Source organism: Effusibacillus pohliae DSM 22757 (assembly GCF_000376225.1).
Lineage (GTDB): Bacteria > Bacillota > Bacilli > Tumebacillales > Effusibacillaceae > Effusibacillus > Effusibacillus pohliae.
Window position 1 is genome coordinate 1 of record NZ_AQXL01000114.1, and the last position, 54023, is coordinate 54023.

Below are 54023 nucleotides of genomic sequence, written 5' to 3' on the forward strand. Positions count from 1 at the left end.
CGTTGCCTGTGTTCTCAAAGGGTCGCTGGATCAAAAGCCGCAGATGTTTATGCGGGAGTTTTCAACCGTGTTGTCCGGACTGCTGGAGCTCTCCGACTGGCTGGCTGAACTCGGTTGCACCGAGGTTGCCATGGAAAGCACGGGCGTGTACTGGAAACCTGTGTTCAATGTGTTGGAAGCGACCTGTACCGTTACACTTGCCAATGCCGCTCACATCAAAAACCTCCCTGGACGCAAGACCGACAAAAAGGATGCCCAATGGATTGCTGAACTGCATCGGTGTGGATCATCAAATGTTACTTCCACAGATTCGATTTGTGAAGCAGAGATGCCAAGTTCCTTCTCTAACTTGGTGTGGTCTTTTTCATTTTGATGTAAAGTAATGATTCGAGTTCACCTTTTTGTTCCTCGTAGAATTTTTTCAAGGTGTTATCATCCAGAGTTTTCATCAGGATTGCTTTTAATAGGAACTTTCGCTGTTGAAGTTCACCTTGTAGACCGTTCAATTTCTTCTCGTCCGGATCGTTTATCTGTTGAATACCTAATTCCTTCGCCTTGATCTCAAGAAGTCTGTTATCAATTAGATTATCGAGAATTGTAATATCGTTCCTTAAAGACTTTTTCGACTTGTGTTGTAGTAATTTTTTCTTCCCCGATTGCTGCTGCGACACCTGAATCGGTCGAACTTCCTGATTTTACGCATCCTGTCATAAGAGATGAGAATAAAACTAATACGGCTACATGGTTCGTTCTGATCTTCACGTCATTCACCTCAATGTTTTGATAAAATCTTCTACCTCGTTTTTATTTGGGGTTTGAAATTTAAACGCATAAAACAAGCCACCATGCTTCACAACATAAACCTGTTCTTCTTTATTGGTATACAAGCTTACGGAATTATCACCGATTGAAATTTGTTCCTTTTGCATTTTCGGATATATAGGTTCACTCCGAGATAAAGTTAGGGAAACATTGTTTTTGTAATAAATTGTGACGGACGGTGCCATGAATCCATCATCGTATTTCTCTATGGACGAAACCGGCCAACTATTTGGTAAGTTAGGGGGACCTGATAAATGAAAAATATTTGCAATATCTGAACTTTTTATCGGCGCTTTGTATGCAGCCCCCCCATATATCCCTATCAACACAACCGGAATGGCAATTAACAGTAACACTACGAGCAGTACAAGTCCCAACTTCTCCTTATTTTTCAAAATCTATCCCTCGTTTCGTTGAATGATTTTTAACTACTGAATTTGAACTACTGTAGGTTCACTCTTTTTGTTAGAATCAGACACAGTCATAAATTCAATGTGAAGCTCTCTATAATTGGCTTTCGAAATTTGGGTTAATATTTTATGGCTGGTTACCGTAACTTTGAATTTGATTCTGACCTCGCCTGTGATTTTATTCTACTCCTCTACAAGGAGAAAATCTTTACAAAAAATTTATGTTTTCTGATTAACTCAACATTCGCAGCTTAATTGTGCGAACAAACCCTTGATGTAATTGGGCAAACCCGAAATCCATTGCTGGAGTTGACTCCAAACAGCAGACTGAGCCGGTTTGGACTTGGCTTTCGTAAACGCCAAGACGAATGCAATCAGGTGTTGCAAGGCGGTTTTGAGGTCCAGATCTCGGACTTCGTCGGAAAAAAGAAAGAACAGACCTCCCAGCGACCGTGTATCGGTTTCGTGACGACGTTCCCATTCCAGTACGAGATAACGTGTAAACACGATGGTCGTGTGACTGATGAGCATGTCAAACGAACGGCCTTGAAACTCCGTTCCCAGCTTCAGATACGACTTGGCAAATTTGAAAAACGTCTCGATGCTCCAACGCATGCCATAGATCCGAACGATTTCAGTATCTTCCAATGCCAAGTCCGTGCTGAGCAGAACGAGCCAATCCCGCCGACGATTGCGATTTTGAACAACTACCAGCTTGATCGGCAGACCGCAGGCGGTTTGAACAATGACCGAACCCAGAATTGCAGCCGTTTTGTTTTTGGGCAAACGGGCATAGAGTTCCTGCAACGTCACACGGTCGTTGCCGGTATCGCTGCTTCAAATCTTTCACCATGCCAATCACATGCAGTCCTTTGGACATGAGTTCGCGCAAAAGCGGGGCCTGTGTAAACCAACTGTCCATCAGGACCACATCGGGCACTGAATCCGGCCTTAAGCGCTCGGTTGAGTAAAGCAACGACCGCATCCGGTTTTCGTGAAAGGGCCTCCATCCGACGTTTGTAGCCTTGCGTACGCCGGGACAACCCGTCCTTCATTTCGCAAAGACGATTGACCAATTTGGCAGAGCTAAGTCTGACGAAATCAATGGGCGCAAAGCTGAAACCATCCGTCCATCCGAGCGTTAGCATGTTGTAGCCGCGGGTATAGCGGCTTGTCGTATGATCAAAAACGCGGGCCAGCAACTCTGCCTTCTTACTGCGGTCCCGCCGAAGAACGGAATCATCAACGATGAAGGCCTGAATACGGGATGGAGAAGTCAAGGAATCAAAGTGCTGAACGACCTTCAGACTCAGAGCATGCAAAAAGCGGCGCCATGCAAAGCGCGGGTGGTTGAGGAAGCGATAGACCACATTCTTTCCAGGCAAAGACTCGCGGCGATCGCCGTTGAGAAGACGAAACCAATTGCGTCCTTCAAACACGAGCGTAAAGATCAGTCGAAAGATGGCAAGACTGGACAATCCGAACGACTTGGAAATGCCGGCTTTGCGCAACAGTTGCCCGATTTGTAAAGTTGAGAATACAGCCGAAATTTTGAACCACTGCGCAACTCCGTTCTACAAACTTGGATTGCCTTTATCACACTCGTAAAAGTGCACCTTCTCCAACAAAAAAACGCGCCATCAGGCGCGCCTACATCGCTTTCGGGTAAGGGATGTCGATGCGGATTCCTTTTTCCCGAGCTTTTCGTAGATAAAAACTGTACTTTTTCTCCGCCGCTTCCAACACGTAAATCGCGTGGTCAATCAGATCCGGGTCGGACAGCAAATCGATCCGCTGCTGCGCCAGTATCCAATCCTGATGCGCCTGGCGCAGTTCTTCCAAAAACTTTTCTTCGTCCGATGGTTCCTTGTCCGGTCCTTCCGTCCAGGCCTTCCATTTGTTCCAAAACCCCTTCCCGCTCATACGTACTCCCCCTACCACTCTACGAGACTGGTGATAGTAGAGTATAAGCGGGACTGTCCCAAACTATGACGGAAAAATCTTGTTTGAAACAGTTTTTTTGAGTCCCCGTCAAGTGCTCGTCACTTGACGGGGTGTTGCGTTGCTGTGCTTCACTTTGATGGGATCCTTTAGATTTCCCGGCGGCCTTCCAGCGCTTTCGACAGCGTGACTTCGTCCGCGTACTCCAGGTCGCCTCCCACGGGCAGGCCGTGGGCGATGCGGGTAATTTTGATGCCGGCCGGTTTCAGCAAACGGGAGATGTACATGGCGGTCGCCTCACCTTCCACATTCGGGTTGGTGGCGAGGATTACCTCCTGCACATTCACGTCCGTGTCCTGCAAGCGGCGAAGCAGCTCCGGAATTCGAATCTGGTCGGGACCGATTCCTTCCATCGGGGAAATCGCCCCTTGCAGCACATGGTAGCGGCCGTTGAACTCGCGCGTTTTTTCCATCGCCACTACGTCTTTGGCGTCCTGCACGACGCACAGGATCTCTCGGTTTCGCGACGGATCGCTGCAAATCCGGCAGGGATCGACATCGGTGATGTTGCAGCAGATCGAACAGTAATGCAGATGACGCTTGGCGTTCACCAAAGCTTTGGCAAATTCCAATACGTCCTCCTCTTTCATATTCAGTACGTGGAACGCAAGGCGCTGCGCCGTTTTTGGGCCGATTCCGGGCAGCAGCATGAATCCGTCAATCAGATCGGCGATCGGCTGCGGATAATACAGCATCTGGTTTCTCCTCTACTGCAAATCTAAAACGGAAGGTTGAATCCCTTCGTAAAATGACCCAGTTCTTTTTGCGTCATTTCATCCGCTTTTTTCATCGCGTCGTTGACGGCGGCCAGCACGAGGTCCTGCAGCATTTCCACATCGTCGGGATCGACCACCTCCGGCTTAATGGTGACCGATTGCACGAGCTTGTGTCCGGTGACGACCACCGTGACCGCGCCGCCCCCGGCCGAACCTTCCACCGTTTTTTCCCCCAGCGCCGCTTGCGCTTTCATCAGCTCTTCCTGCATTTTTTTTGCCTGTTTCATCAATTGATTCATGTTTTTCATCCCGATTCACTCCTCGATTTCTACAAGGTTCTCGCCAAACATATCGATCACTTGCTTCACAAGTTGGTCTTCCGATGCGCTTGCCAATTCTACCGTGCTTTGCTGCTTGTATTTTTGCCAATCCGATTGCAACACGGCCACCAGCGACGCCGGTTCCCGCAAAAATTCGGTCAAGACCTGATCGATCACCGATTTGTGGATCGGCTTCATCACCGTGTCGCGGTGAATCTGGTTTTTGAAAGCGACGATCACATTGCCGCCGGCCACCGCCACCGGTTCGCCGTCCAGCAACCAGGCCTGCGCGGTGATTTTCCGCCGTTTCACCTCGTCGAGGATCTGGTTCCAGCCGCCGCTGATTGTTTCAAACAGTTCCTGGTTTGGATTTTGCAGCAGCGATCCGATCGATCGGGCAGGCGTTGCAGCTGCGGTCTTCGTCGCCGGAATCGCCGTTGGCGCGGAAACCGATTTTTCGGCAGCTTGGTTCCGTTGCGGGCTTGCCGTCCGTGTCAGGTTTGCGCTCGCCGCGGCTGCTGGCTGGCCGGGAGGCGCAACTGCTGCCGCGTTGCCTTGTGCTAGTTTGCGTTCCAACTCCTCGATCCGCCGGATCAAATCGGTGACATCGTGGGTATCTGTCCTGCACAAGCGGATCAACAGCATTTCCAGCAACAGCCGGCCTTGCGCGTGCCACTTCAGCTCCTGCGCGGTCTGCGTCATCTGGTCGATCATCGCAATCAAACGGGACGCGTCAAACAGTTCGGCGATTTCCGCAAATGTTTTGTCGTATCGCGCCCGGTCCTGAATCTCTTCCAGGTTGGGCACCGTTTTGAACATCAGCAGATCGCGGAAATAGACTGTCAGATCGTGCACGATTTGCCCAACGTCCTTGCCATCCTCGATCAGGTCGCCCGCCAGCCTCAGAACCTGCCGGATGTCCTTGCCGGCGATCGAGCGGGCGATGGCAGCCAACGTGTCGGTTCGCACGCCGCCGATCAAAGTGATCACCGCATCGACCGTCACCTGATCGCGGCCATACGAGATCGTCTGATCAAAAATGGACAATGCATCCCGCATGCCGCCCTCTGCCGCCCGTGCGATCATCCACAATGCATCCTCTTCTGCGGCGATCTGTTTTTCGTTTGCGATGCGCCGCAAACGGTCGACGATCTGGCGGCCTGAAATCTTGCGAAAATCAAACCGCTGGCAGCGGGACACAATCGTCGCCGGAATTTTGTGCGGCTCTGTCGTCGCCAAAATAAACACTACATGATGCGGCGGCTCTTCCAATGTTTTTAACAGGGCATTGAACGCTTCCGTAGTCAGCATGTGGACTTCATCCACGATATATACCTTGTAGCGGACTTCCGTCGGAGCGTACTTCACCTGTTCCCGCAAGTCGCGGATTTCGTCGACTCCACGGTTGGAAGCCGCGTCGATCTCCACCACGTCCATGATCGAACCCGCCGTGATGCCGCGGCAGGCGGGGCATTCATTGCAGGGCTCGTCCGTCGGTCCGCTCTCGCAATTGATCGCTTTCGCCAACACTTTCGCCGTGCTGGTCTTGCCGGTTCCGCGCGGACCTGAAAACAGGTACGCGTGGGCAAACCGTTTGCTGCGAAGCGCATTTTGCAACGTCCGGGTCACGTGTTCTTGCCCGACCATGTCTGCAAATGTTTGTGGACGCCATTCCCGGTACAAGGCAATGTACGACACCGCGACCCCTCCTCCGCATAAATCAGCCTATCATCTTTAGATTACCACATACACACTTTGCAAACAAAGAAAAGAGAGGAAATTCGGCTAAAGACGCCCGCGTCCGTGTGGGCAACGCCGGGTTGATCGTCCATGATCAAAAACCGCCCTTGCAGCAAGGACGGTTTGGAAAAAAGCCAGGGATTCGCTCTTCGATTGATGGAAAGCCATCGGCTCAGACCAGGCGCCCCTGCGGCACACGGAAAGATTCCCTTAGTGCTGCTTCCGTCAGGACCTGACACGGTTCGGGAGTTCCCGTTGCACAGGACCCGGTCTGAACCAATGGCTCTCGAATGAATCAGTCATGTTTGGTTGTCAGCAACCCTGATTGAAGGGCTCTGGCGGAGAGGGTGGGATTCGAACCCACGAGACGGTTTCCCGCCTACACGATTTCGAGTCGTGCTCCTTCGACCAGCTCGGACACCTCTCCAGATTCACTTGCGGCGTTGCCGGAAAAACTCCTTCAGTATCATACCACATTCCTCGGCCAGGACGCCAGAGGTAAGTTGTGGTTGATGGTTGAACCGGTCCGTCTCGATCAGGTTGACGATCGATCCGGCCGCGCCGAATTTTGGTTCACGCGCGCCAAAAATCACTTCGTCGATACGAGCCAACAAAATCGCCCCGGCGCACATCGGACAAGGCTCCAGTGTAACATAGAGCTTACAGCCCGTCAACCGCCATCCGCCCAACACACGGCTCGCTTCGCGCAGGGCAACGATTTCCGCGTGAGCGGTCGGATCTTTCCAGGTCTCGCGCATATTGTGGCCGCGCGCGATCACCTGCCCTTCGCGAACGACGACTGCCCCGATCGGCACCTCTCCCCATTTGATCGCTTTTTCCGCCTCTTGTAGCGCTTCCCGCATGAACTTCTCATGTTCCATCTGTTCGGCACCACTCATCGAGAAATGCACAATACGGACCATCAGTGTACCATAACCGGAATTCAAAACGCAATCGCAGCGGAGCAGCCGTTCTGCTTGGGAACTATTGCTTGCATACACGGGTCTCCGTTCGAGAACAATCATAAAACCGGCGGATCTCATCTCAATCAACGTGCAACTTCGGGGGAGGGTACTGTAATGAACCGGGTGTTCGAAAACGAACCGATGCAACTGGATGACTGCGCAAAACGATGCAGGCGCTGCAAAGAAACCGCCTGCAAACAACCTGCTCACGTGGAAGTCCTGTATTGTCCCCGCTTTGCAACGATGGAAAGCAACTCTGACACTTGACCGGCTTCCGCTACTTCCATTTCTTTTTCGATTCAATTCTCGTTCGTGCAAAATGCTGCTCGGCGACCTGCATAACTCCTCAGCAAGTGCTTACCCATCTACCGCCCCAAAATCAGGCTAAAATCCAATGTCCGGTCAACCCCCCATGGGAACACAACGATCAGCGGAACGGGCATTATTGAAGTTCGTCAGTCATACTTTTGATAGGGAAAAACCCGTCATTCGATCCGATCAAGACCAGAAAGAATGCGGGCTTCCGCAACCCCCACAGAAACCCGCATCCTGGCAAATAAACGCTGGTGCACCCGGAGGGATTCGAACCCCCCCCAAGACGCGGTTTAGGAAACCACCGCTCTATCCACCTGAGCTACGGGTGCATGCGTATAACTTATTATATGGATTTCGAGAGGTGGAATCAACCCGCAGAGTTTGCCTCTACCGGGCGCTGTTCACTGTCCCTGTTTCTTATCCAGCTGCATCATGATATTCCACGTGCGGAGAAAATTTTTGCGCTGCTCGGGAGACGCTTTCTTATAAGCCAGCCAAAATTTGTGGCTATCCGGGTCTTGCTGAAACAGTTCCGCGATTTCGCGGGCTTCTTTCAGCAAACGGATTTTGTAATATTCCTTCTCTTCTTTCAATATGTCCGAGCGACCGAGCAGATAATCAAGCGACACATGGTAATAGTCGGCCAACCGAACCAGCGTGTCGAGATCCGGTTCGTTACGGCCGGACTCATAGTGGGCGTATCGAGCTCGAGAAATGCCAAGTGCATCAGCCACTTCCTGTTGTGTCTTCGTACCGCGCAACATGGACAGACGTTTCGCGAGCATACTCCCACCTCCATTCTCATCTCTATTATAGTTACAAATTGTATCTCTTGAAAACAAAAAAAACAAAAATTATCTTCACTTAGGTTGACGATACAAAATGTAACATGTATCCTAAAGATATCCAGATACCTTTTGTATCAGAGGGGTGGGGTAGTGTGAGAAGGGAACGGTTGGCAAAAGAACGGACATCCCGCAACCTGACACAGGAGCAGGTGGCCATGCAGCTTGGCATTTCGACCATTTACCTCAGAAAATTGGAGGGAGGACAATCGAAACCAGGGCGGGAGACGATGTTGAAGCTGGAGCGTTTCTATGGAGTGCCTGCACGAGAATTGTTTCCTGACATTTTTTCTGAAATTTCGAGCCCTTCATCTTCCCAAAGAAAGAGGTGAGACATGTGGAACACGACTTCGTTGCCCGCTTGATCCGCAACACTCGGCTGAGCGAGAATGATGCAGAACATCTCCTTTCCCTCTCGATCAACGACATCATCCAGTATTTGATCGGCGTAAAAGGCGGATTTGTGTATCGCGCGTACCTGCTGGAACGCCTGCTGGAACTTGTGGACGGCCCGCGGGGAATTGCGGTTCCGGAATCGGTCTATTCCGAATTGCTGCAGCGCCAGTCAACACCACAATAGCAGACAAAATAAAATCCAGCCCTCGCGGCTGGTTTTTCATCCCTATGAAATGACTGGCGGAGTGAGAGGGATTCGAACCCTCGATACGGGTTATCCCCGTATACTCGCTTAGCAGGCGAGCGCCTTCGACCTACTCGGCCATCACTCCATCGTTTTCCGCACACCCGGCAGGATCCCATACTTCCTCATTGTACCGTGCGGATGGCCGAACGGTCAAGATTTCGAGTTGGTCAACTTTTTCATCTTATACCGACGGACCAGCGCGTACCACGTCACAAACAGCAAAAATGCCCATCCCAACACATAGAACACCATCGACAGAATCTGGGACACCGGATGCGGCGACAGGCTGATCATAAAGCCGACGAGAAACATGGCGAACGTGATGAACATCGACCGGCCGAACGCCGCCCGGTGCAAAGCGAAATACTGAACGATCACGCAGACGATGACCGCGAGCAACCCCGTAAAAAACATTATGGTACCGCTCCTTCTCTGACAATTCACATCCATTATACACGATTTCGTGCTGCAATTCGAGCAAAAGGAGACCCCTCGCATTTGTTTTTCCATCTCGACATTCTCTGTTTTACAGAAATCGCGCGCGAAAGCCCATGTTTTAATCGTGGAATGAAGCGCGTTGTGGTATAATCAGGTAAAGGCGGATGTACTTTGAAAACTGAACATAGGGGGTTGCGACAGGAAACGCTCTTTCGCGTAAAATGTTCAAGCACAATCCGCGAAGTCGTGGCCGAAATGCGAAAACCAAGCAGTTGGCTATCGGACTAAATCCAACAAAGAACCGTGGGACACACGGGGATCGCTTGGTGCCGCAAAGCAGAACTCCCGGTTTCGGGGGTGCTCTCAAGAATCCATCGGCTTCAGCCGTGTGGAGTGTCAAATGCGGATGTCCCAGGATGTCATGCAGATTTATCCTGTCGTGGAAACAGCAACGTGCATTGTTTGTGGGATAAAATCTAACGGGGTCCGTCCGCGGGACCCCCTTTTTCATATCGCAAAAATCAAGCAGGAACGAACCACTCGCCGTGGTCATCCAATCCGGGTCACACCACCCATGTAAGGCACAAGCGCTTCCGGAATCAACACGCTGCCGTCCGGCTGCTGGTAATTTTCCAGAATCGCCGCCACCGTTCTGCCGACGGCCAGCCCGGAACCGTTGATCGTGTGCACAAATTCCGGTTTTGCCTTCGGTTCGCGGCGGAACCGGATATTCGCCCGGCGCGCCTGGAAATCTTCAAAGTTCGAACAGCTCGAAATCTCCCTGTACTGATTGGCAGCCGGCAGCCACACTTCCAGATCGTACTTCTTGGCAGCGCCAAATCCCAGATCGGCCGTGCACATATCCATCACGCGGTACGGCAGGTTCAACCGCTGCAGGATCGTTTCCGCATCATTGACCAGCTTCATCCATTCCTCATACGACGTTTCCGGCAGCGTAAATTTCACCATCTCGACTTTGTTAAACTGATGCATCCGAATCAGGCCGCGCGTATCGCGTCCCGCTGACCCCGCCTCAGACCGGAAACAGGGTGAGTAAGCGACGTAGTAGCGGGGCAGATCGGCCGCCTGCAAAATTTCCTCCCGGTGCAGATTGGTCACCGGCACTTCCGCCGTCGGCACCAAGAAATAGTCGGTATCCACCAGCTTGAACGCATCCTCTTCAAATTTCGGCAGGTTGCCCGTTCCCGTCATGCTCGCCCGGTTGACGATAAACGGCGGGAGCACTTCCGTATAGCCATGCTCCTGCGTATGGATATCGAGCATAAAATTGATCAGCGCCCGTTCCAAGCGGGCACCGAGGCCTTTGTAGAACACAAACCGGGCGCCCGTCACTTTGGCAGCCGACTCAAAATCGAGAATGCCAAGCTCGGTTGCAATCTCCCAATGGGGCTTCGGTTCAAAATCAAACCGCGGGAGTTCGCCCCATTTTTTCACTTCCACGTTGTCGTCTTCCGATGCCCCGACCGGCACGCTTTCATGTGGGATATTGGGAATCGTCAGCAGCAGAAAATCGACTTTTTCCTCGACTTCCCGCAACTCGTCATCCAGCTGCTTGATCCGGTCTCCGACTTCCCTCATTTCAAGGATGAGCGACTCCGCGTCCTGGCCCGCTTTTTTCAGTTTCGCCACCTCTTGCGAGACGCTGTTTCGTTTCGCTTTCAGCGACTCTGTCTCCGCCAGCAGTTCCCGCCGGCGCGCGTCCAACTGCAGGAACTGGTCGACCGCTTCCGGCGACTCACCCCTTTTTCGCAGCGCTTCCCGAACCTTGTCCGGTTCGTTACGCAACAGACGTGCATCCAACATGATCGTCCACTCCTTTCGAAAAATAGAAAAAGCCCCCGCCGCCAGACTGTTTCTGGGACGAGAGCCAATCTCCCGTGGTGCCACCCAAGTTCGACCGCCTACTCAAGCAAGCGATCCTCGTGCCATCGATAACGGAATGACCCGGAGCCGCTTACTACGAATGGTTCCATTCGATTCACAGCCCGCTTGGAGAGGGATTCACAGAGTCTCCTGACCGGTTCGCAGCCACCACCGGCTCTCTGCACAAGAGAGGTTCTGGTACTCGTTCTCCGCATCGCTTTGGTAAACGTTTCGCTTTTGTCGCATAGTGTACCACATTGGCTCCGCTTCATTCAAGCTACTGTTGTTACCAGTGTTCAAGTTTTTCAGCTCTAACTGATTACGATTTCAAATTATTGCGGTTACCACCCAATTGCCGCAACGTATCGAAAAATATTTTCTTGGAAAACTGAAACTTTTTTCGATTTCAGTTCGTCTTTAATATTAGAACCGAGCAACTAGTTTATTTGCTTCAAAAAATTAGGAAAGGAGGCTAAAGTCTTAAAAAGGCAATAGTTCCAGAGTACAGAGTTGTGTCGCCATATTTCAGAATAGCGAGTATCATCGAAAGGAGAGTTTGAACATGATCAAAGAAAAAATGTTGATGAACGTAATGGTATCTATGCTGCTTTCTACCACCGATTTTGCTTATCTCGTCAAGGATAGAGGAACCATATGGTGATAAACGGAATGACCAGAATTTTCGTTCTATTAATTTCAATCACGGTGATAGGTATAATCGGTTGTCAAATGGGCGGAAAACAACCCTCTGATGCTTCCACTGTGAACCACAAAACGAATGAGAGTGAATCTGGAGCGGTCTCCACAGACATGAAAGATAACTTGCCAAGTGTAATTGAGAGACAAGAAGCCTGGAAAGATCAATCAATCCGTTCCTTTGATGCAGTACTCCCTAATCAAAAAGCATGGATTCCACTTGCACTTGGCTCGGATGGTACAATAGTAGGAGTAGTAACGCCGCAAGACAAAGATCTGTCAGGACAAGTAATCTTGTTTGATGTTAACAAACAGGCGTACAAGACAATTTACTCGTTCAGAGAGCCTGCTCAGCCAATCGGAGCCGACATCAATGATAATTGGATCGTATGGAGCGAGGCGCTTGACCAAAGTTTTACCAACTGGAAAATTCACGTATATGATCGGGTTAAAAATACAAAACGAGTGATATATGAATCAGCAAAAGATACGAATGGAATGGGATATCCCGGTCCATTGATTATGCCAAAACTTTATGAAAACTGGTTGGTTTTCAGTCCGGCTGTGGATCAGCCGAAAAATGGAATCCCCTCGATAGTTGTAAAGAAACTAGATCTGCGAACGGGCGAATCGTCTGATATCGCTTCACCCGGCGGACATCCGGTTATGACAAAGGATTTCATAGCCTGGATTGGAAAAGATTCGGAACAAGCGTCTGGTGCGGTTTATTGGAATAAAGGTGGACACATTGAGCAACTGACTCACAAACAGGAAGTTACGTATCTTGCCGCCGAAGGGAGTACGATTGCCTGGTCCGGTCATCGAACGGGGGAGGGCGGTTGGTCCGTCAACCTCATCGAAAATGGCGTTGAACGAAAGATCTTTTCTGCTAAACAGGGTAACTCTCTTGAGTTTCTAGGTTTAAGTCCTCGAATCCTAGCCTGGCAGTCACGTGAGGACGTACAGGTGTATGATCGGAAACTTAATAAGGTAGTTACCTTAGAAAAAAATGTGAATCCCAGTTCTGTGATTGCAAAAGATCAATTGTTACTGTGGTCAACACCGATTCCAAAAACGATGGAAGAAAGGGCTGCAGTCACGTCTCGAAAGGGGATTTTACCCCACACACTCCATTTAATACAGTTCAGTGATTAATTCAAAAAGCGCGTGAGTTAGGATGACGGAGGGGGAATCCCCTCCGGCAGCCCCATCGACAACACAAAAAAGTGGGGCGGTGGTATTGGCTTCCTCACAAAATTGGAAAGTGCTGATTGATTGCCAACTAAAAAACTCCCAATTCCACCAAACAGCCTACATCCAATATATCGGCAATCAACAATCAGTGGAAACCGTAACGCTTGCCATTTCTGATGGGACCGGTCAATCAAAATCTGTACTGAGTCCAAATGAAATCAGTCATTCATTTTTGAAGCAAGCTATTACCACAAGTTCTAGTGTAAGCGGCTGGGAACAAGCAAAAAAAGAACTGCAATCCATCAAAATCACAGTCAGTTGGGTAGCAAACGGGAAATCAAACGAGGAAACGCTGCAACCTGCAATTTATTTTCCCGAATAAAAATTGGACAAAAAATGATGTTCCGTGAAACTAAACCGACAAAACAAAACCCGAGTAGCAAACACTGACTCTGCTCGGGTTCCCTGCGGCTCAACCGGCCAGCTCCTGCAGCCGTTTCGCCAGAATGAGATACATCGCGTGCGACCAGAGCAGCGGTTTGGCCGGTTCTCCCCAACGGTCCACCCATTCCTGATATTTTTCGGGAAAAAACAGGCTTTCCTGCACCTGTTCCGGCAAGTTGCCCTGATCGTCCGCCTGCGCTTCCACCCACGCCAGCAGTTCCTTCGCCCGCTGCAGGTTGCCGGCTTCCGCGTAGTACCAGCCCAACCAAGCGGTCAACAGCACCCAGGCGCCGCCGCCGTAAAACGAATCTTCCGGATAGCGGTGCACGCCGCCGGTGACCAGCCGGTGTTCGATCTCTTCCACCGTCCTGACCATTATATGCCCGTTGGGCGGCACGACTTTGTAAGGTACGGACAACCACAATAGGTTGGCGTCGATGCTGGGATTTCCGAACGACTTGACGAACCGCCCGTTTTGTACGCCGTGTTCCTGCAGCGCTTCCCGGATGGCGCTCAGCGTCCTGGGAATCTGTACAACCGGCACATACCGGTAGATCGCCTGCAAACCGCCAAAAACCGCCGCCAGCGTACTTGGATGAACGCGGTCCCCGAACTCTTCCCAGCAGTCATGGTTTGGGACATGCCAAAAGGTCGTCAGGTAACGGATCGTCTCCTCGATACTGCGATGCACCTTCATCAAAAACGAGTCATCACCCGTCAGACGGATGTGTTCCGCCACCCCCCACAGGTAGGCGCCATACCCGTCCAGTTGAAAATTGCCCCATTCTTCCGTACCCTCGTCCCCATCCAATGTGAAGCGCGTATGCAGGAAATCGTCTTTCCCAATCGGCTCACCGTTCTGATGTTTCAGAAAAAGCTGGTTCAACTTCGCCAGGTGCTTGCGGATCGCCATGTCCACCCACTGAAAAAATCGGCCGGCCGCCGCATGCTCACCCGATTTGTCGAGCGCGTGGGCGATGAATGTGCCATCCCGCAGCCAACAATACCGGTAGACGGTAAATACCGTAGATGCAGGAAAGGCTCCGTTCGGAGCCTGTGTTTGCAAAAGCAGCTGGACGCTGTGTTGATAGAGTTTGTTCAAGCGGATTCACGCACCATATCGAGAAAATACTTGTGAAACCGTACATCGTTCGTCAATTCCGGATGAAAAGCGGCCGCCAGCAAATGGCCCTGTCTGGCCGCCACAATCCGATCCTGGTAGGTGGCTAGCACCTCGACGCCATCACCCGTTTCCATGATATGCGGCGCCCGGATAAAGACGGCCCGGTACAGCTCCCCTTCGATCCCTTTCACCTCTAGATCGGTCTCGAAACTTTCCCGCTGCCGGCCGAACGAATTGCGGTTGACCAGAATGTCCATCACGCCCAAATGAGCCCAATCCTGGCCATGAATCCGGTTCGCCAAGAGAATCAGCCCGGCGCAGGTGCCAAACATCGGAGTTCCCGCCTGCGCCATCTGCCGAATCGGTTCCATCAGCCCATACTGGTTCATCAATTTTCCGATCGTCGTGCTTTCCCCGCCGGGCAGCACCAACCCGTCCAGCCCTTCCAATTCTTCCTTCCGCTTGACGGGAACCACCTGATCGGCACCGGCCTGTTGCAAACTGTTGATATGTTCCGTAACTGCGCCTTGCAGGGCCAACACACCGATTTTCATAAGCCGGTCGGCCTCCTACCAGCCGCGTTCTGCCATCCGCTCGTTCTCGGCGAGGGTCGACAGCTCGATGCCTCTCATCGCGACACCCAGGTTTTTGGACAGTTCGGCGATCAGTCCATAGTCTTGATAATGCGTGGTCGCCTGCACGATCGCTTTTGCGTATTTTTCGGGATTTTCCGATTTGAAGATACCAGAGCCGACAAACACGCCGTCCGCACCCAGGTGCATCATCAATGCGGCGTCCGCCGGAGTAGCCACACCGCCAGCAGCAAAATTGACGACCGGCAGCCGGCCCAGCTTTTTCACTTCCAGCAGCAGCTCATACGGCGCGCCCAGGCTTTTCGCTTCGAACACGAGCTCGTCTTCCGACATGTTCTGTACCTTGCGGATCTGCGCCTGCACGGTGCGCATGTGCTTGACCGCTTCCACGATGTTGCCGGTACCCGGCTCGCCTTTCGTACGGATCATCGAAGCGCCTTCCGCGATGCGCCGCAGCGCTTCCCCCAAATCGCGGGCGCCGCACACGAACGGAACGGTGAATTCTTTTTTGTTGATATGGAACTTGTCGTCAGCCGGCGTCAGCACTTCCGACTCGTCGATGTAATCGACCCCGAGCGCTTCCAGCACTTTCGCCTCAACAAAATGCCCGATCCGCGCTTTTGCCATCACCGGTATCGAAACCGCGTTCATCACTTCTTCTATGATCGTCGGGTCAGCCATGCGGGCAACCCCGCCTGCCGCGCGAATATCCGCAGGCACGCGCTCCAGCGCCATCACGGCAACCGCGCCCGCCTCTTCAGCGATCTTCGCCTGTTCGGCGTTGACCACGTCCATGATCACGCCGCCCTTTTGCATCTCCGCCATCCCGCGTTTGACTCGAGAAGTCCCTACTTCCATCGTGACCCCACTCCTCTGCAGCTCTAAGATTACATCTTTCTTATTTTAACGCACCCTGTGGTGAAGAACAACCTTTCATTTAATACCGCAAAAAGTACTGCAAAAAGTACCGCAAAAAACGGCAAAATCCCAAGGAGTTGCAGAACTCCTCGGGATTGCTTGCCTATTCCCGCTTTTGCCCCGGTTGATCCAGATGTTCCTCCTGCTTCATCCGGCGCAGGAAAGCCCGGAACATGAAAAATCCGCCCGGCAGGATGAGCAAAAGCAAAATCGTATTCAAAGCCAGCCACCATGCCGGATTGATTCCGGAACCCATTGGCATCACCTGCTCGATTAGAGTTTGTGGAGCAGCCCCTGGATGCTGCTCGTGATCCCGTTAACCAGTTTGCGGAAAAACAGCCGAATCCAGCTCCCTTTTTCCACATCCTGCGTCGCCGCCACATCGACCGAATTGAGCACCTGTCCGTTTTTCACCAGCTGCATTTTGCCGAGCACCTGTCCCTTTTTGATCGGTGCCGCGGCGTTGTTCCAGACAAACTTCGTTTCGATGCCCTGCTCATCGCCATTTTTCAGGGTGACGTAAAAATCCTGCACAGGCGCCACTTCCACCTCTTCCTGTTTCGCGTCGGGGATGTTCGCTTTTTGCGCCAGCGGCTTGTCCTTTTCGGCCATTCGCTTCGATACGTAGTTGGTGAACCCGTAATCAAGCAGCTTGGTGGTGTCGCTTTGCCGCTGTAGGTCATCCTTCGCTCCCATGACCACTCCCAGCAAACGGAACCCGTTGCGTTCGGCCGTGCTCACCAGGCAGTAGCCGGCCTGGTCGGTAAAGCCGGTTTTCAGGCCGTCCATCCCGTCGTACTTGCCGATCAGGTGGTTGGTGTTTTCAAATTTGTTCTTGCCGTCCCGCAGTTCAAATTCCTTCACTTTGGTGAATTCGAGAATTTGCGGATATTTGGTGATTAGTTCGCGTGCCGCGATCGCCAAGTCGCGGGCAGTCGTATAATGGTCCGGATTGTGCAGCCCGTTCGTATCGGCAAAATGGGTCGAGTTCATTCCCAACTGCTTCGCCTTTTCGTTCATGCGCTGCACAAATGCCTGCTCGCTGCCGGCGATAAAAATGGCGGTCGCCACACACGCATCGTTTGCGGAAGGAACCGCAATAAACTTGATCATGTCTTGCAGCGTAAACTTCTCTTTCGGATCCAGCCAGACGCTCGAACCTTCGATATTGTAAGCTTCGGGCGGAACCGGCACCACATCGGTCAGCTTCTTCTGCCCGGATTGCACCGCTTCCATCGTCAGCAAGAGTGTCATGATTTTGGTCGTGCTGGCAGGGAACCGCTTTTCATCAGCGTTTTTTTGAAATAAGATTTGTCCCGATTTTACGTCCATTAACAGCGCGGCGGGCGCATCAACAGCCGGTCCCTCGGCCGCCGCCGCTCCGGAAATTGGCAATAAGGCTGAAACGGCTGCCGACATTGCAACTGCCAAGCTGAGAATCCTGCTTGTCCACTTTCGTTTCCCGATCATGCGTATCTCCTCTCATGCAAGCTACTTTTGATTATATCACAGGCTGCAAACATGAAAAAGGCGAGGGTCAAACGTTCCCCGCCTTTTTAACTTTCCTGTTTTTCCCTGATACTTCGACGCTTCGCTGCATCTTGTCGCTCTTTTTACAGACTGTAGTTCGGCGCTTCCTTCGTAATGTGCACGTCGTGCGGGTGGCTTTCGCGTAGCCCGGCGGCCGTAATTCGCACAAACTTCGTGTTGTTTTTCAGCTCGTCGATCGTCTTCACGCCGCAATAGCCCATTCCGGCACGCAGGCCGCCGACCAGCTGGTACACGATATCGGCCACCGCTCCGCGGTACGGCACGCGGCCTTCGATGCCTTCCGGCACCAGTTTCTTTTCCCCTTCCTGGAAATAGCGGTCACCCGATCCTTCCTTCATCGCGCCGATCGATCCCATGCCACGATACACTTTGAAGGAACGCCCCTGATAAATCTCCATTTCGCCCGGACTTTCTTCCGTTCCGGCCAGGAGCGACCCGATCATCACCACATCGGCACCTGCCGCGATCGCCTTCACGATATCACCCGAATACTTGATGCCCCCGTCGGCGATGATCGGGATATTGTACTGCCGCGCCACCGTTGCACAATCGTATACAGCGGTGATTTGCGGCACGCCAATGCCCGCCACCACCCGCGTCGTACAGATTGATCCGGGACCAATGCCGACTTTGACGGCGTCCGCGCCCGCTTCAATCAGATCGCGCGTAGCTTCGCCCGTCGCCACATTCCCTGCCACGATTTGCAGGTCAGGGTGCCGTTTGCGAAGCTCGCGGACGGTGTCGAGCACCCCTCTTGAATGCCCGTGCGCCGTATCGACCACGATCAGATCGACACCGGCAGCAATCAAAGCCTGCACGCGCTCCATTGTATCCCGTGTGACACCGACGGCAGCCCCGCACAACAGCCTGCCTTGTCCGTCTTTCGCCGCGTTTGGATAGCGTTCCGCCTTTTCGATGTCCTTGATTGTGATCAAACCGCGCAAAATGTAATTTTCATCGACCAGCGGCAGCTTTTCAATTTTGTGTTTCTGCAGGATTTCCTTCGCTTGTTCAAGCGTTGTGCCGACCGGGGCGGTGACCAGATTGTCCTTGGTCATGACCTCTTCGATTTTGCGCTGGAAATTCTGCTCGAAACGCAAGTCCCGGTTGGTGATAATGCCGACCAGCCGCCGTTCGCCATCGACGATCGGAACGCCGGAAATGCGGTATTTCGCCATCAACGCTTCCGCATCGTAAACGCGATCTTCAGGATGCAGGAAAATCGGGTCTGTGATGACGCCCGACTCCGACCGCTTGACCTTGTCCACTTCCTCCGCCTGCTCCGAAATCGACATGTTTTTGTGGATGATGCCAATGCCGCCTTCACGCGCCATGGCAATCGCCATTTTCGCTTCTGTGACGGTGTCCATGCCGGCGGAAACGATCGGGATGTTCAGCTTGATCTTGTTGGTGATGCGGCTGGTGACGTCCACCTCGCGCGGCAGCACTTCCGATTTTTGCGGCACTAAAAGCACATCGTCAAACGTGAGGCCTTCTTTTTCAAATTTTGACTCCCACATGACAATTCCCCCATTCCTGCATAGTTTCCCATTTGCCCGTAGATATTATGGCTAGTTTAACAAAGGGGGTTGGATCGGGTCAACCACTCGGAACAGCGGGCAGAGCGGAAAGGAGGTTCTCGCATGCAATCGGTGACGCGGATTCGCACCGAAGAGCCTTACCGCAAAATGTGGGACACGTTTGTGTACTTTGAAAACGAACAGACGGCCAGCCGCTACCTGCGGGACCAATACGAAAAATCGGGGCTGCCGGAACCGCAACGGGCCGCTTATCAGGCGACGCCGAAACTGATTTTTGGCATCAAGCAGGCCCGCCAGTACTACCGGGCGGCGGAAACCTGCGACATCATGACCAAACCGCTGCTTTTGTATTACGGCATGATGAGTCTGGCGCGCGCGCTGATTGCCTGCCGCGACCCTGATTACCCCACGACCACCAGCGTACTGAAACATGGGCTCTCGACCCGCAAGCTGAAGCGCGATTCATACTGCTTTATTCAGGACGAAATTCGCGTCCAAAAAGACGGCCTGTTTGTCGTGCTGCACGAAATGCTGGGCGGCAGCCGTTTTTCCGAGCGGCAGCGGGTGGTCATGAAAGATCTGCTGGCCGTGCTGCCGGAGCTGATCCCCTGTTACCAGCGTCTGTACGGTTTGCCTTGCGTCTGCGAATTTGAACAAAAATCGGACGAGCACCATACGTATTGGGATTTGCCGCGCTGGATCCTGCAGGCGCGAGGGTATACGCGCGAGGAATTTCTCAACATGCTCAACCGGATGCATACAGACCCGTCTTCCCAGGCCAACCGGCCTGTTTTCTATCTTCAGGAGTGCGACCCTCCTGGCCGGCTGCATCTGCACCACGGCTCGCCTGTTGCCCACCATCCTCTGCTGATCGGTGATGTTACCGGCAAGATGCATATCCGCTACCCGCTGGCGGGAGACTTTTTGCTGCCGGAGATCAGCCTGCACTTTATGGTGATGTTCGTGTTGGGGATGCTCTGCCGGTATGAGACAGAGCGTTGGGGAGAGATGATCCTCACGTTTTTGTCGCAGGACGTGTATTTGATCAACGAATTCTTGAATCTGTCGATGCGGAAATTCCCCAACCTGATTTTGAACGAACTGTTCGGTGAACAGTACATCTTTTACAGCGTGTAAGGGGGGTGCCTCATGGATCATCCGTTGCTGCACAAAGTCGACCAAAAACTCCGCTACCTGTTGCGTACAGACATCCCGTCGCTCCGTCCGCTGGTCGACCATTTTATGCAAACCAGAGGCAAAGGCGTCCGTCCGTTGCTGGTGCTGCTATGCGGTGAAATCGCGGCGTCTCCTGTCAATCAATCGATCGATCTTGCAGCGGCTGTCGAGCTTTTGCATATGGCTTCGCTTGTGCATGACGATCTGGTCGATCATTCGGACCTCCGCCGCCAACAGGCGACGATCCACCGGCTTTGGGGTGAAAGAGCGGCCGTACTGGTCGGCGACTATTTTTTTGGCAAAATGCTGCGGGTGATCAGTGCCTATCCGCCGGCGGTCCCCCTTTTTGCGGCGGTGATCGAACATCTGGTGGGCGGCGAATTCCTGCAGGCGGACCAGCAATACGACGCTTGGCTGCCGGAAACGGAATACCTCAACCGCATCTACCACAAGACCGCATTTTTTATGGCGAACTGCTGCAAAATCGGCTGTCTGCCAGGCCATCTTGCGGCGAAAAAGAGCGAGGCACTCACGCGGTTCGGCTACTGTCTCGGTATGGCGTACCAACTTTGGGATGATCTGCAGGATATTCTCGAAACGCCCGATGCGATCGGAAAACCGGTGATGCAAGACGTCGCCAGGGGGGTCTACACACTGCCTTACCTGCACGCGTTTCAGTATGCAAACCGCCACTTTTCGTCCGATTCCGACAAACACCAGATTCCGCGGGAATCAATTGCATATACAGCCGGACTTGCAGCACAATACATTGAAAAATCGGCCCGCAGCCTGTCCGCACTCCCCCCCTCCAACGCCAAAAACGGACTGCTGCAAATCGCCTGGCGGTTAAAGACGAAAATCGAACAACTTCATTCGCTTCAGGAGGCGGATCGTCATGCTCCTTCGCTCGATTAAAGGCATGTGGTTGTTAATCCGGATTGTACCGGTCGTTTCATGGAGCTGGTGCGCGATCATCCTGTCGATCGGGTTTGCGGCGCACGACTTAAACGGATTTGCTTCACTGTCCTGGAATGTGATCGGCGTGATTCTGGCCGGTGCGCTTCTGTTGCAGGGGATAGTCGCCCATGCGTTCAACGACCGCACCGATTGGCGATCCGGCACCGACCGGAATTCGCCCGGCATCCTCTCGGGGGGGAGCAAAGTGATTCCGAAACAGTTGTATTCGGAACGGCAGTTGCTGTTTATTGGTGCCGCCGGGTTGCTAGCGGCAGCCGGTTTGGGAAAATATCTGAGCGCGCTGACCTCCAATTTTGTCTGGATCTATATTTTGATCGGAATGTGGGCAGCGGTGACGTATACCGTTCCGCCGTTTCGGCTTGCCTATTCCCCGCTAGCGGGGGAATGGTTGGCGGCGTTTCCGGCGATGGTCGCCTGTGCGCTTGGCACTTACTATGTGTTGACCGGTTCCCTGTCTACACCGGTCGTATGGGCGGCCGCCATCCACTCGCTCTTGTGCGTGGCCTGGCTGATGCAGCACCATTTGAGCGATATTGATGCGGATCTCGAAGCCACTCCGCGGAAAATGACAACGGTTGCCTATGTGGCAGCCCGTTGGGGCAAACAGGCCGCCCCGTACGTGGCAGCCGCCTATTTTCTGCTGGCCGCGTTCGTCAGCTTTCTCGCAACGCTTGCCGTCCACCCGATTTTTCTGTTTTCAGTGTTCTGCTCGCTGATGGGGGCAGCCGCCGCATGGAACACGAATCCGTTTAACATTGGAAATATCACATTCAATCAGCTGCGGATGATCGCGGTGACCATTTTGCACACGTTGCTGCTGTTTGGATTTGAGGTGCTGACAGCGTAGCATTTTTCGCGAATTCAATGAAACATGAATTGTAGAGCGGGGACAGAGGATGCCTTCCATACAAGGCATCTTTTTGTTTGACCAGAAAATCAGCCGGCAGCCGGCAAACAAACATACAACCAAGATTCATGTATATGAATTTTGCCTATTGCACTAAGTGTATTAAGTGATATAATACACTTCAGACATAAGAGTTCACAAAACCAGCTGCTTTTCCGACGAGAGATTAATCAATGATCTACCTGGTTGAGGAGGGATGTCATGGATGCGGTTGAAGTGGGGGGATTGCGCTTTCGGCTCGATCTCACAAAACCGTTGTACGAGCAAGTGCTTCAGCAGATACGATACGCAGTCGCGAGAGGAGAGATCACGTTGGGAACGAAAATTCCGTCCGTGCGGGAGTTGGCCCAACAATTGCGGATCAACCCGAATACGGTGATGAGAGCCTATCAGGAACTGGAACGTGACGGGCTGGTAGAAACAAGGCGGGGACAGGGGACGTTCATCACATCTTCGGCGGAAACGGTCGAGCAGGTTAAGAAAGTGCTGGCGGCAGAAGCGGTGCAATCGTTCGTTGATTCATTAAAGGCGCTGGGTATCGACCGCAAAACGGCGCAAATGCTCGTCGAGGAGGCGGAGTGGGAATGAATCTGGCGATCCGGATGCGCAATGTCGTCAAGACATATGATTCGAAACGGGTACTCGACGGATTGGACGCCGATTTTCCGGCAGGCGGCGTGATCGGGCTGCTCGGGCAAAATGGCGCCGGAAAATCGACGCTGTTCAAGATGATTGTCGGACTGGTCCGGCCGGACGCAGGAGAGATTCAGGTGTTTGGGCAAAAACCGGACTGGCGCCTCAATGCCGACATCGCGTACTTGCCCGACCGCGGGCGCTGGTACCCCCATCATTCGCTCGCTCAGGCGTTCGAATATGCCGAGGCTGTATTTCCCCGATTCGATCGGAACAAAGCGTTGGTCATGGCGGAAGAGATGGGCCTGGATCTGGAACAAAAGGTGGCTTCGCTGTCCAAAGGCCAGGAAGCGCGGCTGCTGTTGACGCTGTGCCTCGCCCGTGAGGCGAGGCTGGTGCTGCTGGACGAACCGTTTTCCGGCATCGATCTCGTCTCCCGCGAGCGGATCATTCAGGGAATCATCGATTCCATGATGGAACGTCCCCGCACGATCGTGATCAGCACGCATGAGATCCACGAAGCCGAAAGCCTGTTCGACCATGTGGTCATCATTGACCAGGGACGGGTGGTTCTCGCCGATGAAGCGGAAAAACTGCGGTCACAGCAAGCGTCGATCGAATCGATATACAGGAGGTTGTTCCGATGAGCGTGTTTGGGGCATTGGTGCAAAACAGTTTGAAGCTGAGGAAGCATCGGCCGGAGCGCTGGCGGTATGCCTGGCGAGCGTACCTCGCACTCGCGATCGTGTTGGGCCTGGGGTGGTATACGTGGGCGTTGCTTCACGGCAACGTGACCTCGCCATTTTTCTTCTGGTATTTGCCAGCTCTGGTGTTCGTGGGATTCTGGACCGGATATTCCCAAATCAAACGAGAATGGCGCGGTGGAACGGCCGGTTGGTGGCTGTCGCTGCCCTACCCGCGACACTGGCTCCTCGGCGCAAAGCTGGTGGCCGCAGGGATAAGGTATCTGCTGGTATTGGTCATCGGATATGTTTCGACTTTGATCCTGTTTTTCGAAGGGATATGGCTGCAGCCGAACGTTTGGAATGGGCAGATGTTGCTGTTCACCGCAGTTACCCTGGTCAAGTTGTTGCTGTTTCTGCTGTTAGGGGGGCCATTTTTTCTGACGTTTGGCCTGGCGCTCGGCGTGCTGCAACAGACGAGCTGGAAGGTGATCTCCCCTTTGTTTTGGCTGTTGTACATCGCGGTTGCAAACGTGCTGATGTGGAAGACATTTTCATCGCTCAATCTGGATGTCAACAAGGCGGATCGGTCGGGGTTCTGGATGTTCGTGTCCGGGCTGGTGCCGCAATTGCACGATATCGTGACGCTCTCCATCTTGATGCTGCTGGCATCCCTGGTGCTTGGCGGTCTGCTGTTCTGGTTCGCTACGCGGCTGCTGGAACGGCACGCAGAAGTATAAGGGCGATCGATCGGGTTTTTTGAAACCCCTTGCTTCATGAAAAGAAGAGAACCTGCCGGGCCGATGAGTGGCGGTGCTTTGTGCATCCACCGGCCGAGAATCAAAAGTCTAGCGGGTCAAAAAACCTGTCAAAAGGATTCAAAATGTCCGTTAAACCTGCCAAAGGAGGGCTTCGAAATGTCTGTTGCCATCGTAATTGAAGATTTGCACAAGCGATACAAAGACAACCACGCCGTGCGCGGGGTCAGTTTTACCGTTGAAAAAGGGGAAATCTTCGGAATCGTGGGTCCGAATGGGGCCGGGAAGACCACAACGATCGAGATCATGGAAGGTTTGCGCAAGCGGGATTCCGGTACCGTCCGGATTCTTGGACTGGATCCTGACCGTGACGCTTATGAGTTGCGCCAGCGGATCGGCGTTCAGTTTCAGTCCACATCCATTCAGGAGCGCATGAAGGTGGGCGAAGCGATCCGTCTGTTTGCCTCTTTCTACAGGCAGCGCGGAGATGTGGAGCGAATCGTTGAAACACTCGGTCTCAAAGACCGGTTGCATGCGCAGTTCAAAGACCTGTCGGGCGGCTGGAAACAGCGGGTGACGCTGGCGCTGGCCACGATTCACGATCCGGAAATCGTGTTTCTTGACGAGCCGAGCACCGGGCTGGATCCGCAAGCACGCCGGGAAATGTGGGATTTGATCCGGCAATTGCGGAATCAGGGGAAGACGATCGTAGTGACAACGCACTACATGGAAGAGGCAGAACGGCTCTGTGATCGAGTCGCAATGTTCAACAAAGGAAAGCTGGCGGCGTTGGACACCCCGAAGCGATTGGTCGCCCAATTGGCCGCCGCCAACTACCTGACGTTCGAATCGGCAGCAGCCGATCCCGATGTGATCCGCTTGCTGCCGGGCGTCGAACGGGTGGAACGGGACAATCTTACCGTTCGGGTGTACAGTTCGAATTTGCAACACACATCTATGCACTTGTTTCAAACGGCGGAACAGCAGAATTGGCAACTCGAGGCATTCCGTTTTGAGGTCGGGAGTCTGGATGACATTTTCGTACATTTCATGGAAGAGGGGCGTTCGGCATGAGTGCTTTCGCGCGTCTGACAGCCATCGAAATCAAGTTATTTTTCCGGGAAAAACAGGCTGTGTTTTGGACATTTTTGTTTCCAATGCTGATGATCTGGTTGTTCGGTTCGATGTTCGGCGATCAAAAAATCGGCCAGATGAGCTACAGCGATGCATACGTTCCGTCCTGGATCGCGGTGAATTTGCTGACCACGGCGCTCTTTACTATCGGCACCGTATTGGCCGGCTATCGTGAAAAAGGAGTTCTTCGCCGCTTCCAGGCAACCCCGTTGCGTCCGTGGGTAATGCTTGGCGCCCACATGGTGTTCGGTACGGTGGTGTTCCTGATCAGCGCGGTCGTGTTGATCGCGTTTGGGGCGGCAGCATTTGACTTGCACTTTCCCAAATTTCCGCTTAGCGCTGCAGCGGCCGCATTGTTGTCTCTTTGTGCCCTGTTCCCGTTCGCACTGTTTTTGACTTCTCTGGCCAAAAACACCCGTACGGCGTCCGCGATCAGTTCGTTGTTGCTGAACCTGATGATGTTTTTGTCCGGCGCCACGTTCCCGCTTGAAGTCATGCCCTCCTTCCTGAAAACGGTGGCCAAAACGTTGCCGTTGTATTATGTGGTCGATCTGATGCGCCAAACGTGGAATTTTTCAGCCATCTGGGAGAATCGTTTGGATGTGGCCGTGTTGTTCGGAATATTCGCAGTATCGACTGTATTGGCAACAAAATTTTTCCGCTGGAGCGCGGAGTAAGCAGCCAAACGAAACGAATGCAAACGGCCACATTTACGCAAAAAAGTGCCGTTTTCTTCTAGTTGAATGCATCCTGTTAATACAGCAAGTTCCATCTGCAGCAAAAACAGATGGAACTTGCTTGAAATCATTCCACCAGTCTCACGCTTCGTCCTCGTCGTCTTCGCTGGTCGCGACGCGGGCGACTGTGGACACTTCTTCGTCGTCTTTCAGGCTGATCAGTTTCACGCCTTGCGTATAGCGGCCAAGCTCGGAAATTTCCTTGATGCGCAGCCGGATGACCACGCCCGTGTTGGTGATGATCATCAGGTCTTCGTCGGGTGACACCACTTTCAGTCCGACTACGTGGCCGTTTTTCTCCGTCACGTTTAACGTTTTGATGCCTTTGCCGCCGCGGGTCTGCAGCCGGTAGTCCTGTTCGCTGGTACGTTTTCCGTAGCCGCGGGATGTAACGGCCAGGATGTCCCAGCCCGGCTGAATGATGTCCATATCGATCACCCGGTCGTCATCCTGCAGTTCAATCCCTTTCACGCCGGTCGCGGTACGGCCCATCGGCCGCACATCGCGTTCATGAAAACGAATCGACATGCCGTTTTGCGTACCCATGATAATCTCTCGATCCCCGTCGGTCAATCGCACGCCGAACAGTTCATCGTCGTCGCGGATCGTCAGGGCGATCAACCCCGCCTTGCGAATGTTGGCGAATTCGGTCAGCGAAGTCTTCTTGACGATGCCTTGCCGGGTCGCCATAAACAGGTACTGTCCGTCCGTGAAATCCTTCACCGGAATCACGGCCGACACGACTTCGCCTGGTTCAATGTTCAACAGGTTGATGATCGGGGTCCCTTTCGCCGCCCGGCCAAACTCCGGTATCTCGTACGCTTTCAGCCGGTAGACTTTGCCTTTGTTGGTGAAGAAGAGAATGTAATTGTGGGAAGACGTAATGAACAGATGTTCCACAAAATCCTCTTCTTTCGTCCCCATCGCGGTCACGCCGCGGCCGCCCCGGCGCTGGCTCCTGTAGGTGGAAGCGGGCAAGCGCTTCACATATCCGGCATGCGTGATGGTGACCACCACATCTTCCTGCGGGATCAGATCTTCCACGTCGATTTCGCCCTCGGCTGCGACGATCTGTGTGCGCCGGTCATCACCGAACCGCTCTTTGATCTCCGTCAGTTCGTCCCGGATGACGCCCATCAATTTCGCCTCGTCGGCGAGGATTTCTTTCAAATGGGCAATCAATTTCTGCAGCTCATTGTACTCGTTCTCGATCTTGTCGCGTTCCAAACCAGTCAACCGGCGCAGGCGCATGTCAAGGATCGCTTGTGCCTGTTCGGCGGTCAACCCGAACCGGCTCATTAACCCGTTGCGCGCTTCTTCATCTGTCGCCGACGCGCGGATTAGGGCGATCACCGCATCGATGTGATCGAGCGCAATCCGCAATCCTTCCAAAATATGGGCGCGCGCTTCCGCCTTGTTCAGATCGAACTGGGTGCGGCGGCGGATCACCTCTTTTTGGTGTTGCAGATAATAGTAAAGCGTATCGCGCAAATCCAGCACCTTCGGCTCGCCGTTGACAAGCGCCAGCGTATTGACGCCGAAGGTCGACTGCATCGGTGTATGTTTGAACAGGTTGTTCAGCACAACCTGCGGTTTCACATCGCGCCGCAGTTCGATCACGATGCGGATGCCCTTGCGGTTCGATTCGTCCCGCAAGTCGGTGATTCCGTCGATCTGCTTCTCCCGCACCAATTCCGCGATTCGTTCCACCAACCGCGCTTTGTTGACCTGATAGGGGATTTCCTTGACGATAATCTGAGATTTGCCACCCTTCGTCTCCTCGATTTCGGTGACAGCCCGCATGACGATCGATCCCTTGCCCGTCTGATACGCTTTGCGGATGCCGTCGCGGCCCAGAATCAAAGCGCCGGTCGGAAAATCGGGCCCTTTCACCACCGTCATCAGGTCGTTTACCGTGGCGTCCGGCCTGTCAATCAGCATCAGCACGCCGTCGATCACTTCCCGCAGATTGTGCGGAGGGATGTTGGTGGCCATCCCGACGGCGATGCCCGAAGAACCGTTTACCAGCAAGTTCGGAAACCGGGACGGCAACACGAGCGGTTCTTTTTCGCTGCCGTCATAGTTCGGTCCGAAATCAACCGTTTCCCTGTTAATGTCGCGCAGCAGTTCCATCGCGATCTGCGACATGCGCGACTCGGTGTAACGCATCGCGGCCGCCGCATCGCCGTCGATCGAACCGAAGTTCCCGTGGCCGTCGACCAACAGATAGCGGGTGGAGAAATCCTGCGCCATCCGCACCAGCGCGTCATAAACGGCAGAGTCTCCGTGCGGGTGGTATTTCCCCAATACATCCCCGACGATGCGCGCAGACTTCTTGTATGGTTTGTCCGGTGTGTTCCCCGCTTCGTACATCGCGTACAAAATACGGCGATGTACAGGCTTCAGTCCATCCCGTACGTCCGGAATCGCCCGGCTGACGATTACGCTCATCGCGTAATCCAGGAAGGAACTGCGCAGTTCTTCACTTATGTCAATCGGTAACACTTTGCCTGTTTCCGGCATTCGATTCCCTCCAAGGTTGCTCTTGCGAGTCCTGCCGAAGCGTTTTGTAGCCTATGAGTAAAAAAGAATCGGATTCGTGACGCAGTCGTTCGTCATTTTCGTTGCTCGGCTAAATGTCCAGATTGCGTACAAATTTGGCGTTTTCCTCGATGAATTCCCGGCGCGGTTCGACCCGGTCGCCCATCAGCTTGTCAAAAATCATGTCCGCCTCCGCCGCATCATCCATCGACACCTGCAGCAATGTGCGGTATTCCGGATCCATCGTCGTCTCCCACAGCTGGTCCGGATTCATTTCGCCAAGCCCCTTGTACCGCTGGATGCCGACGCCGGTGCGGCCCAACTCGTCGAGAATCCGTTCCAGATCCTTGTCGTTATACGCATACAGCGTCTGTTTGCCCTTGCTCACCTTGTACAGCGGCGGTTGCGCGATATAGATATACCCGGCATCGATCAACGGTTTCATATACCGGTAAAAGAACGTCAGCAGCAAAATCCGGATGTGCGAGCCGTCCACATCCGCGTCTGTCATGATCACGATTTTGTGGTAGCGTGCTTTCGACAGATCAAAATCGTCTCCGATACCTGTGCCGATCGCCGTAATGATCGCCCGGATTTCCGTGTTTGAGAGAATTTTGTCCAAGCGGGCTTTCTCCACATTCAGGATCTTTCCGCGCAGCGGCAGAATCGCCTGGAATTTGCTGTCGCGCCCCTGCTTGGCCGATCCGCCGGCTGAATCCCCCTCGACGATGTACAGTTCGGAAATGGAAGCGTCGCGCGACGTGCAGTCGGCCAGTTTTCCCGGCAGCGAGCCTACTTCCAGAGCGCTTTTGCGGCGTGTAAGGTCGCGCGCTTTCCGTGCAGCTTCCCGCGCCCGTGCGGCCATCAGCGCCTTATCCACAATCCTCTTGGCGACGGCCGGATTTTCATTCAGAAAATCGGTGAACTTCTCGCCGAACAATGTCTGGACGATGCCTCTCACTTCCGAGTTGCTCAGCTTCGTTTTCGTTTGGCCTTCAAACTGCGGATCGGGAATTTTCACGGAAATGACGGCCGTCAGCCCCTCCTGCACATCGTCCCCGTCCAGTTTCATGTCCTCTTTCAGCAGGTTCATCCGTTTTCCGTACTCGTTGATGACGCGGGTGAGAGCGCTTTTGAACCCAATTTCGTGCGTTCCGCCCTCATATGTGTTGATGTTGTTGGCAAACGAATGGATGTTGGTGGAAAAACCGTCATTGTATTGCAGCGCAATTTCCGCAATGATGCCGTCTTTCTCGCCCGCCACAAACACCGGGTCATGCAGCGTTTGCTTGTTTTGATTGAGATATTCAACAAATGACGCAATTCCGCCCTCGTATTGGAAGATCTGGCTTTTGCCGTACCGCTCGTCCGTCAGCGAAATCGTGATGCCCGCGTTCAGAAAGGCGAGTTCGCGCAGCCGCGACTGCAGTGTATCGTACGAAAACTCGGTGGTCTCGGTAAAAATTTCGGGATCCGGTTTAAAAGTGATCGTCGTGCCCGTCTCACTCGTTTCGCCAACCACTTCCAGCGGAGTGACCGTCTTGCCCCGTTCAAATCGCTGCCGGTGGATTTTTCCTTCCCGTTTGACCTCCACCACCAGCCATTCGGACAGGGCGTTCACCACCGACGAGCCGACGCCGTGCAGACCGCCCGACACCTTGTACCCTTCGCCGCCGAACTTGCCGCCGGCGTGCAGCACGGTCAAGACCACTTCGACCGTCGGAATCCCCATTTTCGGATGGATGCCGACCGGGATTCCGCTGCCGTTATCGCGGACCGTCACACTGTTGTCAGGGTGAATCGTGACGTCAATCGTATCGCATCGTCCTGCGAGCGCCTCGTCGATACTGTTGTCGACGATCTCCCACACCAGGTGATGCAATCCGCGCGCACTAGTCGATCCGATGTACATGCCGGGGCGCTTGCGAACCGCCTCCAGTCCTTCCAACACCTGTATCTGGGACTCGTCATATACGTGCGTCTCTTGCGTCATCCATGTCCCTCCGATTCCATATCATACCCGTAAATTTTACCATATCTGACGTTCACAACGCAAAAAATCAAGAAAGCACGCCACCGCGTGCAATCGCTCCTCCTATCTTTCGTCAAGATCCTCGAGGAAACCTGCCCGTTTTTTCAGCGTCAACGAAGAAATCGGCGAAAAATACACTTTGCGGTTGGTGACCACAAACGATTTGCTCTCGTTTTCATCGACCACCACGACAAATCCTTCCTCTTCCGCTACCTTCAAAAATTCCTGGGTGCTGTCCGCCGCCTCTTTCATCTTGAGATCGAAAATAGCGATCACTTCCTTGCTGGAAACCATCACGTCGCCGCCCAAATGGATGAACATCAAAACACCCGCCTTTCCGCCACACCGATTTTTACGATTCGCTGACAGTCCCGTTGCGAACCCGGTAGACAACCGCTTTCTCCCGCATCAATTGTTCGAGCCCGTAGGTCATGGTGGTCGTGATCAATGTTTGCACCCGTTCGCCCATGCCGTCTAGCAGATGGAGCTGCCGCATCTCGTCCAGTTCCGACAGCACGTCGTCCAACAGCAAAACCGGATACTCGCCAACCTCATGCCGGATCAGCTCGATCTCGGCCAGCTTTATCGACAGCGCGGCCGTTCTTTGTTGCCCTTGCGATCCGTATGTCTGTACATCTTTGCCGTCAATCCGCACTTCGATATCGTCCCGGTGCGGTCCGACAGACGTCGACCCTCGGCGAAAATCGTCCTTCTGCCGGACGGCCAATTGTGCACGAAACCGGTCAGCCAACGCATCCGGAGAATCCCCTTGCTGCAAAAGCGAACATTTGTACTCCAACGTCAATTCTTCTCCGCCGGAGGTGATCCGCTTGTGAATCTCCGCTGAAAATTGCTGCAGTTTGTCCACGAATTCGAGGCGCTTGCGGATGATTTTCGTCCCGTACTCGACCAGCTGTTCGTCCCAGACGGCCAGTGTTCCCAAGAGCCCGCTATCGACCCGCTCGCTGTCTTTCAGAATGTTGTTCCGCTGCTGCAGCACTTTCTGGTAGCGCGACAGATTATGCAGGTATTGAGGGCTCATCTGCCCCAGTTCGATGTCGAGAAACCGCCGCCTGACCTGCGGCCCGCCTTTGACGAGCAGCAAATCCTCAGGGGCGAACAGCACCACGTTCAGATGGCCGATAAAATCGCTGATCTTCCGTTTTTCGACGCCGTTGACCCGGACTTTTTTGCCCCGTTCGAAAATGTTCAGGTCGAGCGAATAGGTTCGCCGGCTGCGCTCCACTTTTCCTGACACCCACGCCGATTCTGCTCCCCAGCGGATCATCTCCGCATCGCGCCCGGCCCGGTGCGACTTGGCCAAAGCGAGAAGCAGCACGCTTTCCAGGATATTCGTCTTGCCCTGCGCGTTTTGCCCGACAAAGATCGTGACCTGCGGAGACAGACGGAGGGAAAGCGACCGGTAGTTGCGAAAATCCCGCAATTCCAATGTTTGCAGTCTCATACCGGCTGTTCGCGCTTCAGGATCAACCGGCCAATCCCTGCGATCTCCACCACATCGCCGTCACGCAGCTTGCGCCCGCGCCGGTTCTCCGCTTCCCCATTGACCCGGATCGGGGTTTCCTGTAAAAACGTTTTGACCTCGCCGCCGGAACCGACAATATCTGCATATTTCAGCAACTGCCCCAACGTGATTTCGTCCGATATGAGAATCACTTCGCGAGCCAAGAGCAACATCCTCCAACCTATCCCCCGCCAAGTGGCGCGAATTTTTGCAGCATATTCCGAGTGCTTCCCCCCAGAGGAGATATAGGGTGACTTGGCAATTTCGTTGCCATAGCGCCACTTATACACTTTTGGTGCAAGTGACACTTCGGCAGTACAACTGCCGAGTCCTCCTATGGGCGGGAACCCAAGTAATTATTAATTGATGCGAACGGGCAAAATTAGGTGAATATAGTTTGGGTAGTCCGGTTGTTTGATCAGAAACGGACTCATCGAACCTGTAAATTCTACCGTAATCTCTTCCCCTTCCACAACCCGCAGCGCGTCGATCACGTATTTGGCGTTGAACGCGATCAGCAGTTCGTCACCACTGAATTCGGACGGATGGATCGTTTCCGACACCTTGCCGATCTCCGCCGAAGTCGACGAAATCTCCAACCGGTCCGGCTTGATGTTCAAACGCACCACATGGTTATCGTTATCGCGCGCGATCAGGGCGGCCCGTTCCACCGCATCCAGCAGAACTTTCGTACCGACGCGGATTTTCGTTTTGAACACGGTCGGAATGATGCGCGACGTATCCGGGTATTGTCCTTCGATCAAGCGCGAATAGAACTTCGTATGTTCCAGTTTGAACAAAATCTGGTTGTCGGCAATCACCACGTCCACCAGGCTGTCATCGTCAGGCAGTAGGCGGCCTAACTCGGACAAGCTTCTGCCCGGAATGATCACATTGCCAAACGCCAGAGCAGCGGGCGCTTCCACCGCCGCAGTCCGCTGCGCCAGCCGGTGGCTGTCGGTTGCAACAAACCGGAGCTGCCCATCGTTGAGAGAAGCGACGACACCGGTCAGCACCGGCCGTATCTCTTCCGTGGAAACAGCCGGGACCGTCTGCCGGATCATATCTTTTAACACAACAGCCGGGATGCTGAACGTCTGATCCCCGGAAATCTGCGGCAATCTGGGAAATTCCTCAGGATGCAGCCCGTGCAGCATAAACTCGGAGGAACCGGAACGAATCACCGTCAGATAATTTTGCTTGACTTCCAGTTCTACCGTCGAATACGGCAGTTTCCGGACGATTTCCGAAAAATAACGGGCGGACAGAACGATCGCCCCTTCTTCCATAATCTGCACCTTCGGCTCTTCCCCTATGTCCGCGGGAAGGATCGTTTCAATGCCCGTTTCCAGGTCGGTGGCGGTCATTTTCAGACCGTTCCGCTCGGCGGCAATCTTAATGCCCGACAAAACGGGCATCGTTGTTTTGCTCGACACCGCCTTTTGCACGTTTTGAATGGCAGACAGCAGCGTGTTGCGGTCAATCGAAAGTTTCACCCAAAAAATCCTCCTCGTTTGGTCATAAGCGATCCGTGACATGCATATATTATTCTTTTGAATCGTTTTTGGTAGTCATCATCATAGTAAGCGCTGTGGATTTGTGGATAAGGTCTGTGAATTCCTGGTTTATCCCATTTTGCGGTTGTGGACAATCTGTCGATAAGTCTGTTCCGGCTATCCACAGGATCAACAGCTAGACGCCGATTTTTTCTTTCAGCATCTCGATCGTTTGCCGCAAGGAAAAATTGTTCTCCAGCTCCTTCGAGATCTTCTCGTGCGCGTGAATCACCGTCGTATGGTCGCGGCCGCCGAATTCGTCGCCGATTCGCGGCAGGGAAAAATCGGTCAACTCGCGCGCCAGATACATGGCGATCTGACGGGGGAATGCGATCGCTTTCGTCCGTTTTTTTGCCTTAAAATCTTCGATCCGCAGATCAAAGTGTTCGCTGACCACCTTTTGGATCTCCTGAATCGTGATCGTTTTCGGCCGGTTGTCGGAGATGATGTCTTTCAGCGCTTCCGCCGCCAGTTCGGCGTTCAGGTCCTTGTTGATCAGCGAGGAAAACGCGACCACCCGGATCAGCGCTCCTTCCAGCTCCCGGATGTTGGTATCGATCTTGTTGGCGATGTACATGATTACATCGTTCGGGATGTTGAGGCCGTCCGCTTTCGCTTTTTTGCGCAGAATCGCCACGCGCGTTTCCAGATCGGGCGGCTGGATGTCGGTGATCAACCCCCATTCGAAGCGGGAACGCAGCCGGTCTTCCAGTGTAGGAATGTCTTTCGGCGGACGGTCGCTGGAGATCACGATCTGCTTGTTTTCTTCATGCAGCGTGTTGAACGTATGGAAAAATTCCTCCTGGGTCTGTTCTTTTCCGGCCAGAAACTGAATATCATCGATCAGGAGTACGTCAATGTTCCGGTACTTGTTGCGAAAATCTTCCGTTCGGTTGTACTGGATGGCGTTGATGAACTCGTTGGTAAATTTTTCCGAAGAGATATAGACCACTTTCGCCGTCGGATTGTGCTCCAGCACGTAATGTCCGATCGCGTGCATCAAATGCGTTTTGCCCAAACCAACTCCGCCGTAGATAAAGAACGGGTTGTACGCTTTCGCCGGCGCTTCCGCGACCGCCAAGGCGGCAGCGTGCGCAAACCGGTTGCCGGCGCCGATGACAAACGTTTCGAACGTGTATTTCGGGTTGAGGGCGGAGGGTATGTATTCCTCGGACAGGTCTCTGTCCGCCCGGGCAGCGGCTGCACGCTTTGTTTCTTTTGACGCAAACTGTTCTTCCGAAATTTGCGGGATCACAAATTTCACCGACATATCGCGCAGGGTGATCGCCGATAACGTTTCTTTGATGATCCCGAGGTACCTCGATTCCAGCCAGTCGCGGGCGAAATCGTTCGGGACGCTGACGACCAAGGTACTGCCTTCCAGCGACAGCGGTTTGGTCGCTTTGAACCAGGTTTCAAAACTCGGTTTCGATAAAGTCTGTTCCAGTAAGGAAAGTGCTTTCTGCCAGAGTTCGCCGGCCTGTCGATCCATGGATCCTACATACCTCCCAAATCTCAAGAACAATTGCCAAGACGAAAAAAAAATTCACCCCAAACGGCTCCCCTGCAGGAAACTGTGGATCATTCCGATAGGCGAATTTTGTCGTACGTTCGTGGATTTCGACAGGATTTGCAAGTCCTAGCTGAGGAAATGTGGATACGATTCTTCCATACGAGGATAAGTATTCACAATGTTATCCACAGTCTGTGGACAAGCATGTGCATAAACATCAGTTATCCACTGTTGTGACAAAACCATGATACCAAAAATGATGACGTATCTGCAATGGGTATTTCCCAACTTATCCACAAAGCTGACACGATTCAGCAGCGACCGTGCACAACCTTGTGGATTGTGGATAATCTGTTAAAAAATTTGTCGAATCTTGTGGATGAGACAAACCGGACGGTCCGCAGTTATGCACAGTCCCCGGCGGCTTGACACCAGACGGCTGAAAGTCTATAATGACTTAGTATGTTGCGATAGGTATGCGCAAGAAAATGAACCGTTTTCTTTTTCGATACAGGAGGTGTAGCAAGCATGAAACCGACGTTCCAGCCGAATGTACGCAAGCGCAAGAAAGTTCACGGTTTCCGGAAACGCATGAGCACGAAAAACGGCCGTAAAGTTCTAGCCGCACGCCGCCGTAAAGGGAGAAAGGTATTATCCGCATAAGGCCACAATGTTTTGTGGCCTTTTTTCTGCAATTTAACATGTAACTTTGCCAGGAAAAATGTTTAAACCGCCGGTTTTTTCGCACATAATGAGAGGTAGACATGAATCGAAAACATCGTCTCAAGGACAATCGGGATTTTCAGCGAGTGTTTCAGCGAGGCAAATCGTTTGCCAACCGGTATCTGGTGCTCTACCATGCGCCCAACCAGGAGGGGCATTACCGGGTGGGGCTGTCCGTATCGAAAAAAGTCGGCAACGCGGTGGTGCGCAACCGGGTGAAGCGCTATCTGCGGGAAGCGGTTCGTGCCCAACAACTGGATCCGGCGTTGCCGGTCGATTTTGTGATCATCGCCCGGCCGTCGGCAGCCGATCTGGACTTTGACGGGTTTCGCAAAAATCTAGTACACTTACTTTTGAAAACGGGATACATAAAAAGATGAAACGGATCGCACTTTTGCTTATCCAATTTTATCGAAACTGGATTTCGCCCTTGAAACCGCCTACTTGCCGGTTTTATCCGACCTGCTCGGCATATGCTCTGGAAGCGATCGAGAAACATGGCTTGTGGCGGGGAGGCTGGTTGATTGCGATACGCTTGGTGAAATGCGGACCGTGGCATCCCGGCGGGCATGATCCCGTTCCGAACGTAAAAAAATAGGGATTTCGCCATTTAGGAGGGGACATCTGCTTGAAGAAGATCGGTTTCTGGTCAGTATTGGCATTTTTGTCTGTTACGCTCACCGGTTGCGGAGCGAGTCCTGCCGGAACGCTCGACCGCTCCGGCATTTGGGGCAGTTTTGTCGGGCTGATTTCGGATGGGATCGATTATTTTGCCAAACTGGTCCATGATTACGGGATCTCGATTCTGATCGTGACGCTGATTATTCGTATCATCATCTTCCCGTTGATGTACAAACAGTTGAAACATTCGAAGATCATGCAGGAACTGCAGCCGGAAATGGCGAAAATCCGGGAAAAGTACAAAAACGATCCGCAAAAAATGCAGCAGGAAATGGTCAAGCTGTTCCAGGCGAAGGGGACCAATCCGTTGGCCGGCTGTTTTCCGGTGCTGGTCCAACTGCCGATTTTGATGGCGTTGTACCAGGCGATCATGTTCAACGCGCATATTAAGACGGCCAAGTTCCTCGGGCTGGTGACACTGGGAGTGCCGGAACATTTCGTGTTGCCCGTCTTGGCCGCCTTGACCACGTACATTCAGACGCGGATGACGATGATGAACCCGAACGATCCGCAGCAAAAGATGATGTTGTACATCATGCCGGCGATGATTTTCTTTTTCGCGTTTACATTCCCGGCTGCGCTGTCGCTGTACTGGGTGTTTGGGAACATCCTGACGATCATTCAGTATTATTTCTTGAAGCGACCGCAAAAGGCGGCGACTCAGGGAGGCCCTGCCAAATGAAAAAAGTGATCGCCACGGGCAAAACAATTGAAGAGGCAATGCGAGTCGCATTGAGCAAGCTCGGGGTTGCGGAAGACCAGGTGGAAGTGCGCGTTTTGAAACAGCCGTCACGCGGGTTTTTGGGCCTGATTGGCGCGCGCGAAGCGGAAATCGAGGTGTCAGTGAAGGAATCCAGCTTGCGGCAGGCGATCGGGCGGGCGGGGCCTGTTGCGCCCGCCGACGTTTTGCCGGAAGAAGATCCGCAGCGGGCGGTGGAACATGCGGAGGATGCTGATACACAGCGAGCTGTTGAGCAGGCGCTGGAATTTCTGCGGAATGTGATCCGCTCGATGGGGCTGCGGGCCGAAGTGGCGGTCAGCCAGAGCAGTGACGGGCATTACCTGTTCCAGGTGCAAGGCGACCGAATGGGGATTCTGATCGGCCGGCGCGGGCAGACGCTGGACGCGCTGCAGTATCTTGTCAATCTTGTGGCCAACAAGCATTCGCGCACATTTTTGCGGATCGTGCTCGACGCGGAAGGATACCGCGCCCGCCGGAAGGAGACATTGGAGCGGTTGGCCGACCGGATGGCGAAACAGGCGATCAAAGAGCGGCAGAATATCGAGTTGGAGCCGATGCCGGCACACGAGCGAAAAATTATCCACACCTATCTGCAGGGCCACTCGCGGGTGGGAACCCGCAGTGTCGGCGAGGAACCGAACCGGAAAGTCCTGATTTATCTGAAATCATTCACAAAATGATGCACAAAACCCAATTGTCCACATGTGGATAACCGTCATCTGAGCGATGGCGGTTTTTTGCGTCTCTATGGTGGGGAGATTGATTATGTTACAATGAAATGTGCACAATGAGTTGTAAACAGTGTGGAGGATTTTGTATGTTCGAATTCGATACGATCGCTGCGATTGCCACTGCGTTGGGCGAAGGCAGCGTCGGCATTATCAGGGTGAGCGGTCCCGATTCGATTCGGATTGTGGATAAAGTGTTTCGTTCGAAAAAAAGTTTGCAGGAAGCGGACACCCATACGCTTCATTATGGCCATATCGTCGATCCGCAAACGGGTGATCCTGTGGATGAAGTGTTGGTCGCGGTGATGCGGGCGCCGCGCAGTTACACGATGGAGGATGTGGTCGAAGTTCACTGCCACGGAGGGATCGTCGTGGTGCAGCGCGTGCTGCAGGTCGTGTTGGCAGCCGGTGCCCGTCTGGCGGAGCCGGGGGAATTCACCAAACGGGCGTTTTTGAATGGGAGGATCGATTTGTCGCAGGCGGAAGCGGTGATCGATCTGATCCGCTCAAAGACTGATTCTTCGATGAAACTGGCGCTCAGGCAGGTGGAGGGTCTGTTGAGCAAGAAAATCCGGTCGCTGCGGCAGTCGATGATCGAACTGCTGGCCCACATCGAAGTGACGATCGACTATCCAGAACACGATGTGGAAGATGTGACGATTCGCCATATCCTTCGGCAAGGTACGGCGATGCTGGAGGAGATCGATCGCCTGCTGGAGGGCGCCAGGATGGGACGGATTTTGCGGGAAGGCATCCGGACGGTGATTATCGGCCGGCCGAATGTGGGGAAGTCGTCACTGCTGAACGCGCTGTCGCGCACCGACCGGGCGATTGTGACTGATATTCCGGGAACGACGCGCGACATCTTGGAGGAACAGGTGAGCATTCGCGGGATTCCGTTGCAGATCATCGACACGGCGGGCATCCGCGAGACGGAGGATGTCGTGGAGCGGATCGGGGTGGAACGAAGCCGCAGCGCCTTGGAGGAAGCGGATCTGGTGCTGTTCATGCTGGACGCCAGCCGCGAATTGTCCGAGGTGGATCGCGAGCTTTTGACGAACATTCAGGGAAAGCCTGCTATTCTGATTCTGAATAAATTGGATTTGCCGCGAAAAATCGATACCGATCAGATGAAGCAGCTGGCCGCGGACGCCCCGCTTGTGGAAATGTCGATCAAAGAGGGACGCGGCATCGAGCAGCTGGAAGCGGAAGTGGAACGGCTGTTTCTGGCTGGCGGGATTGACGGCAAGGAAGCGGCTTACGTATCGAATACCCGCCACATCGCGTTGCTGGAAAAAGCGAAGCGGCAGCTGGAGGAAGCGATCGCTTCGGCGAATGCCGGTATGACGCTTGATCTGGTGGCGGTCGAGATCCGCGAGGCGTGGGAGACGCTGGGGGAAGTGATCGGCGAGGCGGTCGGCGAGGATCTATTGGATCAGATTTTCTCGCAGTTTTGTTTGGGCAAATAGAGGGAGGTGCGATGATGCGTTATTTTGCTGGGGAATACCAAGTGATTGTAATCGGAGCGGGCCACGCCGGTTGCGAAGCGGCTCTGGCGGCGGCGAGGCTCGGTTGCAAGACGCTGCTGTTGAACATCAATTTGGACACGGTCGCCTATATGCCCTGCAATCCGGCGATCGGCGGGCCGGCGAAAGGCAACGTGGTGCGCGAGATCGATGCGCTGGGCGGGGAAATGGCGGCCAATATCGATAAAACGTACATTCAGATGCGCCTGTTAAACACCGGAAAAGGGCCGGCTGTGCACGCGCTGCGGGCACAGGCTGACAAGGCATTGTACAGCCTGACGATGAAACATACGATCGAAAATACCCCGAATCTGACGCTCCGCCAAGGAATGGTGGAAGAGCTGCTGGTCGAAGGAGACCGGATTAAAGGGGTTGTAACGAAAACGGGAGCGGAATACCACGGGCAGGCGGTCGTCCTGACAACCGGCACTTACTTGCGCGGCCGCGTGATCATCGGCGACGTTTCGTACCAAAGCGGTCCGAACGGGCAGATGCCTGCCATGAAGCTGACCGACTCGCTGCTCGACCTCGGGTTTCAACTGACTCGCTTCAAGACCGGCACACCTCCGCGGGTGAATCGGCACACGATCAATTTCGACAAGTGCATCGTCCAGCCGGGGGATTCGGAACCGTTGCATTTCTCGTTTTCCGACGATGTGAAGCCGCGGGAGCAGGTGCCTTGCTGGCTGACGTACACGAATGAAACCACCCATTCGATCATTCTGGAAAATCTGCATAGGGCGCCGATGTATTCGGGTGAAATCGAGGGCACCGGCCCGCGTTATTGCCCGTCGATCGAAGATAAGGTGGTCCGCTTTGCCGACCGACCGGCCCATCAGATTTTCCTGGAGCCGGAAGGGAAAGATACGGCCGAATGGTATGTGCAAGGCTTGTCCACTTCGCTGCCGGAGGATGTGCAATTCCAGATTTTGCGAACGATTCCCGGCCTGGAACAGGTAGAGATGATGCGGCCTGGCTATGCGATCGAGTATGATGCGATTTTGCCGACCCAACTGAAACTGACGCTGGAAACGAAAGAGATCAAAGGGTTGTATACGGCGGGACAAATCAACGGAACGTCCGGCTATGAAGAAGCGGCCGGGCAGGGCATCATCGCGGGAATCAACGCCGCCCTGTCGGTTCTCGATCGGGAGCCGGTGATTTTGGGCCGGTCTGACGCCTACATCGGTGTGATGATCGATGATCTGGTCACCAAAGGCACGAATGAACCGTACCGCCTGCTGACGTCCCGCGCCGAGTACCGGCTGATTTTGCGGAACGACAATGCGGACCTGCGGTTGATGGACATCGGCTACCGGATCGGCCTGGTGCCACTGCAGCGCTATGAACGACTGCTGCGCAAGAAAGAGGGCATCGAGCGGGAAATGACGCGGCTGCAATCGATCCGATTCAAGGCGGACGAGATCAATCCGTTCCTGCAATCGAAAGGGACCAAACCGCTGGAAAAAGACCAGGCGGTGACGTTGGATCAACTGCTGAAGCGGCCGGAGATCGACTACAAAGCGATCGAGGAACTGGCACCCTCACCGGAACCGGTGCATCCGGAAGTGGCGGAACAGGTGGAGATCCAGATCAAATACGCCGGGTATATCAACAAGCAAACCCAGCAGATCGAACGGCAGAAAAAATTGGAGCAGCGGCTGATTCCGGAAGATATCGATTATCATGCGATTCACGGGCTGTCTTCGGAAGCGAAGGAGAAACTGTCGAACATCCGCCCGCGGTCGATCGGCCAGGCCTCGCGCATCTCGGGTGTCACGCCGGCTGACATTTCGATTTTGCTGGTCTGGCTGGAAGGAAAAATCAAAAGGAGTGCCGGCGCATGACGAGCTCTTTACAGCAGCGGTTCGCAGTGAAAATCGGACAGCAGACGGGGATTGAAGTGGGTGAGGAGATCCTCGCCCGTTTTGCTCGTTATTATGAAATGCTGGTCGATTGGAATGAACGGATGAACCTGACGGCGATCACGGATGAAGCGGGCGTCTATTGGAAGCATTTTTACGACTCGCTGACACTCCTGACGGTTCCGCAGTTTGATCGGTCTGCCAATTTGCTGGATGTGGGGGCGGGGGCCGGTTTTCCGTCGGTGCCGGTGGCGATTGTTTCCCCCGAGCTGCGGGTGAAGGTGCTTGATTCGCTGCAAAAGCGCATCACCTTTTTGAGCGAATTGGGGAGGGAGTTGCAGTTGGCCGATTTTTCGGCGGTGCATGGACGGGCGGAGGATTTCGGCCGCAAGCCCGAGTGGCGCGATACATTCGATCAGGTGACCGCAAGGGCGGTCGCCCGGTTACCTGTGTTGCTTGAATTGTGCTTGCCGTTCGTCAAAGTGGGCGGCTATTTTTTCGTGATGAAGGGGCCGGACGGAGAAGCGGAGGCGAAGGAATCAGCGAAAGCGCTGCAAGTGTTGGGCGGCGAGCTGGTGGATGTGCGAACATTCGATTTGGAAGAAGTGGAAGGCACCCGGATGATCCTGGTGGTGAAAAAAATCAAGGCAACGCCTGCTGCGTACCCCCGGAAAGCGGGAACCCCCGCCAAAAAACCGATCCTCTAGCACCCAAAGGGCACAAGTCACGCTTTGGCACTAAAGTGCCAAGTCGTGCTACACAAAGAAGGAACTTTTGGCAGCCGTCTCGAATAAATAGTCGTGCATACCGAATGTGCCGGTATTCTTTTCGGGAATTGAGGCAGGTGGGGGAGAAGAATGAGAGACCAGTTGTCCAGATTGTTTGGCGGATCCGACCGGGAAGCGTCCGGGACGGAAGAAGTGATACAGATACCGGTCGATTCGATTCAGCCAAACCGGTTTCAGCCGCGAACGGTGTTTGACGATGAACGGATCAACGAACTGAGCCAGACGATCAAGACGCATGGGATTATCCAGCCGATCGTGGTCAGAAAATACGGCGCCGTCTATGAGTTGATCGCGGGAGAGCGGCGCTGGCGGGCGGCAAAAAAATTGGGTTTGTCCAGTATCCCGGCGATCGTTCGCGAGTTTACCGATACGCAGGCAGCCTCCGTTGCGCTGATCGAAAATTTGCAGCGGGAAGGACTGACGGCGATTGAAGAGGCGGTTGCCTACCAGCAATTAATCGAACTGCACGGGCTGACACAGGAAAGTCTGGCGCAAAGGCTCGGCAAAGCGCAATCGACGATCGCCAACAAACTGCGACTGCTGAATTTGCCGCAGCAAGTGCAGGATGCGTTGTTGAAACGCGAGATCACCGAACGGCATGCGCGAGCGATGCTTTCCTTGCCGACGCCGGAACTGCAACTGCAAGTGCTGGCGGAAGTGATCGAAAAGCAGTGGAACGTGAAACAAACGGAAACGCGGGTCGAACAGCTGCTGGAAAAACCGAAACCGAAACCGCGGAAAGTTTCATTTTCCAGAGATGTCCGCTTGGCTGTTAACACGATTCGTCAATCGCTCGATATGATCCATAAAACGGGACTGACAGTGGAAACGTTGGAGGAAGACCACCCGGAGTACTACCAGTTTGTGATTCGAGTCCCGAAAACGTAAATCGGCCATCTGTTTTCCAATCAGGCGACCATCCGCCTGATTTTTTGTTTGCTTTTGACACCGGACGTTCTGCCTATTGTTCCGGGTACTTCTGGCAATGTGCCTTTTATTTTGCCCCTCTATCTTGTAAAATATAGGTTGTCAGATTCATAGGCAGGAATCGCATCTTAGAACTCTATAATAACGAGGTGAAACTCTTGGCGAGGATTATCGCAGTCGCAAATCAAAAGGGCGGAGTCGGTAAGACCACGACGGCCGTAAACCTCGGTGCCTGCCTGGCGACACTGGGTAAACGAGCGCTTTTGGTAGATATTGACCCGCAGGGAAACACGACGAGCGGGGTTGGAATCAATAAAGCGGACGTTAATTGTTGCATTTATGACGTTTTGATCAACGAGGTGGATGTACTCGACGCCATTTTGCCAACCGAGGTGGAAGGACTTCATATCATACCGGCCACCATTCAACTGGCGGGTGCCGAAATCGAACTGGTGCCGACCATTTCCCGTGAGGTAAGGCTTCGGAAAGCGTTGCAGCCTCTCAAGAATAAGTACGATTACATCATTATCGACTGTCCTCCTTCACTTGGCCTTCTGACGGTCAACGCCTTGACCGCTTCCGACTCGGTATTGATTCCCATCCAATGTGAATATTACGCCTTGGAAGGGTTAAGTCAGTTGCTGAACACGATCCGGTTGGTGCAGAAACATTTGAATACCAAGCTGGAAATCGAGGGTGTTGTGTTGACCATGTTGGATGCCCGCACCAATCTGGGAATCCAGGTGATTGAGGATGTCAAAAAGTACTTCCGGGAGAAAGTGTATAATACGATCATTCCCCGGAATGTTCGCTTAAGCGAAGCTCCCAGCCATGGACAGCCGATCATTACATATGATCCGAAGTCACGGGGCGCGGAAGTGTATATGGACCTTGCAAAGGAAGTGTCGAACTTATGAGCAAGCGTCTTGGCAAAGGGTTAGAAGCGCTGTTGCCGCAAATTGCAGACGATGATACGGTGTTGACTGCAAAGGTGGAAGATTTGCGCCCCAATCCGTATCAACCGCGTAAAGAGTTCAACCAGGAGAAGTTGCAGGAACTGGCGGAGTCGATCAGGCAGCATGGTGTGATCCAACCGATTATCGTCAGAAAAAGTTTCCGGGGTTACGAGATTGTCGCGGGCGAAAGAAGGTGGCGGGCAGCTCGCTCGGCCGGTCTGGCGGAAGTTCCGATCGTTGTAAAAGAATTTGACGATCGGCAGATGACCGAGATCGCTCTGATCGAGAACCTGCAGCGGGAAGATCTGAATCCGATTGAGATCGCGGAAGCTTATAGCAATCTGATGGAAAAATTTGACCTGACACAGGATGAGTTGGCGAAAAAAGTCGGCCAAAGCAGGTCGCACGTGGCGAACTTCCTGCGTTTGTTACATTTGCCCCAGCAAATCCGCGATTATGTTTCACGTGGAACAATTACAATGGGACATGCCCGGGCGATTCTCGGTCTGGAAGATCAACAACAGCAATTGTTGGTCGTGAAAAAGATCATTGAAGATGAACTGAGTGTGCGGGCGGTGGAACAGTTGGTCAACCGGCTGACACAAAATGTTCCACGTGAAACAAAAAAGAAAAAACAGGCACCTGATCGTATTATTCAACAGTACGAAGAAAAATTCAGATCGTGTCTGGGGACTTCCGTAAAAATCCAGTCTGGCAAGAAGCGGGGAAAAATCGAGATTGAATACTACTCGCTGGAAGATTTGGAACGGATTCTGCAATTGATCAGCGATTGATCAGCAAAAGAACGGATCGGAGAGGCGTCCGCCCTCTCCTTCTTTTTGAACGTTTGGATCCAAAAAGCTTCCTCTGGATTGTGGGGCACTTCGCCAGGAGTGCTTCGAATCCTTTTTATGGCGTCGAAATGAATGCTGAAAAGGATTCACCGCAAGGCCGCGGTATTGTGAAGGATTTCTCGAAAGCCCAGTTATGATGGCCGAATTTGCCTGCAGCGGCGTTGTGATCAGCCAATTTTTTCTGCAATGCCGGTTTTCTGTCTGTCGATGAAGCGAATACACGAATGAGCATACCCTTTTTGCAGAACAAACGAATGTGTGGTCTGGTAGATCAACCGAAAAGAGTGGGGTGGAGACAAATGATCTATCTGGATAACGCGGCTTCCACATGGCCAAAACCACCGGAAGTGGCGGAAGCAATGCTGCAAGTGATGCGGGAGTTTGCCGCCAATCCGGGCCGCAGCGGACACCGTCTGGCGCTGCAGGCGGCCGCAACGATTGAGCAAACGAGAACCCGGCTGGCGAAGCTGTTTCACGTGAAAAATCCGAATGATGTGATCTTCACCCAAAACGCGACCGAATCGATCAATCTGGGGCTAAAGGGATATCTGAAGCCGGGGGATCATGTAGTCACCACCAGCCTGGAACACAATTCTGTCCGAAGACCGCTGGAATTTCTGCGGCAAAATGGGATTGACGTTACATACGTAACGGTATCGGATTCAGACGATTCCCTGCTTCGGGACGTAGAAGAGTCATTTCGCAAAAATACCAAGCTGTTGGTCGTCACACATGCATCCAATCTGACCGGAAGAATTTTACCGATCGAACAACTGGGCTGGATCGCCCGGCGGCACAACGTCAAATTCATGGTGGACGCGTCGCAGACGGCCGGCTTTTGGCCGATTGATGTGGAAGCGATGAATATCGACCTGTTGGCTTTTCCCGGTCATAAGAGTTTGTATGGTCCGCAGGGGACAGGCGGTCTCTACATCCATCCCGAACTCGACTTGGTGCCGCTGTTGCACGGGGGGACCGGAGGTCAATCGGAATTGGCGGAGCAGCCGCCGACTCGCCCCGACCGGTACGAAAGCGGGACTCGCAACACGGTCGGCATCGCCGGTCTTGGTGCCGGCCTCAAATTTATTGAAGAGACAGGCCTGGAAACGATTCGTAAACACGAAGAGCAATTGACCCGCCTGCTGATCGAAGAATTGTCCGCTATTCCAGGGCTTGCGCTCTACGGACCGGATCGGGATCAGCCGCGCTGCCCGGTCGTTTCGTTTTCGATGGAGGGATATGACGCGAATGAGGTCGGGTTTATTTTGGATACGCATTACCAGATCGCAGTGCGGGCGGGACTGCACTGTTCTCCGCTTGCCCATGAAACGGTTGGCACCATCCGGACAGGGCTGGTTCGTGCCAGTCTTGGATATTTCAATACAGAACAGGAAATCGGAGAATTGGTTCGTGCATTAAAAGAGATTGCAGGATGAGAGGAGCAAGGACATGGCACTGTTAGGGACATTGGTGAACGCGGCGGCGATCATCGCCGGTTCGCTGTTGGGTGCAATTTTACAGCGGATCCCGGAAAAAATGAAACAGACGATCATTCAGGGACTGGGGATGGCAGTGTTTGTAATCGGTGCCACCATGGCGTTCAAGGCGGGGGATGACCTCTTTTGGGTGATCGTCTCGCTGGTGATCGGAGCGGTGATCGGCGAATGGATGGACATTGAGGCGAAACTGGATGCGGCGGGCCGCCTCGCCGAGCAAAAATTGGACCGCTTCGGTCAAGGGAAGATTTCGGAAGCGTTCGTGTTCGCCTCCCTGATCTACTGCGTGGGAGCGATGGCGATCGTCGGCGGGCTGGAAAGCGGCCTCAACCAAAATCACTCGGTTCTCTACACAAAATCGCTGCTGGATGGATTCTCGGCCATCATCTTTACTTCCACGATGGGCATCGGCGTCGCGCTGGCTGCCGTGCCGGTGCTTTTGTATCAGGGAATCATTGCGCTGTCGGCCCACTGGTTGCGGGAATTCTTGTCGCAGCCGGTGATCACCGTCATGTCGGCAACGGGCGGCGTTCTGATCATGGGGATTGCGCTGAATGTGTTGGAAATCAAAAAAATGAATGTGGGCAACCTACTGCCAGCCATCTTTGTTGCCGGCATCATCAAGTGGTTGCTGTCCTGAGATAGGACTTACGGCCTGCGAAATCATCAAGCAAAATATGGTAAACTAAACGACAAGAACGCACTTGTTCGGTGGGGAGGAGCAATCCTGCATGTTCGATTTTCAGCAGTGGATCTTGGATCATCCGGAAGCTTTGGTTTTCGTACTGATCGGTTTTTTGGTTATGACGGTTTTGTTTTTTGTGATTCAAACGGTGCGTTTCAACCGGTTGTACAAAAGATATCGGCAATTGATGAGGGGAGTCGACAAGTCCAACCTGGAGGAGGTGATGATCAAGCAGGCGGCCGAATTGCAAAATCTGCGCAATCAGGTTCAGGCGGTGCAGGAGGCGCAGTCGAAAGTCCGCCAGGACATCGCAAACAGCATTGGCCCGATCGGCATCGTACGCTACAATGCATTTGATGATGTGGGCAGCGACCTCAGTTTTTCGGTCGCGTTGTTGAACCGGAACAAAAATGGGGTGGTCATCTCCAGCCTCTATGGCCGGGAGGATACGCGAACCTACGCCAAGCCTGTGAAAAACGGCGACTCCGCCTACAAATTGACGGATGAGGAGAAGGAAGCGATTCAACTGGCGATTCGGAATTTCGAACAGTGAACGGCACCAGCCGGAAAAACAATTGGCAGGGGCCGCACAAAACAACTGCATGGACGGCGGTAGCCACGAAGCAAATTAGCCAGCGGCTGACACAACCTCGGTTCGCCACTCGTTTTTCAAATGAGAGAGTCCCCGTCGATCGGGGACTTTTTTGATCACGGAACGATCAACTCGGCGTTGCGACGCAAACGGATGGGCTAGTGCCGAACACGACGCTTTTGGTGCCCCAGCAAAGTACTTGGAATAAGGCTGCGAAGCGCAGCGTCACTTTGCTGGGCGATGTGGCGGCTTTTGTGTTTGGACCGGCATGTGGGTCCCCAGCGAAGTACTCGGAGTAAGCTGTGAAGGGCAGCGCCACTTCGCTGGGTGATGCGGCGGGCGCTTTTAGCCGAGTTTCCTCTAGTGCTGCTTATTTCAATTGCTGCAGGCGCTTATGAACCTGCTGCGGCGTCAGGCCGTGGGCGTTAATTACAGGGCATCCCTGTGCCACGTTGTGAATCCCCATCAGGTTTTGGTCAGCGCCGGAAATCACGATCGCAGTATACTTGTTTTGCGCCTGGTTCAAGTTGGCCGCATCCAGCGTGTCGACCTGATACCCTTGTTCGGACAGATATTCTTGCACCGGGGTCAGATTGGCTTCGACAGCAATTCGACTCATGCTTACAGCCCTCCTTTTGGAATCGCACGAAGATAGTTTGATTCCAAGCGGACGTCTCTATACGGGGCAACTTTCAGCAGCGGCGCGACCGTTTCCGCCAGCGTTTGGGCAATGCACTCGGCCATTTTCATGACGACCGACAGGCGGGTGTTTTGCAGCACAAAGTATTCCATAAACCCGCCGACATTGACGATTCCGGTGATGTGCACGTCACCGACCTCCGGCAGATTTTTGTTAACACCCGCCCCCGGCTTCAAAGGCCCTTCTCCGATGCAGATCATGCCGACCGAACTGAGCTGTCCCAGGCAAGCGTCCACTGCAATCAGATAAGGATCCGGATAGAGCCGTTTGATGGAAGCCAATGTTTCGGTCAAATTGACGGCGTGCACCGGATGTTCTAATGTGCCGTATACCGGGCATTCTTCATGCATAAAAATCGTCTGCAGCCGACTGCCCACCAACGGACCCAACGCGTCCCCGGTCGAACGATCGGTGCCGATGCAGAGAATGACGATCGGCTGCTCGGGAGCCCGTTTGACGAGCAACCCGGATAAATGGGAACGCAGCACGGAGGCGGCATTCGGAAGGGTATGATCAATTCTGAAATTCGACATAGAATTCCTCCGGTTAGGGTATTACTATCAGTTTATGGAAAACGAAGCGGTTCTATACTCCGATGCTTGTAATAGGTATAAAATGGGACACTACCTTAGGTGGAACAGGGTTGGTTGGCATTTAGGAGGCTGGGGCGGCATGATCGACCTGCTGATTCTCTGTCTGTTGTCGTGGTCGGGCATTTTAGGCTGGCGGCGCGGAGGATTTCGCGCGCTGATCGATAGCGTGAGCGTCGGCGGTGCGAGTGCCGCTGCCATTTTCTTGATTCCGCTGCTGCGGGATCACTTCATCGACGGCGGCGCGTTGGAGTTTCGAAAATGGTTGCGCGAGCATATCCGTTCCGTTCCGACCGGATTCGGGTTGTCCGATCCGGGGCCGGGCGTTGCGCAGAACTTGTACCATTTGCTGATCGTCGGCATTGCGGCGCTTGCGGTGTGGATCGGGATGCAGATGATTTTGCAGGTGTTTCAGACCGTATGGAAAGAACCGGGCGGAACGGTTCTGTCGAGGATTGCGGGAAGCCTGCTGGGGATTGCGATAGGAAGCGTTTTGGCGGCGTATATGGTAAAATGTTTAGGGCTCCTGTCGTGGGTCCAAGGCTGGGAAGCTTTGGATCTGCAGCTGGCGCGTTCCTTTTTTGTCTGGATTGTTATGAACGCAATTGCAAGGTAGCTTGGAGGAGTGGGAGAAATGCATTTGTGGATGCAGTTTCATGAATTGAATCGCAATCTGTTGGACAAACTCAGCGACCCGGGATTCTGGGGGAGCATTGTATACGGATGCTTGAAAATTGGATTGCTGCTGATCGGGGCCAAAATCATCATCAGCGTCGGATCAGCGGCGTTCGCCCGTTTGTTTTCGAACCGAGCCGTTCGCATGGACGCTCGTCGGACACGCACCCTGACGGTATTAAGCACCAACGTGCTCCGCTATGTGGTCTACTTCTTTGTGATCATGACGATTCTCGAACAGCTGGACTTTCCGATCAAATCGCTGTTGGCCGGGGCAGGCATCGTCGGGTTGGCGATCGGTTTCGGCGCCCAGAGTTTGATCCGCGACGTGATCACCGGGTTCTTTATCATCTTGGAGGACCAGTTTGCGGTCGGTGATTTGATTCAAACGGGCAACTACCGCGGCACGGTGGAAGCGATCGGCTTGCGGATCACCACGATTCGGGCGTGGACCGGGGAAGTGCATATCATACCGAACGGGCGGATCACCGATGTGACCAATTTTTCGAAAGCCAACTCGCTGGCGGTGATCGATGTGGGTGTCGCTTACGAGGAGAACCTGGACCGGGTGTTTGAGACGCTGAAAGAGGTGTTGAAGAAGGCGCAGGAAGAAATGCCGTCGATCGTCGGTGAACCGCAGGTACTGGGCGTGCAAAACTTCGGACCGTCGGAGGTTATCATCCGAGTGACGGCCGATTGCAAGCCGACGGAAAACATTCCGGTAGCCCGCGAATTGCGCAGGCGAATCAAGTTGGCGTTTGACGAAAAAGGGATCGAAATCCCCTATCCGAAGCAGGTCATGATTTCGCCGTCGGTCGACGGCAAGGGCAATCCGGTTTCGACTGAAGGGTAATTGCATCACGCCGGCGGAAAAATCGGGTAGCGTGACCCGCCGAGGCGAAGTAGAAAGGAGGATGCAGGGTGGAACGGAAGGAATTCGGGCTGGGCGACGTGGTCCAGATGAAGAAACCGCATCCCTGTGGAGCGAATGAGTGGCAGGTGATTCGCATGGGTGCGGACATTCGCATGAAATGCATCAATTGCCAGCGGAGTGTGATGATCCCGCGCAGCCAGTTTGAGCGGCAGATGCGGAAGGTGCTGCGGAGGGCAGGGGAAGGGGACCTGGAAGCATGACGGTGCGACAAATACGGACGGCTTGTCCCCTCGACTGCTGGGACTGCTGCAGCATGATCGCCTATGTGGAGGACGGGAAAGTCCTGAAAGTGGAAGGCGATCCGGATCATCCGATCACGCGGGGCAGACTGTGCGTAAAAGGAAAACGGCTGGTGGACCGGATGTATCACCCGGAGCGGGTGCTGCATCCCAAGAAGAAAGTGGATGGCTGCTGGGAGGACATTCCGTGGCAGCAGGCGTTTCAAGAAATCGCGGATAAGATGCGGACAGCGAAGGAGAGATACGGACCGACCGCCGTCATGCACACGTTTGACAGCGGTTCCGGCGGCATGTTGAAGGAACTGGAAGTCCGTTTTTTTAACCTGTTCGGCGGCTATACAAAAACGGTCGGGTCGCTTTGCTGGGAAGCCGGTCTGGAAGCCGGCCGCTACGACATGGGCGTCTGTCTCAGCCATGATCCATACGATCATCTGAACAGCAGGGCGATTGTCGTGTGGGGCCGTAATGTGACAGTCACCAATATGCACATGATGCCTTTCATCAAAGCCGCCCGAAAAAATGGGACAAAGCTGGTGATCGTCAATCCGCTGCACACCGATTTGTCGGACAGCGCCGATTGGCAGGTGTATCCGCGGCCGGGGACGGATGGAGCGCTGGCGTTGGCCGTCTGCCGGGTGCTGCTGGATGCAGGTCGGTATGATCGGGAGTTTGTGGAACGGCATTCGGTCGGATTCACCGAATTCGCTTCCTATTTGCGCAAACTGTCGCTGGAAGAACTGTGTGCGGAAGCGGAAGTGTCGATGGCTGACGTGCTCAAGCTGGCCGATCTATATGCGGACCGGCCTGTCGCGACGCTGCTGGGGATCGGTTTGCAGCGCTATGCGAATGGAGGAAACACGATCCGGGCCATTCACGCGCTGGCGGCGATGAGCGGCAATATCGGAATCTCTGGCGGCGGGGTGAATTATGCCAATCGCATCTGGTCGAAGTGGCTGGATTGGGATGCGCTTACTCTGGAAGGGCGCGGCGGGGTGTGGCGCGAATTTTCGAAAGTGGAACAGGCGGAAGCGATCCTGCAAGCGGACCCGCCGGTGGAAATCTTGTTTGTCACCCGATCGAATCCGGTGGCGCAGGTGGGAAACCGCAAGCGGACAATGGAAGCGTACCGGAACGTCGGCTGCGTGGTGCTGATCGATATGTTCATGCATGACACGGCGGATGTAGCCGACTATTTTTTGCCCTGCACCAGTGTGTTTGAAGAAGAAGATATTCTGTACTCCTCCATGTGGCATCCCTACTTGATCTATGTCAACCAGTGTGTGGAACCGCTCGGGCAGGCAAAACGGGACTGGGAGATTTTTGCCGGTCTGGCGGACACATTAGGCTTTGGCGCGGAATTTCGACGACCGCTGCACGAATGGCTGCGCGTCGTGTTGGCACCGCTGGCGGAAGCGGGGGTGACGCTGGAACGGTTGCAGGAGGAGCACTTCGTCGCGGCTCCGAGTGCGAAAATCCCCTGGGCAGACCGCAAGTTTGCCACACCTTCCGGCAAATACGAATTTTACTCCGATACGGCTGTGAGAGAAGGCCGCACTGCGTTGCCCGTGTACCAAAAACCTCGCGAACATCCGCATCGCGACCGGAAACGGGGGGACAAGTATCCCTACCAACTGCTGACCGTTCATCCGCGCCACTCGTTAAACTCGCAGCACTATATCCTGAAGCGTCAGGAACAGCCGATTGTGGAAGTGTCCGAATCGGTCGCCCGCGAGAAGCAGCTGCAAGACGGCGACCGCGTACGCGTGTATAATGACCGTGGCGAATTTGTGGGGCGGATTCGAATCAAGCGAACGATGCATCCGCAAACGGTTGTGATCGAGCAGGGCTGGTGGAACCGGATGGGCGGCAGCGTCAATGACCTGACGTCCAATCAACCGGCTGACCTCGGGATTTCCAGTTCTGTCTATGATTGCGTGTGCAACGTGGAGAAAGTGTAATTCGAGCGCACCGGTTGCATACTAAGCGTTGCATAAGTCAGCCAGCGCGCAGGAGGGGTTTTTCCGATGCTCGGAGAAAAAATCGTTGCCGTCCGCAAAGACGCCAACGGCAACATCACGCAAGTGAAAACGCATACCGGCCGGATTTTGACGATCGAGCAGGCGATGCAACAGGCAGCAGCCGGCGGATTCGATTCGCTGAACGCCATCGACCGGCAGGGAAACTGGTACATGGCCAACTCGGCCGGCGACGGAGAACCGGAACAGGGCTGCAACCTGTCGATTTTGCCTGAATTCTAACGCAGGTCGTAGAGCAACGGGATACTGCAATACTGTTGCAGCGTTGACAGCAGGGGAGGGCGACCGGGATCGAAGCGGATCAGCAAGGGTCGGTTGTCCTCCGTCAGCAGCAGCAACAACGGATCTTTCGCCGGTCTGAAAATGACAAACAGCCGCGAGATCGTCACATTGCCAGCGTGAACCGGCGGGGTGAGAGGCACTTTCAGGATCAGCCCATCGCGGAATTCCAGCTTCGCTTCCGGTGCCAAGCCGGTTACCGATTGCAGCCACAAGCGGGCTTCCTGTTGGATCTCCTCCGTGTTGAGCATGTGTTGCACCACTTTCCCTTTCGTCACATCGAACAGCTCAAGATCATGCATTTCGGCCGCTTGCGCCGTTTGTTGGCCGAACAGAGCAATCAAAAACGCCGCTGACAGCAGGAATTTTTTGAACATCTAAGCCCACCTCCATTCTTACTTTGCCCTAACCGGGCAAAAAGAACCTATCGTTTGAGGCCGAGGTGCCGTGGCGAAGGCGATTGGCAAGCGGCACGAGGCGGGGCGAAGCAAAAAGAACCTGTTTTTTCCAGGAAAGTTTCTGCCGGTCAATTTTTCCGTTTTTCAGATTTCCGAGCTTTTTGCGATGTCCGGGAAGCCAAACGGGACAAGGGCTGAGAAATAAGCGAAAATAATCTTTCCCCCAAAAATCAGCGGAAAACGTACCCTTTCAGACACAAAAATAGGCCGGGTTCCG

General features: G+C 53.7%; 56 protein-coding genes, 3 tRNA genes, 1 other RNA gene, 2 pseudogenes and 1 other annotated feature. Of the genes and pseudogenes, 32 read left to right on the top strand and 30 right to left on the bottom strand.

Annotated features, from left to right (window positions below):
* Positions 1–295, top strand: a pseudogene (locus C230_RS21915) (IS110 family transposase); the annotation flags it as partial.
* A 472-nt stretch (positions 296–767) separates the two neighbouring features.
* Here the strand turns inward: C230_RS21915 and C230_RS0107245 are convergent.
* The 11 genes and pseudogenes from C230_RS0107245 to C230_RS21290 all read right to left on the bottom strand — a co-directional run bounded on the left by C230_RS0107245 (position 768) and on the right by C230_RS21290 (position 8074).
* Positions 768–1217 carry a hypothetical protein gene (locus C230_RS0107245; protein ID WP_018131365.1) on the bottom strand — a complete coding sequence of 150 codons (450 nt, stop codon included), beginning with the start codon at positions 1215–1217 and terminating at the stop codon, positions 768–770.
* 252 nt (positions 1218–1469) lie between these two features.
* A pseudogene (locus tag C230_RS19740) lies at positions 1470–2782 on the bottom strand (IS4 family transposase).
* 100 nt (positions 2783–2882) lie between these two features.
* Positions 2883–3155: a YaaL family protein gene (locus C230_RS19745; protein WP_018131368.1), complete on the bottom strand. Its 273-nt coding sequence runs from the start codon at positions 3153–3155 to the stop codon at positions 2883–2885.
* Positions 3156–3322: 167 nt separating this feature from the next.
* Positions 3323–3925 (bottom strand): recombination mediator RecR, encoded by a 603-nt coding sequence (gene recR, locus C230_RS0107260; RefSeq protein ID WP_026174196.1) that lies wholly within the window; start codon positions 3923–3925, stop codon positions 3323–3325.
* Positions 3926–3951: 26 nt separating this feature from the next.
* The gene (locus C230_RS0107265) at positions 3952–4257 is read right to left on the bottom strand and encodes a YbaB/EbfC family nucleoid-associated protein (RefSeq protein ID WP_018131370.1); all 306 of its coding nucleotides are present in this window, start codon (positions 4255–4257) and stop codon (positions 3952–3954) included.
* A 6-nt stretch (positions 4258–4263) separates the two neighbouring features.
* Positions 4264–5967: a DNA polymerase III subunit gamma/tau gene (gene dnaX / locus C230_RS0107270; RefSeq protein WP_018131371.1), complete on the bottom strand. Its 1704-nt coding sequence runs from the start codon at positions 5965–5967 to the stop codon at positions 4264–4266.
* A gap of 201 nt (positions 5968–6168) precedes the next feature.
* Positions 6169–6297: signal recognition particle sRNA large type (gene ffs / locus C230_RS21920), an RNA gene on the bottom strand.
* 48 nt (positions 6298–6345) lie between these two features.
* Positions 6346–6436: transfer RNA gene (locus C230_RS0107275), tRNA-Ser, on the bottom strand.
* A 4-nt stretch (positions 6437–6440) separates the two neighbouring features.
* Positions 6441–6890: a tRNA adenosine(34) deaminase TadA gene (gene tadA / locus C230_RS0107280; RefSeq protein ID WP_026174197.1), complete on the bottom strand. Its 450-nt coding sequence runs from the start codon at positions 6888–6890 to the stop codon at positions 6441–6443.
* Positions 6891–7538: 648 nt separating this feature from the next.
* A tRNA-Arg gene (locus C230_RS0107290) sits at positions 7539–7618 on the bottom strand.
* 72 nt (positions 7619–7690) lie between these two features.
* A complete protein-coding gene (locus C230_RS21290) occupies positions 7691–8074 on the bottom strand; it encodes a helix-turn-helix domain-containing protein (protein ID WP_018131374.1) in 384 nt (127 codons plus the stop codon).
* 170 nt (positions 8075–8244) lie between these two features.
* On the opposite strand from C230_RS21290, the gene C230_RS19755 reads away from it, so the two are divergent.
* Both C230_RS19755 and C230_RS0107305 read left to right on the top strand, forming a co-directional pair.
* On the top strand, positions 8245–8466 hold the full coding sequence (locus C230_RS19755) for a helix-turn-helix domain-containing protein (protein WP_018131375.1): 222 nt from the start codon (positions 8245–8247) through the stop codon (positions 8464–8466).
* 5 nt (positions 8467–8471) lie between these two features.
* The gene (locus tag C230_RS0107305; RefSeq protein ID WP_018131376.1) at positions 8472–8714 is read left to right on the top strand and encodes a hypothetical protein; all 243 of its coding nucleotides are present in this window, start codon (positions 8472–8474) and stop codon (positions 8712–8714) included.
* Positions 8715–8768: 54 nt separating this feature from the next.
* On the opposite strand, the gene C230_RS0107310 is transcribed toward C230_RS0107305, so the two are convergent.
* The 3 genes from C230_RS0107310 to serS all read right to left on the bottom strand — a co-directional run bounded on the left by C230_RS0107310 (position 8769) and on the right by serS (position 11039).
* Positions 8769–8862: transfer RNA gene (locus C230_RS0107310), tRNA-Ser, on the bottom strand.
* 65 nt (positions 8863–8927) lie between these two features.
* The gene (locus C230_RS0107315) at positions 8928–9191 is read right to left on the bottom strand and encodes a hypothetical protein (protein ID WP_018131377.1); all 264 of its coding nucleotides are present in this window, start codon (positions 9189–9191) and stop codon (positions 8928–8930) included.
* Between the two features lie 573 nt (positions 9192–9764).
* The gene (serS, locus tag C230_RS0107320; protein ID WP_018131378.1) at positions 9765–11039 is read right to left on the bottom strand and encodes a serine--tRNA ligase; all 1275 of its coding nucleotides are present in this window, start codon (positions 11037–11039) and stop codon (positions 9765–9767) included.
* A 50-nt stretch (positions 11040–11089) separates the two neighbouring features.
* Positions 11090–11323: a binding site (T-box leader), on the bottom strand.
* Between the two features lie 445 nt (positions 11324–11768).
* Here serS and C230_RS0107330 point away from each other — a divergent pair.
* Both C230_RS0107330 and C230_RS22445 read left to right on the top strand, forming a co-directional pair.
* The gene (locus C230_RS0107330; RefSeq protein ID WP_156807387.1) at positions 11769–12950 is read left to right on the top strand and encodes a hypothetical protein; all 1182 of its coding nucleotides are present in this window, start codon (positions 11769–11771) and stop codon (positions 12948–12950) included.
* A 22-nt stretch (positions 12951–12972) separates the two neighbouring features.
* Positions 12973–13371, top strand: coding sequence for a hypothetical protein (locus C230_RS22445; protein WP_156807388.1), 399 nt, complete (start codon positions 12973–12975; stop codon positions 13369–13371).
* A gap of 90 nt (positions 13372–13461) precedes the next feature.
* Here C230_RS22445 and C230_RS0107335 read toward each other — a convergent pair whose 3' ends face one another.
* The 6 genes from C230_RS0107335 to guaB form a co-directional block, all read right to left on the bottom strand.
* A complete protein-coding gene (locus C230_RS0107335) occupies positions 13462–14535 on the bottom strand; it encodes a glycoside hydrolase family 15 protein (protein WP_018131381.1) in 1074 nt (357 codons plus the stop codon).
* The gene (gene pdxT / locus C230_RS0107340; protein WP_018131382.1) at positions 14532–15110 is read right to left on the bottom strand and encodes a pyridoxal 5'-phosphate synthase glutaminase subunit PdxT; all 579 of its coding nucleotides are present in this window, start codon (positions 15108–15110) and stop codon (positions 14532–14534) included. The genes C230_RS0107335 and pdxT overlap by 4 nt, the downstream gene beginning before the upstream one ends.
* A 15-nt stretch (positions 15111–15125) precedes the next feature.
* Positions 15126–16007, bottom strand: a complete 882-nt coding sequence (pdxS, locus tag C230_RS0107345; RefSeq protein ID WP_018131383.1) for a pyridoxal 5'-phosphate synthase lyase subunit PdxS — start codon at positions 16005–16007, stop codon at positions 15126–15128.
* A 163-nt stretch (positions 16008–16170) separates the two neighbouring features.
* A complete protein-coding gene (locus C230_RS22450) occupies positions 16171–16323 on the bottom strand; it encodes a hypothetical protein (protein WP_018131384.1) in 153 nt (50 codons plus the stop codon).
* 17 nt (positions 16324–16340) lie between these two features.
* Positions 16341–17537 (bottom strand): D-alanyl-D-alanine carboxypeptidase family protein, encoded by a 1197-nt coding sequence (locus tag C230_RS0107355; protein WP_018131385.1) that lies wholly within the window; start codon positions 17535–17537, stop codon positions 16341–16343.
* Between the two features lie 143 nt (positions 17538–17680).
* Positions 17681–19138, bottom strand: coding sequence for an IMP dehydrogenase (gene guaB / locus C230_RS0107360; RefSeq protein WP_018131386.1), 1458 nt, complete (start codon positions 19136–19138; stop codon positions 17681–17683).
* A 123-nt stretch (positions 19139–19261) separates the two neighbouring features.
* Between guaB and C230_RS0107365 the strand changes: the two genes are divergently transcribed.
* From C230_RS0107365 to C230_RS0107405, 8 genes are all read left to right on the top strand, one after another.
* Positions 19262–20296, top strand: coding sequence for a YaaC family protein (locus C230_RS0107365; protein WP_018131387.1), 1035 nt, complete (start codon positions 19262–19264; stop codon positions 20294–20296).
* 12 nt (positions 20297–20308) lie between these two features.
* Complete coding sequence (locus tag C230_RS0107370; protein ID WP_018131388.1) at positions 20309–21250, top strand: polyprenyl synthetase family protein; 942 nt, start codon at positions 20309–20311, stop codon at positions 21248–21250.
* Positions 21231–22160, top strand: a complete 930-nt coding sequence (locus C230_RS21295) for a prenyltransferase (RefSeq protein WP_018131389.1) — start codon at positions 21231–21233, stop codon at positions 22158–22160. Before C230_RS0107370 ends, C230_RS21295 begins: the two co-directional genes overlap by 20 nt.
* A 261-nt stretch (positions 22161–22421) precedes the next feature.
* Positions 22422–22808 carry a GntR family transcriptional regulator gene (locus C230_RS0107385; RefSeq protein ID WP_018131391.1) on the top strand — a complete coding sequence of 129 codons (387 nt, stop codon included), beginning with the start codon at positions 22422–22424 and terminating at the stop codon, positions 22806–22808.
* Complete coding sequence (locus C230_RS0107390) at positions 22805–23500, top strand: ABC transporter ATP-binding protein (RefSeq protein WP_018131392.1); 696 nt, start codon at positions 22805–22807, stop codon at positions 23498–23500. The genes C230_RS0107385 and C230_RS0107390 overlap by 4 nt, the downstream gene beginning before the upstream one ends.
* Positions 23497–24276, top strand: a complete 780-nt coding sequence (locus C230_RS0107395) for an ABC transporter permease subunit (RefSeq protein WP_018131393.1) — start codon at positions 23497–23499, stop codon at positions 24274–24276. The genes C230_RS0107390 and C230_RS0107395 overlap by 4 nt, the downstream gene beginning before the upstream one ends.
* Before the next feature lie 177 nt (positions 24277–24453).
* A complete protein-coding gene (locus tag C230_RS0107400) occupies positions 24454–25368 on the top strand; it encodes an ABC transporter ATP-binding protein (protein WP_018131394.1) in 915 nt (304 codons plus the stop codon).
* On the top strand, positions 25365–26105 hold the full coding sequence (locus C230_RS0107405; protein ID WP_018131395.1) for an ABC transporter permease: 741 nt from the start codon (positions 25365–25367) through the stop codon (positions 26103–26105). The genes C230_RS0107400 and C230_RS0107405 overlap by 4 nt, the downstream gene beginning before the upstream one ends.
* Positions 26106–26246: 141 nt before the next feature.
* Here the strand turns inward: C230_RS0107405 and gyrA are convergent, their stop codons facing one another.
* The 7 genes from gyrA to dnaA all read right to left on the bottom strand — a co-directional run bounded on the left by gyrA (position 26247) and on the right by dnaA (position 35311).
* Positions 26247–28688 carry a DNA gyrase subunit A gene (gene gyrA / locus C230_RS0107410; protein WP_018131396.1) on the bottom strand — a complete coding sequence of 814 codons (2442 nt, stop codon included), beginning with the start codon at positions 28686–28688 and terminating at the stop codon, positions 26247–26249.
* Between the two features lie 109 nt (positions 28689–28797).
* Positions 28798–30699, bottom strand: a complete 1902-nt coding sequence (gyrB, locus tag C230_RS0107415) for a DNA topoisomerase (ATP-hydrolyzing) subunit B (RefSeq protein ID WP_018131397.1) — start codon at positions 30697–30699, stop codon at positions 28798–28800.
* A 102-nt stretch (positions 30700–30801) separates the two neighbouring features.
* Positions 30802–31059, bottom strand: coding sequence for an extracellular matrix regulator RemB (gene remB, locus C230_RS0107420; protein WP_018131398.1), 258 nt, complete (start codon positions 31057–31059; stop codon positions 30802–30804).
* 31 nt (positions 31060–31090) lie between these two features.
* Positions 31091–32203 (bottom strand): DNA replication/repair protein RecF, encoded by a 1113-nt coding sequence (gene recF, locus C230_RS0107425; RefSeq protein WP_026174199.1) that lies wholly within the window; start codon positions 32201–32203, stop codon positions 31091–31093.
* Entirely contained in the window at positions 32200–32427 is a 228-nt protein-coding gene (yaaA, locus tag C230_RS0107430; RefSeq protein ID WP_018131400.1) for a S4 domain-containing protein YaaA, read from the bottom strand. The genes recF and yaaA overlap by 4 nt, the downstream gene beginning before the upstream one ends.
* A 195-nt stretch (positions 32428–32622) precedes the next feature.
* Positions 32623–33759: a DNA polymerase III subunit beta gene (dnaN, locus tag C230_RS0107435; protein WP_018131401.1), complete on the bottom strand. Its 1137-nt coding sequence runs from the start codon at positions 33757–33759 to the stop codon at positions 32623–32625.
* A 196-nt stretch (positions 33760–33955) separates the two neighbouring features.
* Entirely contained in the window at positions 33956–35311 is a 1356-nt protein-coding gene (dnaA, locus tag C230_RS0107440; protein ID WP_018131402.1) for a chromosomal replication initiator protein DnaA, read from the bottom strand.
* A 549-nt stretch (positions 35312–35860) separates the two neighbouring features.
* Here dnaA and rpmH point away from each other — a divergent pair.
* From rpmH to C230_RS0107510, 14 genes are all read left to right on the top strand, one after another.
* Positions 35861–35995, top strand: coding sequence for a 50S ribosomal protein L34 (gene rpmH / locus C230_RS0107445; RefSeq protein WP_018131403.1), 135 nt, complete (start codon positions 35861–35863; stop codon positions 35993–35995).
* 101 nt (positions 35996–36096) lie between these two features.
* On the top strand, positions 36097–36435 hold the full coding sequence (rnpA, locus tag C230_RS0107450) for a ribonuclease P protein component (protein WP_018131404.1): 339 nt from the start codon (positions 36097–36099) through the stop codon (positions 36433–36435).
* Complete coding sequence (gene yidD, locus C230_RS0107455) at positions 36432–36653, top strand: membrane protein insertion efficiency factor YidD (protein WP_018131405.1); 222 nt, start codon at positions 36432–36434, stop codon at positions 36651–36653. The genes rnpA and yidD overlap by 4 nt, the downstream gene beginning before the upstream one ends.
* A 30-nt stretch (positions 36654–36683) precedes the next feature.
* The gene (locus C230_RS0107460; RefSeq protein ID WP_018131406.1) at positions 36684–37418 is read left to right on the top strand and encodes a YidC/Oxa1 family membrane protein insertase; all 735 of its coding nucleotides are present in this window, start codon (positions 36684–36686) and stop codon (positions 37416–37418) included.
* On the top strand, positions 37415–38158 hold the full coding sequence (jag, locus tag C230_RS0107465; protein ID WP_018131407.1) for an RNA-binding cell elongation regulator Jag/EloR: 744 nt from the start codon (positions 37415–37417) through the stop codon (positions 38156–38158). The genes C230_RS0107460 and jag overlap by 4 nt, the downstream gene beginning before the upstream one ends.
* A 137-nt stretch (positions 38159–38295) precedes the next feature.
* Positions 38296–39675 carry a tRNA uridine-5-carboxymethylaminomethyl(34) synthesis GTPase MnmE gene (gene mnmE / locus C230_RS0107470; RefSeq protein WP_018131408.1) on the top strand — a complete coding sequence of 460 codons (1380 nt, stop codon included), beginning with the start codon at positions 38296–38298 and terminating at the stop codon, positions 39673–39675.
* A gap of 14 nt (positions 39676–39689) precedes the next feature.
* Positions 39690–41579, top strand: coding sequence for a tRNA uridine-5-carboxymethylaminomethyl(34) synthesis enzyme MnmG (gene mnmG / locus C230_RS0107475; RefSeq protein WP_018131409.1), 1890 nt, complete (start codon positions 39690–39692; stop codon positions 41577–41579).
* A complete protein-coding gene (rsmG, locus tag C230_RS0107480; protein ID WP_018131410.1) occupies positions 41576–42304 on the top strand; it encodes a 16S rRNA (guanine(527)-N(7))-methyltransferase RsmG in 729 nt (242 codons plus the stop codon). Before mnmG ends, rsmG begins: the two co-directional genes overlap by 4 nt.
* A gap of 150 nt (positions 42305–42454) precedes the next feature.
* Entirely contained in the window at positions 42455–43273 is an 819-nt protein-coding gene (gene noc / locus C230_RS0107485; RefSeq protein ID WP_018131411.1) for a nucleoid occlusion protein, read from the top strand.
* Between the two features lie 197 nt (positions 43274–43470).
* The gene (locus C230_RS0107490; protein WP_018131412.1) at positions 43471–44229 is read left to right on the top strand and encodes a ParA family protein; all 759 of its coding nucleotides are present in this window, start codon (positions 43471–43473) and stop codon (positions 44227–44229) included.
* Positions 44226–45062 (top strand): ParB/RepB/Spo0J family partition protein, encoded by an 837-nt coding sequence (locus C230_RS0107495; RefSeq protein ID WP_018131413.1) that lies wholly within the window; start codon positions 44226–44228, stop codon positions 45060–45062. The genes C230_RS0107490 and C230_RS0107495 overlap by 4 nt, the downstream gene beginning before the upstream one ends.
* Positions 45063–45421: 359 nt before the next feature.
* Positions 45422–46558 carry an aminotransferase class V-fold PLP-dependent enzyme gene (locus C230_RS0107500; protein WP_018131414.1) on the top strand — a complete coding sequence of 379 codons (1137 nt, stop codon included), beginning with the start codon at positions 45422–45424 and terminating at the stop codon, positions 46556–46558.
* Between the two features lie 13 nt (positions 46559–46571).
* Positions 46572–47258, top strand: coding sequence for a DUF554 domain-containing protein (locus C230_RS0107505; RefSeq protein WP_018131415.1), 687 nt, complete (start codon positions 46572–46574; stop codon positions 47256–47258).
* 91 nt (positions 47259–47349) lie between these two features.
* On the top strand, positions 47350–47856 hold the full coding sequence (locus C230_RS0107510; RefSeq protein ID WP_018131416.1) for a DUF4446 family protein: 507 nt from the start codon (positions 47350–47352) through the stop codon (positions 47854–47856).
* A gap of 409 nt (positions 47857–48265) precedes the next feature.
* On the opposite strand, the gene C230_RS0107515 is transcribed toward C230_RS0107510, so the two are convergent.
* Both C230_RS0107515 and yyaC read right to left on the bottom strand, forming a co-directional pair.
* Positions 48266–48514 carry a YkuS family protein gene (locus tag C230_RS0107515; RefSeq protein WP_018131417.1) on the bottom strand — a complete coding sequence of 83 codons (249 nt, stop codon included), beginning with the start codon at positions 48512–48514 and terminating at the stop codon, positions 48266–48268.
* A gap of 2 nt (positions 48515–48516) precedes the next feature.
* Positions 48517–49128, bottom strand: a complete 612-nt coding sequence (gene yyaC / locus C230_RS0107520) for a spore protease YyaC (RefSeq protein WP_018131418.1) — start codon at positions 49126–49128, stop codon at positions 48517–48519.
* 139 nt (positions 49129–49267) lie between these two features.
* Here yyaC and C230_RS0107525 point away from each other — a divergent pair, with 139 nt between their 5' ends.
* The 5 genes from C230_RS0107525 (at position 49268) to C230_RS0107545 (ending at position 53291) form a co-directional block, all read left to right on the top strand.
* Positions 49268–49801 (top strand): CvpA family protein, encoded by a 534-nt coding sequence (locus tag C230_RS0107525; protein WP_018131419.1) that lies wholly within the window; start codon positions 49268–49270, stop codon positions 49799–49801.
* A gap of 18 nt (positions 49802–49819) precedes the next feature.
* The gene (locus tag C230_RS0107530) at positions 49820–50713 is read left to right on the top strand and encodes a mechanosensitive ion channel family protein (RefSeq protein WP_018131420.1); all 894 of its coding nucleotides are present in this window, start codon (positions 49820–49822) and stop codon (positions 50711–50713) included.
* A 68-nt stretch (positions 50714–50781) separates the two neighbouring features.
* Entirely contained in the window at positions 50782–50994 is a 213-nt protein-coding gene (locus C230_RS0107535; protein WP_018131421.1) for a DUF951 domain-containing protein, read from the top strand.
* Positions 50991–52991, top strand: a complete 2001-nt coding sequence (locus C230_RS0107540; RefSeq protein ID WP_018131422.1) for a molybdopterin-containing oxidoreductase family protein — start codon at positions 50991–50993, stop codon at positions 52989–52991. The genes C230_RS0107535 and C230_RS0107540 overlap by 4 nt, the downstream gene beginning before the upstream one ends.
* Positions 52992–53057: 66 nt before the next feature.
* A complete protein-coding gene (locus C230_RS0107545; RefSeq protein ID WP_018131423.1) occupies positions 53058–53291 on the top strand; it encodes a DUF3892 domain-containing protein in 234 nt (77 codons plus the stop codon).
* Here the strand turns inward: C230_RS0107545 and C230_RS21300 are convergent.
* Positions 53288–53725 (bottom strand): hypothetical protein, encoded by a 438-nt coding sequence (locus C230_RS21300; protein ID WP_018131424.1) that lies wholly within the window; start codon positions 53723–53725, stop codon positions 53288–53290. The genes C230_RS0107545 and C230_RS21300 overlap by 4 nt on opposite strands.
* Between the last annotated feature and the right edge of the window lie 298 nt (positions 53726–54023).

Excerpts from the sequence above, each read along its gene's own strand:
- guaB (WP_018131386.1), bottom strand. The coding sequence starts at position 19,138 with ATGTGGGAGTCAAAATTTGAAAAAGAAGGCCTCACGTTTGACGATGTG.
- remB (WP_018131398.1), bottom strand. The coding sequence starts at position 31,059 with ATGTTCATCCATTTGGGCGGCGACGTGATGGTTTCCAGCAAGGAAGTG.
- tadA (WP_026174197.1), bottom strand. The coding sequence starts at position 6,890 with ATGGAACATGAGAAGTTCATGCGGGAAGCGCTACAAGAGGCGGAAAAA.
- C230_RS0107315 (WP_018131377.1), bottom strand. The coding sequence starts at position 9,191 with ATGTTTTTTACGGGGTTGCTCGCGGTCATCGTCTGCGTGATCGTTCAG.
- serS (WP_018131378.1), bottom strand. The coding sequence starts at position 11,039 with ATGTTGGATGCACGTCTGTTGCGTAACGAACCGGACAAGGTTCGGGAA.
- rsmG (WP_018131410.1), top strand. The coding sequence starts at position 41,576 with ATGACGAGCTCTTTACAGCAGCGGTTCGCAGTGAAAATCGGACAGCAG.
- C230_RS0107525 (WP_018131419.1), top strand. The coding sequence starts at position 49,268 with ATGATCGACCTGCTGATTCTCTGTCTGTTGTCGTGGTCGGGCATTTTA.
- C230_RS0107510 (WP_018131416.1), top strand. The coding sequence starts at position 47,350 with ATGTTCGATTTTCAGCAGTGGATCTTGGATCATCCGGAAGCTTTGGTT.
- C230_RS0107540 (WP_018131422.1), top strand. The coding sequence starts at position 50,991 with ATGACGGTGCGACAAATACGGACGGCTTGTCCCCTCGACTGCTGGGAC.
- C230_RS0107515 (WP_018131417.1), bottom strand. The coding sequence starts at position 48,514 with ATGAGTCGAATTGCTGTCGAAGCCAATCTGACCCCGGTGCAAGAATAT.
- yyaC (WP_018131418.1), bottom strand. The coding sequence starts at position 49,128 with ATGTCGAATTTCAGAATTGATCATACCCTTCCGAATGCCGCCTCCGTG.
- C230_RS0107390 (WP_018131392.1), top strand. The coding sequence starts at position 22,805 with ATGAATCTGGCGATCCGGATGCGCAATGTCGTCAAGACATATGATTCG.
- C230_RS21300 (WP_018131424.1), bottom strand. The coding sequence starts at position 53,725 with ATGTTCAAAAAATTCCTGCTGTCAGCGGCGTTTTTGATTGCTCTGTTC.
- C230_RS0107495 (WP_018131413.1), top strand. The coding sequence starts at position 44,226 with ATGAGCAAGCGTCTTGGCAAAGGGTTAGAAGCGCTGTTGCCGCAAATT.
- mnmG (WP_018131409.1), top strand. The coding sequence starts at position 39,690 with ATGCGTTATTTTGCTGGGGAATACCAAGTGATTGTAATCGGAGCGGGC.
- noc (WP_018131411.1), top strand. The coding sequence starts at position 42,455 with ATGAGAGACCAGTTGTCCAGATTGTTTGGCGGATCCGACCGGGAAGCG.
- recF (WP_026174199.1), bottom strand. The coding sequence starts at position 32,203 with ATGAGACTGCAAACATTGGAATTGCGGGATTTTCGCAACTACCGGTCG.
- rnpA (WP_018131404.1), top strand. The coding sequence starts at position 36,097 with ATGAATCGAAAACATCGTCTCAAGGACAATCGGGATTTTCAGCGAGTG.
- yidD (WP_018131405.1), top strand. The coding sequence starts at position 36,432 with ATGAAACGGATCGCACTTTTGCTTATCCAATTTTATCGAAACTGGATT.
- C230_RS0107365 (WP_018131387.1), top strand. The coding sequence starts at position 19,262 with ATGCAATCGGTGACGCGGATTCGCACCGAAGAGCCTTACCGCAAAATG.
- C230_RS22445 (WP_156807388.1), top strand. The coding sequence starts at position 12,973 with ATGACGGAGGGGGAATCCCCTCCGGCAGCCCCATCGACAACACAAAAA.
- pdxT (WP_018131382.1), bottom strand. The coding sequence starts at position 15,110 with ATGAAAATCGGTGTGTTGGCCCTGCAAGGCGCAGTTACGGAACATATC.
- gyrA (WP_018131396.1), bottom strand. The coding sequence starts at position 28,688 with ATGCCGGAAACAGGCAAAGTGTTACCGATTGACATAAGTGAAGAACTG.
- C230_RS21290 (WP_018131374.1), bottom strand. The coding sequence starts at position 8,074 with ATGCTCGCGAAACGTCTGTCCATGTTGCGCGGTACGAAGACACAACAG.
- C230_RS0107505 (WP_018131415.1), top strand. The coding sequence starts at position 46,572 with ATGGCACTGTTAGGGACATTGGTGAACGCGGCGGCGATCATCGCCGGT.
- rpmH (WP_018131403.1), top strand. The coding sequence starts at position 35,861 with ATGAAACCGACGTTCCAGCCGAATGTACGCAAGCGCAAGAAAGTTCAC.
- C230_RS0107545 (WP_018131423.1), top strand. The coding sequence starts at position 53,058 with ATGCTCGGAGAAAAAATCGTTGCCGTCCGCAAAGACGCCAACGGCAAC.
- jag (WP_018131407.1), top strand. The coding sequence starts at position 37,415 with ATGAAAAAAGTGATCGCCACGGGCAAAACAATTGAAGAGGCAATGCGA.
- C230_RS0107330 (WP_156807387.1), top strand. The coding sequence starts at position 11,769 with ATGACCAGAATTTTCGTTCTATTAATTTCAATCACGGTGATAGGTATA.
- C230_RS0107400 (WP_018131394.1), top strand. The coding sequence starts at position 24,454 with ATGTCTGTTGCCATCGTAATTGAAGATTTGCACAAGCGATACAAAGAC.
- C230_RS0107265 (WP_018131370.1), bottom strand. The coding sequence starts at position 4,257 with ATGAAAAACATGAATCAATTGATGAAACAGGCAAAAAAAATGCAGGAA.
- C230_RS21295 (WP_018131389.1), top strand. The coding sequence starts at position 21,231 with ATGCTCCTTCGCTCGATTAAAGGCATGTGGTTGTTAATCCGGATTGTA.
- C230_RS0107405 (WP_018131395.1), top strand. The coding sequence starts at position 25,365 with ATGAGTGCTTTCGCGCGTCTGACAGCCATCGAAATCAAGTTATTTTTC.
- C230_RS0107385 (WP_018131391.1), top strand. The coding sequence starts at position 22,422 with ATGGATGCGGTTGAAGTGGGGGGATTGCGCTTTCGGCTCGATCTCACA.
- C230_RS22450 (WP_018131384.1), bottom strand. The coding sequence starts at position 16,323 with ATGGGTTCCGGAATCAATCCGGCATGGTGGCTGGCTTTGAATACGATT.
- dnaA (WP_018131402.1), bottom strand. The coding sequence starts at position 35,311 with ATGGATCGACAGGCCGGCGAACTCTGGCAGAAAGCACTTTCCTTACTG.
- C230_RS19745 (WP_018131368.1), bottom strand. The coding sequence starts at position 3,155 with ATGAGCGGGAAGGGGTTTTGGAACAAATGGAAGGCCTGGACGGAAGGA.
- C230_RS0107500 (WP_018131414.1), top strand. The coding sequence starts at position 45,422 with ATGATCTATCTGGATAACGCGGCTTCCACATGGCCAAAACCACCGGAA.
- C230_RS0107530 (WP_018131420.1), top strand. The coding sequence starts at position 49,820 with ATGCATTTGTGGATGCAGTTTCATGAATTGAATCGCAATCTGTTGGAC.
- mnmE (WP_018131408.1), top strand. The coding sequence starts at position 38,296 with ATGTTCGAATTCGATACGATCGCTGCGATTGCCACTGCGTTGGGCGAA.
- C230_RS0107370 (WP_018131388.1), top strand. The coding sequence starts at position 20,309 with ATGGATCATCCGTTGCTGCACAAAGTCGACCAAAAACTCCGCTACCTG.
- pdxS (WP_018131383.1), bottom strand. The coding sequence starts at position 16,007 with ATGGAAGTAGGGACTTCTCGAGTCAAACGCGGGATGGCGGAGATGCAA.
- C230_RS0107355 (WP_018131385.1), bottom strand. The coding sequence starts at position 17,537 with ATGATCGGGAAACGAAAGTGGACAAGCAGGATTCTCAGCTTGGCAGTT.
- gyrB (WP_018131397.1), bottom strand. The coding sequence starts at position 30,699 with ATGACGCAAGAGACGCACGTATATGACGAGTCCCAGATACAGGTGTTG.
- C230_RS0107395 (WP_018131393.1), top strand. The coding sequence starts at position 23,497 with ATGAGCGTGTTTGGGGCATTGGTGCAAAACAGTTTGAAGCTGAGGAAG.